The 57,183-nt window shown below is 57.5% G+C and carries 52 protein-coding genes, 1 tRNA gene, 1 other RNA gene and 1 riboswitch (1 of these 55 only partly in view); of the genes, 29 read left to right on the top strand and 25 right to left on the bottom strand.

The genetic code is table 11. From position 1 onward, the window contains the following. Positions 1–469, bottom strand: partial view of a CDP-diacylglycerol--glycerol-3-phosphate 3-phosphatidyltransferase gene (gene pgsA / locus ACRZ9X_RS09385; RefSeq protein WP_480518105.1) — the 5' portion only. The gene continues 200 nt to the left of window position 1, outside the view; the window shows 469 of its 669 coding nt (coding positions 1–469); the start codon lies at positions 467–469; the stop codon falls past the left edge of the window. 151 nt (positions 470–620) lie between these two features. Between pgsA and ACRZ9X_RS09380 the strand changes: the two genes are divergently transcribed. After that, entirely contained in the window at positions 621–1,505 is an 885-nt protein-coding gene (locus tag ACRZ9X_RS09380; protein ID WP_480518104.1) for a DMT family transporter, read from the top strand. Here the strand turns inward: ACRZ9X_RS09380 and uvrC are convergent. The 6 genes from uvrC to ACRZ9X_RS09350 form a co-directional block, all read right to left on the bottom strand. Beyond that, complete coding sequence (gene uvrC, locus ACRZ9X_RS09375; protein WP_480518102.1) at positions 1,502–3,376, bottom strand: excinuclease ABC subunit UvrC; 1,875 nt, start codon at positions 3,374–3,376, stop codon at positions 1,502–1,504. The two genes, ACRZ9X_RS09380 and uvrC, sit on opposite strands and share 4 nt — an antisense overlap. 290 nt (positions 3,377–3,666) lie before the next feature. Then, on the bottom strand, positions 3,667–4,446 hold the full coding sequence (locus ACRZ9X_RS09370; RefSeq protein ID WP_480518100.1) for an SDR family oxidoreductase: 780 nt from the start codon (positions 4,444–4,446) through the stop codon (positions 3,667–3,669). Between the two features lie 19 nt (positions 4,447–4,465). After that, positions 4,466–5,428 carry a calcium/sodium antiporter gene (locus ACRZ9X_RS09365; RefSeq protein ID WP_480518098.1) on the bottom strand — a complete coding sequence of 321 codons (963 nt, stop codon included), beginning with the start codon at positions 5,426–5,428 and terminating at the stop codon, positions 4,466–4,468. Positions 5,429–5,596: 168 nt separating this feature from the next. Continuing rightward, on the bottom strand, positions 5,597–6,394 hold the full coding sequence (locus ACRZ9X_RS09360) for a S49 family peptidase (protein ID WP_480518096.1): 798 nt from the start codon (positions 6,392–6,394) through the stop codon (positions 5,597–5,599). Between the two features lie 114 nt (positions 6,395–6,508). Continuing rightward, positions 6,509–7,270, bottom strand: coding sequence for an ABC transporter permease (locus ACRZ9X_RS09355; RefSeq protein ID WP_480518094.1), 762 nt, complete (start codon positions 7,268–7,270; stop codon positions 6,509–6,511). Further along, positions 7,267–8,196, bottom strand: a complete 930-nt coding sequence (locus ACRZ9X_RS09350; RefSeq protein WP_480518092.1) for an ABC transporter ATP-binding protein — start codon at positions 8,194–8,196, stop codon at positions 7,267–7,269. The genes ACRZ9X_RS09355 and ACRZ9X_RS09350 overlap by 4 nt, the downstream gene beginning before the upstream one ends. Positions 8,197–8,377: 181 nt before the next feature. Here ACRZ9X_RS09350 and ACRZ9X_RS09345 point away from each other — a divergent pair, with 181 nt between their 5' ends. Continuing rightward, on the top strand, positions 8,378–9,472 hold the full coding sequence (locus tag ACRZ9X_RS09345; RefSeq protein WP_480518629.1) for a CaiB/BaiF CoA transferase family protein: 1,095 nt from the start codon (positions 8,378–8,380) through the stop codon (positions 9,470–9,472). A 57-nt stretch (positions 9,473–9,529) separates the two neighbouring features. Here the strand turns inward: ACRZ9X_RS09345 and hemE are convergent, their stop codons facing one another. Next, positions 9,530–10,564 carry a uroporphyrinogen decarboxylase gene (gene hemE, locus ACRZ9X_RS09340; protein ID WP_480518090.1) on the bottom strand — a complete coding sequence of 345 codons (1,035 nt, stop codon included), beginning with the start codon at positions 10,562–10,564 and terminating at the stop codon, positions 9,530–9,532. Between the two features lie 107 nt (positions 10,565–10,671). On the opposite strand from hemE, the gene hemC reads away from it, so the two are divergent. Further along, a complete protein-coding gene (hemC, locus tag ACRZ9X_RS09335; protein ID WP_480518088.1) occupies positions 10,672–11,628 on the top strand; it encodes a hydroxymethylbilane synthase in 957 nt (318 codons plus the stop codon). Positions 11,629–11,859: 231 nt separating this feature from the next. Here hemC and ACRZ9X_RS09330 read toward each other — a convergent pair whose 3' ends face one another. Further along, positions 11,860–14,094 carry a CHASE2 domain-containing protein gene (locus tag ACRZ9X_RS09330; RefSeq protein WP_480518086.1) on the bottom strand — a complete coding sequence of 745 codons (2,235 nt, stop codon included), beginning with the start codon at positions 14,092–14,094 and terminating at the stop codon, positions 11,860–11,862. 43 nt (positions 14,095–14,137) lie between these two features. Then, positions 14,138–15,172, bottom strand: a complete 1,035-nt coding sequence (locus ACRZ9X_RS09325; protein ID WP_480518084.1) for a FecR family protein — start codon at positions 15,170–15,172, stop codon at positions 14,138–14,140. Positions 15,173–15,502: 330 nt separating this feature from the next. Here ACRZ9X_RS09325 and ACRZ9X_RS09320 point away from each other — a divergent pair. Beyond that, positions 15,503–15,592: transfer RNA gene (locus tag ACRZ9X_RS09320), tRNA-Ser, on the top strand. Positions 15,593–15,989: 397 nt separating this feature from the next. Further along, entirely contained in the window at positions 15,990–16,475 is a 486-nt protein-coding gene (locus tag ACRZ9X_RS09315; RefSeq protein ID WP_480518082.1) for a RidA family protein, read from the top strand. Between the two features lie 162 nt (positions 16,476–16,637). Here ACRZ9X_RS09315 and ACRZ9X_RS09310 read toward each other — a convergent pair whose 3' ends face one another. From ACRZ9X_RS09310 to ACRZ9X_RS09295, 4 genes are all read right to left on the bottom strand, one after another. Continuing rightward, positions 16,638–17,102 carry a hypothetical protein gene (locus tag ACRZ9X_RS09310; protein WP_480518080.1) on the bottom strand — a complete coding sequence of 155 codons (465 nt, stop codon included), beginning with the start codon at positions 17,100–17,102 and terminating at the stop codon, positions 16,638–16,640. 575 nt (positions 17,103–17,677) lie between these two features. Further along, entirely contained in the window at positions 17,678–18,217 is a 540-nt protein-coding gene (locus tag ACRZ9X_RS09305) for a hypothetical protein (protein ID WP_480518078.1), read from the bottom strand. Positions 18,218–18,323: 106 nt separating this feature from the next. Continuing rightward, the gene (locus ACRZ9X_RS09300; RefSeq protein WP_480518076.1) at positions 18,324–18,578 is read right to left on the bottom strand and encodes a hypothetical protein; all 255 of its coding nucleotides are present in this window, start codon (positions 18,576–18,578) and stop codon (positions 18,324–18,326) included. Between the two features lie 106 nt (positions 18,579–18,684). Then, positions 18,685–19,347, bottom strand: coding sequence for an alpha/beta hydrolase (locus tag ACRZ9X_RS09295; protein ID WP_480518074.1), 663 nt, complete (start codon positions 19,345–19,347; stop codon positions 18,685–18,687). A 137-nt stretch (positions 19,348–19,484) separates the two neighbouring features. Here ACRZ9X_RS09295 and ACRZ9X_RS09290 point away from each other — a divergent pair, with 137 nt between their 5' ends. Beyond that, the gene (locus ACRZ9X_RS09290; RefSeq protein WP_480518072.1) at positions 19,485–20,420 is read left to right on the top strand and encodes a LysR family transcriptional regulator; all 936 of its coding nucleotides are present in this window, start codon (positions 19,485–19,487) and stop codon (positions 20,418–20,420) included. A 420-nt stretch (positions 20,421–20,840) separates the two neighbouring features. Here ACRZ9X_RS09290 and ACRZ9X_RS09285 read toward each other — a convergent pair whose 3' ends face one another. The 3 genes from ACRZ9X_RS09285 to ACRZ9X_RS09275 form a co-directional block, all read right to left on the bottom strand. Continuing rightward, positions 20,841–23,024, bottom strand: a complete 2,184-nt coding sequence (locus tag ACRZ9X_RS09285; protein ID WP_480518070.1) for an esterase-like activity of phytase family protein — start codon at positions 23,022–23,024, stop codon at positions 20,841–20,843. 739 nt (positions 23,025–23,763) lie between these two features. After that, positions 23,764–24,051 (bottom strand): hypothetical protein, encoded by a 288-nt coding sequence (locus ACRZ9X_RS09280; protein WP_480518068.1) that lies wholly within the window; start codon positions 24,049–24,051, stop codon positions 23,764–23,766. A 451-nt stretch (positions 24,052–24,502) separates the two neighbouring features. Next, on the bottom strand, positions 24,503–25,510 hold the full coding sequence (locus ACRZ9X_RS09275) for a LacI family DNA-binding transcriptional regulator (protein ID WP_480518066.1): 1,008 nt from the start codon (positions 25,508–25,510) through the stop codon (positions 24,503–24,505). A 103-nt stretch (positions 25,511–25,613) separates the two neighbouring features. Here ACRZ9X_RS09275 and ACRZ9X_RS09270 point away from each other — a divergent pair, with 103 nt between their 5' ends. The 4 genes from ACRZ9X_RS09270 to ACRZ9X_RS09255 are packed head-to-tail and all read left to right on the top strand — an operon-like array spanning position 25,614 to position 28,746. After that, positions 25,614–26,507 carry a phytanoyl-CoA dioxygenase family protein gene (locus ACRZ9X_RS09270; RefSeq protein ID WP_480518064.1) on the top strand — a complete coding sequence of 298 codons (894 nt, stop codon included), beginning with the start codon at positions 25,614–25,616 and terminating at the stop codon, positions 26,505–26,507. 15 nt (positions 26,508–26,522) lie between these two features. Next, positions 26,523–26,765, top strand: coding sequence for a hypothetical protein (locus ACRZ9X_RS09265; protein ID WP_480518062.1), 243 nt, complete (start codon positions 26,523–26,525; stop codon positions 26,763–26,765). Next, positions 26,743–27,888, top strand: coding sequence for a fatty acid desaturase (locus tag ACRZ9X_RS09260; protein ID WP_480518060.1), 1,146 nt, complete (start codon positions 26,743–26,745; stop codon positions 27,886–27,888). Before ACRZ9X_RS09265 ends, ACRZ9X_RS09260 begins: the two co-directional genes overlap by 23 nt. Before the next feature lie 27 nt (positions 27,889–27,915). Next, positions 27,916–28,746 (top strand): 3-methyl-2-oxobutanoate hydroxymethyltransferase, encoded by an 831-nt coding sequence (locus ACRZ9X_RS09255; RefSeq protein WP_480518058.1) that lies wholly within the window; start codon positions 27,916–27,918, stop codon positions 28,744–28,746. Positions 28,747–29,232: 486 nt separating this feature from the next. On the opposite strand, the gene ACRZ9X_RS09250 is transcribed toward ACRZ9X_RS09255, so the two are convergent. Then, on the bottom strand, positions 29,233–29,886 hold the full coding sequence (locus ACRZ9X_RS09250) for a GntR family transcriptional regulator (RefSeq protein ID WP_480518056.1): 654 nt from the start codon (positions 29,884–29,886) through the stop codon (positions 29,233–29,235). Positions 29,887–30,093: 207 nt separating this feature from the next. On the opposite strand from ACRZ9X_RS09250, the gene ACRZ9X_RS09245 reads away from it, so the two are divergent. From ACRZ9X_RS09245 to ACRZ9X_RS09185, 13 genes are all read left to right on the top strand, one after another. Beyond that, positions 30,094–31,173: a Gfo/Idh/MocA family protein gene (locus ACRZ9X_RS09245; RefSeq protein ID WP_480518054.1), complete on the top strand. Its 1,080-nt coding sequence runs from the start codon at positions 30,094–30,096 to the stop codon at positions 31,171–31,173. Between the two features lie 104 nt (positions 31,174–31,277). After that, a complete protein-coding gene (dctP, locus tag ACRZ9X_RS09240) occupies positions 31,278–32,285 on the top strand; it encodes a TRAP transporter substrate-binding protein DctP (RefSeq protein ID WP_480518627.1) in 1,008 nt (335 codons plus the stop codon). 30 nt (positions 32,286–32,315) lie between these two features. Next, positions 32,316–32,891 carry a TRAP transporter small permease gene (locus tag ACRZ9X_RS09235; protein WP_480518052.1) on the top strand — a complete coding sequence of 192 codons (576 nt, stop codon included), beginning with the start codon at positions 32,316–32,318 and terminating at the stop codon, positions 32,889–32,891. After that, positions 32,888–34,183, top strand: a complete 1,296-nt coding sequence (locus ACRZ9X_RS09230; RefSeq protein WP_074736095.1) for a TRAP transporter large permease — start codon at positions 32,888–32,890, stop codon at positions 34,181–34,183. The genes ACRZ9X_RS09235 and ACRZ9X_RS09230 overlap by 4 nt, the downstream gene beginning before the upstream one ends. Continuing rightward, the gene (locus ACRZ9X_RS09225; RefSeq protein ID WP_480518050.1) at positions 34,183–36,075 is read left to right on the top strand and encodes a bifunctional sugar phosphate isomerase/epimerase/4-hydroxyphenylpyruvate dioxygenase family protein; all 1,893 of its coding nucleotides are present in this window, start codon (positions 34,183–34,185) and stop codon (positions 36,073–36,075) included. The genes ACRZ9X_RS09230 and ACRZ9X_RS09225 overlap by 1 nt, the downstream gene beginning before the upstream one ends. Beyond that, positions 36,072–36,899, top strand: coding sequence for a citryl-CoA lyase (locus ACRZ9X_RS09220; protein ID WP_480518048.1), 828 nt, complete (start codon positions 36,072–36,074; stop codon positions 36,897–36,899). The genes ACRZ9X_RS09225 and ACRZ9X_RS09220 overlap by 4 nt, the downstream gene beginning before the upstream one ends. Continuing rightward, positions 36,886–38,076 (top strand): Gfo/Idh/MocA family protein, encoded by a 1,191-nt coding sequence (locus ACRZ9X_RS09215; protein ID WP_480518046.1) that lies wholly within the window; start codon positions 36,886–36,888, stop codon positions 38,074–38,076. The genes ACRZ9X_RS09220 and ACRZ9X_RS09215 overlap by 14 nt, the downstream gene beginning before the upstream one ends. Continuing rightward, positions 38,066–38,740 carry a hypothetical protein gene (locus ACRZ9X_RS09210; protein ID WP_480518044.1) on the top strand — a complete coding sequence of 225 codons (675 nt, stop codon included), beginning with the start codon at positions 38,066–38,068 and terminating at the stop codon, positions 38,738–38,740. The genes ACRZ9X_RS09215 and ACRZ9X_RS09210 overlap by 11 nt, the downstream gene beginning before the upstream one ends. Then, on the top strand, positions 38,733–39,923 hold the full coding sequence (locus ACRZ9X_RS09205) for a Gfo/Idh/MocA family protein (protein WP_480518042.1): 1,191 nt from the start codon (positions 38,733–38,735) through the stop codon (positions 39,921–39,923). The genes ACRZ9X_RS09210 and ACRZ9X_RS09205 overlap by 8 nt, the downstream gene beginning before the upstream one ends. Positions 39,924–40,077: 154 nt before the next feature. Next, positions 40,078–40,992: a sugar phosphate isomerase/epimerase family protein gene (locus tag ACRZ9X_RS09200; protein ID WP_480518040.1), complete on the top strand. Its 915-nt coding sequence runs from the start codon at positions 40,078–40,080 to the stop codon at positions 40,990–40,992. Then, positions 40,973–42,382 carry an aldehyde dehydrogenase family protein gene (locus ACRZ9X_RS09195; protein WP_480518038.1) on the top strand — a complete coding sequence of 470 codons (1,410 nt, stop codon included), beginning with the start codon at positions 40,973–40,975 and terminating at the stop codon, positions 42,380–42,382. The genes ACRZ9X_RS09200 and ACRZ9X_RS09195 overlap by 20 nt, the downstream gene beginning before the upstream one ends. Continuing rightward, positions 42,382–44,163 carry a thiamine pyrophosphate-binding protein gene (locus tag ACRZ9X_RS09190; RefSeq protein WP_480518036.1) on the top strand — a complete coding sequence of 594 codons (1,782 nt, stop codon included), beginning with the start codon at positions 42,382–42,384 and terminating at the stop codon, positions 44,161–44,163. The genes ACRZ9X_RS09195 and ACRZ9X_RS09190 overlap by 1 nt, the downstream gene beginning before the upstream one ends. Before the next feature lie 263 nt (positions 44,164–44,426). Further along, positions 44,427–44,708, top strand: a complete 282-nt coding sequence (locus ACRZ9X_RS09185) for an HlyU family transcriptional regulator (protein ID WP_480518034.1) — start codon at positions 44,427–44,429, stop codon at positions 44,706–44,708. Positions 44,709–44,993: 285 nt separating this feature from the next. Here the strand turns inward: ACRZ9X_RS09185 and ACRZ9X_RS09180 are convergent, their stop codons facing one another. Together ACRZ9X_RS09180 and ACRZ9X_RS09175 are read right to left on the bottom strand one after the other, a co-directional pair. Then, a complete protein-coding gene (locus ACRZ9X_RS09180; protein ID WP_480518032.1) occupies positions 44,994–45,905 on the bottom strand; it encodes a hypothetical protein in 912 nt (303 codons plus the stop codon). Positions 45,906–45,987: 82 nt separating this feature from the next. After that, a complete protein-coding gene (locus tag ACRZ9X_RS09175; RefSeq protein ID WP_480518625.1) occupies positions 45,988–46,497 on the bottom strand; it encodes a c-type cytochrome in 510 nt (169 codons plus the stop codon). Between the two features lie 119 nt (positions 46,498–46,616). Here ACRZ9X_RS09175 and ACRZ9X_RS09170 point away from each other — a divergent pair, with 119 nt between their 5' ends. After that, positions 46,617–47,450: a prephenate dehydratase gene (locus tag ACRZ9X_RS09170; RefSeq protein WP_480518030.1), complete on the top strand. Its 834-nt coding sequence runs from the start codon at positions 46,617–46,619 to the stop codon at positions 47,448–47,450. Here the strand turns inward: ACRZ9X_RS09170 and ACRZ9X_RS09165 are convergent. Genes ACRZ9X_RS09165 through nudC form a run of 3 tightly spaced genes read right to left on the bottom strand, consistent with a single transcriptional unit; the run spans position 47,447 to position 49,514 of the window. Continuing rightward, positions 47,447–47,992, bottom strand: a complete 546-nt coding sequence (locus tag ACRZ9X_RS09165) for a chloramphenicol phosphotransferase CPT family protein (RefSeq protein ID WP_480518028.1) — start codon at positions 47,990–47,992, stop codon at positions 47,447–47,449. The two genes, ACRZ9X_RS09170 and ACRZ9X_RS09165, sit on opposite strands and share 4 nt — an antisense overlap. A gap of 31 nt (positions 47,993–48,023) precedes the next feature. Next, positions 48,024–48,491 (bottom strand): SRPBCC family protein, encoded by a 468-nt coding sequence (locus ACRZ9X_RS09160; protein WP_480518026.1) that lies wholly within the window; start codon positions 48,489–48,491, stop codon positions 48,024–48,026. A 39-nt stretch (positions 48,492–48,530) separates the two neighbouring features. Beyond that, positions 48,531–49,514: an NAD(+) diphosphatase gene (gene nudC / locus ACRZ9X_RS09155; protein ID WP_480518024.1), complete on the bottom strand. Its 984-nt coding sequence runs from the start codon at positions 49,512–49,514 to the stop codon at positions 48,531–48,533. Between the two features lie 177 nt (positions 49,515–49,691). Here nudC and ACRZ9X_RS09150 point away from each other — a divergent pair, with 177 nt between their 5' ends. The 3 genes from ACRZ9X_RS09150 (at position 49,692) to rsgA (ending at position 52,890) form a co-directional block, all read left to right on the top strand. Beyond that, positions 49,692–51,566: a bifunctional 2',3'-cyclic-nucleotide 2'-phosphodiesterase/3'-nucleotidase gene (locus tag ACRZ9X_RS09150; RefSeq protein ID WP_480518022.1), complete on the top strand. Its 1,875-nt coding sequence runs from the start codon at positions 49,692–49,694 to the stop codon at positions 51,564–51,566. Positions 51,567–51,605: 39 nt separating this feature from the next. Further along, positions 51,606–51,704: signal recognition particle sRNA small type (gene ffs / locus ACRZ9X_RS09145), an RNA gene on the top strand. Positions 51,705–51,861: 157 nt separating this feature from the next. Beyond that, positions 51,862–52,890: a ribosome small subunit-dependent GTPase A gene (gene rsgA / locus ACRZ9X_RS09140; protein WP_480518020.1), complete on the top strand. Its 1,029-nt coding sequence runs from the start codon at positions 51,862–51,864 to the stop codon at positions 52,888–52,890. A gap of 28 nt (positions 52,891–52,918) precedes the next feature. Here rsgA and ACRZ9X_RS09135 read toward each other — a convergent pair whose 3' ends face one another. Continuing rightward, positions 52,919–53,782 (bottom strand): alpha/beta hydrolase family protein, encoded by an 864-nt coding sequence (locus ACRZ9X_RS09135; RefSeq protein WP_480518018.1) that lies wholly within the window; start codon positions 53,780–53,782, stop codon positions 52,919–52,921. A gap of 163 nt (positions 53,783–53,945) precedes the next feature. Then, a riboswitch (cobalamin riboswitch) is annotated at positions 53,946–54,167 on the top strand. Here ACRZ9X_RS09135 and ACRZ9X_RS09130 point away from each other — a divergent pair. Then, complete coding sequence (locus ACRZ9X_RS09130) at positions 54,125–54,658, top strand: hypothetical protein (protein WP_480518016.1); 534 nt, start codon at positions 54,125–54,127, stop codon at positions 54,656–54,658. (Overlaps the previous riboswitch by 43 nt.) A 2-nt stretch (positions 54,659–54,660) precedes the next feature. Here the strand turns inward: ACRZ9X_RS09130 and ACRZ9X_RS09125 are convergent, their stop codons facing one another. Beyond that, entirely contained in the window at positions 54,661–55,164 is a 504-nt protein-coding gene (locus ACRZ9X_RS09125) for a protein-tyrosine phosphatase family protein (protein WP_480518014.1), read from the bottom strand. A 163-nt stretch (positions 55,165–55,327) separates the two neighbouring features. Between ACRZ9X_RS09125 and ACRZ9X_RS09120 the strand changes: the two genes are divergently transcribed. Next, positions 55,328–57,079: a DNA polymerase III subunit gamma/tau gene (locus ACRZ9X_RS09120; protein WP_480518012.1), complete on the top strand. Its 1,752-nt coding sequence runs from the start codon at positions 55,328–55,330 to the stop codon at positions 57,077–57,079. The last annotated feature ends 104 nt before the right edge of the window (positions 57,080–57,183 follow it).

The raw sequence follows: 57,183 nt of genomic DNA, 5'->3' as shown, positions 1-57,183 counted from the left end.
TCGACATCACCGCATAATGTTCAAAGATGCCCTGCGAAAACAGAACCGCAATGGCAACCATTTGCGCCGTCGTCTTCCACTTGGCCAGCTTGGTGACCTTGAGCGTACCGGCAACATCGCCCAGATATTCGCGCAGACCCGAGACGAAAACCTCGCGAAACAGGATCACGGTGGCCGGCAAGACCAGCCAGGCGGTCCAGCTGTCCTGAGCATACCCCACAAGTATCATCAGCGCGATCACCACCATCGCCTTGTCGGCAATCGGGTCAAGCATCGCGCCAATCTTGGTCTCCTGTTTCCACGCGCGCGCAAGATAACCGTCGAACCAGTCGGTAATCGCAGCCGACAGGAACAGGATCAGCGCAAACCAGTCTGCATAGGGTCGGGTGAAATACAAAAACATCACGGCCAGACCGGGTGCAGCCAGCAGACGCAGCAGAGTCAGAATATTGGGCAGGTTCCACTTCATAATGCCGACCCTACATCGCGGTTTCAGGACAGAAAAGACAGGCTGTCGAAAAACATCCCCAATCACAGATGGTTGGTCAAAGCGCCGCAGCCCTTGGACTCGGGCCGGTTTGACGTCAGATTGCGCAGAACATCAGACCGGGGCAAGGTACATGACAACTCATATTAAAACCGACCCCAGGTCAAACCTGATCGGCAGCGCCTGGATGATCGGCGCCATGGCCATGTTCGCCGTCGAGGACGCGCTGCTGAAGTCCGCCGCAGTCGCCCTGCCGATCTGGCAGGTTCTGATCCTGTTCGGACTGGGTGGATCTGTCATCTTCGCCATTGTTGCCATGCAGCGCGGCACCCGCCTGTTTCACCCCGACGTGCGGTCGCGCGCGATGCAGGTGCGCGCTTGTTTCGAGGTTCTGGGCCGGTTGTTCTATGTGCTGGCGATCGCCTATACGCCGCTGTCCTCGGCGACGGTGATCCTGCAGGCCACGCCCCTCGTCGTTGTTGCGGGGGCTGCTGTGTTCTTTGGCGAGACTGTCGGGTGGCGACGTTGGAGCGCTATTCTGATCGGTTTGATCGGAGTGGTGATCATCATTCAGCCCACCGGAGACAGTTTCTCGGCGCTGTCCATTCTGGCGGTCCTTGGCATGTTCGGTTTTGCAGGCCGCGATTTGTCCAGCCGCGCCGCGCCAGCGACGCTGGGCACCGAGGTGCTGGGGTTTTACGGGTTCATCTGCGTGGTTCTTGCCGGGGGTCTGTTCTGGTTCTTCGAAGGCGGTGCGTTTGTCGCGCTCAGCCCGCAACACAGCCTCTATTTGGCCGGGGCGGTCCTGTGCGGGGCCATTGCCTATGCGTCCCTGATGAAGGCCATGCGCACCGGCGAAGTTTCGGCCGTCACGCCGTTTCGCTATTCGCGATTGCTGTTCGGAATCGGGTTGGGCGTTATGATGTTCGGCGAGCGGCTGGACCGCACCATGTGGATCGGCAGCGCGCTGATCGTGGCCTCGGGGCTGTATATCCTGTGGCGGGGACGCCGCACCTAGCCCTTGTCGTGGAAGAAATCGTAAACTTTCTGCGCCAGCCCGGCTGATATCCCCTCGACCGCTTTCAAATCCGCCAAATTGGCCCGGCTGACCGCCTTGGCACTGCCGAAATGAGTCAGCAAGGCGCGCTTGCGCGCAGCCCCCACGCCAGGGATCTCGTCCAGAGGCGTAGCGCCGACCGCCTTGGCCCGCTTCGCCCGGTGGGTTCCGATTGCAAAGCGGTGTGCCTCGTCCCTGAGACGCTGGATGAAATACAGCACCGGGTCGTTGCGTTTCAGCGCAAAGGGACGCTGGCCGGTGCGATGGAATTCTTCCTTGCCGTGATCCCGGTCAACACCTTTGGCGACACCAACCATTGGAATGTCTTCAACGCCATGTTCGACCATGATCTCGCGCACCGCACTCACTTGCCCGGCGCCGCCATCGATCAGCAGCAGGTCGGGCCACATGCCTTTTTCGCGGTCGGGATCTTCCTTTTGCAGGCGGGTGAAACGGCGGGTCAGGACCTCTTTCATCATGCCGAAATCGTCGCCAGGGGTCAGGTCGTCGCCACGAATATTGAACTTGCGATAAGCATTTTTCATGAACCCTTCGGGGCCCGCTACGATCATGCCACCCACAGCATTCGCGCCCTGGATATGGCTGTTGTCATAGACTTCGATCCGGGCCGGAGGCGCGTCCAGCTCAAACGCCTCGGCCACACCGCGCAGCAGCTTGGCTTGCGTGGCACTTTCCGACATCCGCCGGGCCAGCGATTCACGTGCGTTGCGCAGGGCACCGGCGACCAGCTCCTGCTTTTCGCCGCGTTGCGGGACAAGGATTTCCACCTTGCGGCCCGCTTTCTCGGACAGAGCCTGCTGCATCAGATCGGCGTTTTCGATTGCGTCCGACAGGATCAGTTGCCGGGGTGGTTCCTTGTTGTCGTAGAACTGGCCCAAAAAGGCCTCCATCACCTCGGCAGGCGACACGTCGGCCCCGACCCGAGGGTAGAAATCCTTGTTCCCCCAGTTCTGGTTGGCGCGAATAAAGAACACCTGCACACAGGCCTGCCCGCTATCCATATAAAGGCCGATCACGTCTGCCTCGACCACGCCGCGCGGGTTGATCCCCTGAGAGGTCTGTACCTGTGTCAGCGCCCTTATCCGGTCACGCAGACCGGCGGCGCGTTCGAACTCCATCGCCTCAGAAGCCGCCATCATCTGTTCCGCCAGATCCTCTTGCACTTTGGTTGACCGGCCCGAGAGGAACCGCTCAGCATCCCTGACGCTTTCACGGTAATCCGCTGCCGAAATCAAACCCACACACGGTCCCGAACACCGCTTGATCTGATAGAGCAGACAGGGTCGCGTGCGGCTGTCGAACATCGAATCCGAGCAATTGCGCAACAAAAACGCCTTTTGCAGCTGATTCAGCGTCCGATTGACAGCACCCGCACTGGCGAAAGGGCCGAAATAAGCCCCCTTCTCTTTCTTTGCCCCCCGATGTTTCTTGATCTGCGGAAAGGCGTGATCCTTGGCGACCAGAATATTGGGAAAGCTTTTATCATCGCGCAACAGCACGTTGTATTTTGGCTTGAGCTGCTTGATCAGGTTCTGTTCCAGCAGCAGCGCCTCGGTCTCGGTCCGTGTGGTCAGAAACATCATCGAAGCGGTCGCGGCGATCATTTTCTCGATCCGGCCCGAATGCCCGGGGCGCGTGTAATTCGACACCCGCGCCTTCAGGTTCCGCGCTTTGCCCACGTATAAAACCCGACTGTCACCGTCCAGCATCCGGTATACGCCGGGCGATCCGTCCAATGTTTTTGCATACCGTTGAATGCAGGAATAGCCGGTGGATTGAATGTCAGAAGGTGAGTCGCTGTCGGTGGTCATACGCCAGAGATATGATTCTCTGATCCCGGCTGCAATCTTGAGCGTTCCAGTTCAAGAGAAAACAAATCCACGGTTTCTGTGGATAACTGTGCAGATAAGTTTTGGGTCGCCCGGAATTTCCCTTGTTTCATTAAGGATTCCTTGATTTGCCTAAAAAATAGGCGACCAAATAACACATTGTTTTTATTATATATTTTTTATTTCATAAGGCAAGTGTATGAAAGATAAGACATTTTTGTAACGTGCTGGTAACAGAAACGAGAGCGGTGCAAAACTTGCATCCGAGTTGTCTATTCCACGCCCAGAACGTCAGGAGTTTGCCAGCCCAGATGCTGACCGCCATCCACGCATAAAAGCTGTCCGGTAACAGCGTGCGCGTCCAGAAAATACCCCAGCGCCGCAGTGATATCGGATGGGTTTGCTCCACGCTCGAGCACGGTATTCATGCGCTGCGCCTTATAGTGATCCGCACTTTGCCGGTGCCCCTGCATCGTCGGCCCGGGTCCGATTGCGTTGACACGAATGGCAGGCGTCAACGCCTGAGCTGCGGTTCGCGTCAGCGCCCACAGACCCATCTTGGCGATGGTATAGGACATAAACTCGGGCGTCAGCTTGCGGACGCGCATATCGACCATGTTGACGATCAGTCCGGTTGCAACAGGTTCGCCCACGTCGTCCGTTTCCGGCTCCAGACCCTGCTCGGCCATCGCCTGTGTCAGAACGAATGGCGCACGCAGGTTGCTGTCTAGATGACGGTCCCAGCTGGCGCGTGTCGCGGTGTGGATGTTGTCATATTCGAAGATCGAGGCGTTGTTCACGAGGCACGTAATCGGCCCGCTCAACCCTTCGGCCGCGCGGGACAACAGTTTGGCTACCTGCGCTTCGTCCAGCAGGTCCGCCTGCAATGCGACGGCGTGCCGACCCAGAGCCTTGATCTCGGCCACAACCGCCTGAGCAGGCCGTTCTGAGGTCGCAAAGTGGACGGCGACATCATACCCGCGCTGCGCCAGATACAGGGCCATCGCCCGGCCAAGACGAATTCCGGCACCGGTCACCAACGCTCGGGTCATAAGGCTCGCTCCCTGCTTCTTACGCCAACAGAGAAATGACGTAGACTACATACAGAAGTGTCAACACCATACCCCAGCCGCGTGTGATGTCTTTCTTGAAAAAGACGAAGGGGATCAGCAACAGGGATGAGCCCAGCATGACCCAAAGGTCAAATCGCAGGAATTCAGGATCAACCGGGATGCGTCCGAACAAGGTCGCGATACCGATAATGGCCAGCAGGTTGAACATGTTCGACCCGATGACATTGCCCAGCGCCACATCCGCCTGACGGCGCAACGCGGCCATCACGGTGGTGGCCAGTTCCGGCAATGACGTGCCCACGGCAATGAGTGTCAGACCGATGACCGTTTCGCTGACCCCATAATCGCGGGCGATAATTGTCGCGTTGTCGACCAGCAGATGTGCCCCCATGGGAAGCCCGATCAGGCCCAGAATCAGATAAATCGAAACCTTCCAGTAAGGCATGTCCGGGTCGGCTTCTTCCAACCCTTCCAATTCCTCGTCATCGGCGCAGGCTTCACCACAGGCTTTGCGGTGGGCATGGGCCTCGCGGAAGGCATTGCCGAGCACCAGGCCCAAAGCGACCAGCAAAATGGCACCGCTGATCAGGTTGAAAACCCCGCAGAAGGCCAATCCGATGAACAGAACCGAAGCCAGCAGCATAAAGACATAGTTCTTGCGGCTGTCGCATTCGCTTGTGTGCAAGGTCGCCAGCAGCGCGGGCAAACCCAGAACCAGCAGAATATTTGCGGTGTTCGACCCCACAACGTTGCCCAAAGCAATACCCGGCGCGTTTTCCTGAATCGCGCTGATCGCAATCAACAACTCGGGCGCCGAGGTGCCAAATGCCACTATGGTCAGGCTGACGATCAGTGCGGGCACACCAAGACGCAGGCTGAGATTGACCGCACCACGCACCAGCGCATCCCCTGCCAACAACAGGATCAGAAGTCCGAGGCCGGAAAACAGCCATGCTGTCATGAACGCCCCCCCTTTTCGCAGGCACAGGGACCTTTGCCAATTCTGAACCGGCCACAGCGCGAACATCTGGCCGAATTCAGCCGTTTTTGCCCCGGAAAGCGCAGCTTTCCGAACATCGCCAGCACCGCCATGCCGACCAGAAACAAAGTGACGGCCTTGATGATCACATTACAAACCGAAACGCGCGTAGGCCGCCCGCTCCTCTAGCCCGGCAATGGCGTCCTGTGCCATCTCGGCCCCAAAGCGCGACCAGAACGGTTTCTTCAATCCGTACCGGCGGAATTTCACTTTGTCGCCGAAACGGTCCTGCATCTTGGGCTTAAGGTGGGCAATCCCATCGATCAGACCCAATTCCTGCGCCCGCCGCGCCAGCCAGACCTCGCCCGTGAACAGATCCTGGGTCTCGTCCAGTTTTCCGTCGCGACGCGCTTTGACATGCGCAATGAAATTCTCGTGGATATCACCCAGCAGGCGTTTCAGACGCGCGACGTCTTCTTTCTTTTCCGGCGCGAACGGGTCGAGCATCGATTTCGACTGGCCCGCCGTGTGAACCCGCCGCTCGAACCCCTGCCGGGCGAGAAAGACATGCGCGCCGAACCCCGACGAAATCACCCCGATCGAGCCAAGAACGGAACTGTCATCCGCGTAGATTTCATCGGCTGCCGCGGCAAGCCAATACCCGCCCGAGGCCGCCACATCCTCGACAAAGGCATAGACGGGGATATCCAGCTCATCCGCCAGCCGCCGGATGCGCGCCCCGATCAGAGAGCTTTGCACCGGGGAACCGCCGGGCGAGTTTACCTCAAGCGCGACGGCGGCGGGTTTGCCCTTGCGGAATGCCTTTTCAAGCACCGGCGCCAAACCGGCATCCGACATCGACCCACGCCCGGCCATTCCAATTGCACCGGACAGGCGGACAATGGCGACGCAAGGGTGCTTTTTGACAAATGGCAGGCTGAACTTCATGGGTGCCGATGTAGAGTGCGCCCAACCGGTAAACAAGGGACGGTCCGGGCGTTAAATGTGACGTGAACACATTTTCCTGAGTGTGATGGGCAAAAATGCAACGGCCAACCTGACTTAGCTACGAATGCGCCAGCCGGTTTTGAAGATCCAGCCAATGATCCCCAAACACAATACTGTGAACGCCAGAATTGCCAAAAGGCTGAACCCGATAGGAACATCGGCCAGACCGTAAAAGGACCAGCGAAAGCCCGAAATCAGATAGACCACCGGGTTGAACAAGGTGATCGTCTGCCAGACCGGCGGCAGCATCGAGATGGAATAAAACGTGCCCCCCAGAAAGATCAGCGGGGTCACGATCAGCTGCGGCACCAGCGACATCTGCTCGAAATTGCTGGCCCAGATGCCGATGATAAAACCCAGCAGGGAAAAGCTGAGGCAGGTCAGGATCAGAAACACAGCCATCGCGATGGGGTGTTCGATGCGTAAATCCACAAAGAATGTGGCCGTGGCCAGAATCACCAGCCCCACAAAAAGCGACTTGGTGGCTGCAGCCCCCACATACCCGATAACGATCTCGATAAAATTCACCGGGGCCGACAAAAGCTCGTAGATCGTGCCCAGGAATTTCGGAAAGTAAATCCCGAAGGACGCGTTGGAGATGGCCAGCATCACCACGGACAGCATGATCAGACCGGGCACGATGAACGCGCCATAAGACACGCCTTCAACCTCCTGAATGCGGCTGCCGATGGCGGTGCCAAAGACCACGAAATACAAGGAAGTCGACAGAACCGGTGACAGAAAGCTCTGCGCCAGAGTGCGAAAGAACCGGGCCATTTCAAACCGGTATATGGCGGCGATGGCGGACCAGTTCATGCGGGTTCTCCGGACACCAGATTGACAAAGATTTCCTCAAGGCTCGACTGCCGGGTCTGCACGTCGCGCAAGACCAACCCGGCCTGGGCCACATCGTTCAGCAATGTGGTAATGCCAGTTCGGTCCGCATTTGTGTCATAGGTATAAACCAGCGCATCGCCATCGCCACTCAGCGTCAGGCTATGTGCTGCCAGACTATCCGGAATGGCCGAGATCGGTTCCGTCAACATCACCTCGATCTGCTTTTTCCCCATCTGAGCCATCAAAGTGTCTTTGTCCTGCACCAGTAGCAACTCACCCTTGTCGATGACCCCGACACGATCGGCGATGGCCTCGGCCTCTTCGATGTAATGCGTGGTCAGGATGATGGTGACACCGGCCTGTTTCAGCTCGGCCACAATCTCCCACATGTCCTTGCGCAGTTCGACATCCACGCCTGCGGTAGGCTCGTCCAGAAACAACACACGCGGTTCATGCGCCAGTGCCTTGGCGATCAGCACCCGGCGCTTCATTCCGCCCGACAGTTCCTTGATCGCATTCTTGCGCTTGTCCCACAGCGAGAGCTTGCGAAGGATCTCCTCGATCCGGGCGTTGTCTGAGCCAAACCCAAACAAACCCCGAGAGAAGCGCACCGTGTTCCAGACCTTCTCAAACGGTTCCAGCGCAATTTCCTGCGGCACAAGTCCGATCATCCGGCGGGCTGCGCGAAAATCGGTCTGAATGTCGTGCCCCCCAACAGTCACGCTGCCAGAGGTTGGTGTGGTGATACCGCATATCGTAGAGATCAGCGTCGTCTTGCCCGCGCCATTCGGGCCGAGCAGGGCCAGAATCTCACCCTCTTCAATGTCCAGCGAGACACCTTTGAGTGCCTCGAACCCATCCGCATAGGATTTTCGCAGATCCCGGATCGATAGTATCGTCGTCATTCATGCCCTCATTCTGGCCCAGACCCTATCGCGGCAACCGATCAGAGAACAGGGCATTTCCGCAAAGATGTGGGCCAGCGAGGCCTCGGACGGCGCGATTGAATCAGATTGCCTGCCGCCAGACATTTCCGGCTTGCATTCCAGCATCGCCCCGGAAACCCTGAGCATTGTGGAGGACGATATGCTTGACGGTATCCGTATCATTGAATTCGAAGGGCTGGGCCCCGGGCCCTTTGCTGCCATGTTGCTTGCAGATATGGGAGCGGACGTGATCACCATCCACCGCAAAGGCGCGCCCGTGACGCCCGGCATGCCGGATCGGTCCCTGCTGGATCGCGGCAAACGCTCAATCGCTCTGGACCTGAAGGACAGCGCAGACCTTCATGTGGCCCGCAAATTGATCACCACGGCAGATGCGTTGATCGAAGGCTTCCGCCCCGGAGTGATGGAAAAACTCGGGCTTGGCCCATCCATCTGCCACGATCTGAACCCCAAACTGATCTATGGGCGCATGACGGGTTGGGGTCAGGACAGTCCATTGTCACATAGCGCCGGGCACGATCTGAACTATATCGCGCTCTCTGGAGCGCTCTGGTACGCCTCGGCCCCCGGTCAGCCCCCTGTGACACCCGCAACTCTGGTGGGCGACATTGGCGGCGGCGCGATGTATCTGGTTGCCGGTCTTTTGGCAGGCCTGCTCAATGCGCAGCGTACCGGGGTTGGCACAGTGGTCGACGCCGCCATCTATGACGGCTCAGCCCATATGATGAACCTGTTGATGAGCCTGCGGCAAACCGGAAACCTCTCAGACACCCGCGGCCAAAGCCTGCTGGATGGCCCCCATTGGAGCCGAAGCTATACTTGCGCCGACGGCGGCCATATCTCGGTTCAGTGCCTCGAGCCGAAATTCTATACCTGTTTCCTTGATCTCATGAAGCTAGGGGATGATCCGGAATTCGCCCAGCAATATGACGACACCGCGTGGCCCCGACTTTCAGACCGGCTCGCCGATATCTTCGCCACCAAGCCGCGCGATCACTGGGCCGCGCTGTTCCACGGCACCGATGCCTGCGTTACACCTGTCCTGTCCCCGACCGAGGCACGGGCACATCCCATGAATGCCGCCCGGCAAACATGGCTGGACCACGACGGTACAAGACAAGCCGCCGCCGCCCCCCGCTTCTCCACCCGCAACTGGCACCCTAAACCCAGCCCCAAACGCGGAGAGCACACGCAGGACATCCTGAACGAACTCCCGCCCGCTTCATCTGGCTAAAAATATCCCGGGGGAGAATTGGCCGCAGGCCAAGAGGGGGCTGGCCCCCTCACCCGATCACCGCCCGCGCACCGTATCGATCATCAACTGCACATTCTCAGGGTCTGCATCCGGCGTGATCCCATGCCCCAGATTGAAGATATGCGGGCCTTTCGAGAACGCCTCGACAATCGCGCGGGTCTCATCCACCAGCGCCTGCCCGCCCGTCACCATATGGGATGAGGCCAGATTGCCCTGCACACAGCCATCCACCTGCACATGTTCAGCCGCCCAGTCTGGCGACACCGAATTGTCCAGCGCCACGCAATCGACACCCGTGGCCTTGGCAAATCCGACATAACCTTCACCCGCTTCACGCGGGAAGCCGATCACTGGAATACCCGGATGCCGGGCCTTGATCGCCTGCGTAATCGCCCGGCAGGGCTCAACAGCGTATTTCCGGAACGCCTCGCCCTTCAATGATCCCGCCCAGCTGTCGAAAATCTTGACCACCTCAGCCCCTGCCTCGATCTGTGCGGACAGGTATTCAATCGTCGCTGCAGTAATCCGATCCAGCAGAGCCTCGAACAGAGCGGTGTTTTCCTCGCGCAACGCATGCGCCGGCCCCTGATCCGGCGTGCCACGCCCGGCGATCATATAGGTGGCCACCGTCCAAGGGGCACCTGCGAAACCGATCAGCGTTGTCTCGGAGGGCAATTCCCGCGACAGGATGCGCACGGTCTCATAGACTGGCGACAGCGTCTCGTGGATATCCTCAACCGGTTTCAGCGCATCGAAGTCCGATTGCTGCGTGATCTTTGACAGGCGCGGGCCTTCACCGGTGACAAACCACAGGTCAGCGCCCAGCGCTTGCGGTACCAGCAGGATATCTGCAAACAAGATCGCCGCGTCAAAGCCATAGCGGCGAATGGGCTGCAATGTAACTTCGGCCGCCAGTTCGGGGTTGTAACACAGCGACAGAAAATCCCCGGCCTGCGCACGGGTCGCGCGATACTCGGGCAGATAGCGCCCGGCCTGGCGCATCATCCAGATCGGCGGAACGTCCTGAACCTCGCCCGCCAGCGCCCGCAGCAATGTCTTTGTTTCGGCCATGCCTGTCCCCAATCTTCCGGTTTGGCGTCACCGGTCGTCCCTCAGTGGCAATTTGTCAAGCTCTGCCCCCATTGTCAGGGCAATGTGACGCGACTAAAGCTGTGCGCATGAGTCTCACATTGCCCACCCCCGCCTCGCCTCTCAAAATCGGTACCCGTGGATCGCCGCTGGCGCTGGCGCAGGCACATGAAACCCGCGCGCGTCTGAGCAAAGCGTTCGACCTGCCCGAAGACGCGTTCGAGATCGTGGTGATCAAGACCACCGGCGACAACCGCGCCATGATCGATGCGGACCGCCCGCTGAAAGAGATCGGCAACAAAGGTCTTTTCACCAAGGAAATCGAAGAGGCGATGTTGCGCGGCGATATTGACATTGCGGTGCATTCGACAAAGGACATGCCGGTCGAGCAACCGGCCGGGCTGGTGTTGGACACGTTCCTGCCGCGCGAAGATGTGCGCGACGCCTTTATCTCTCCCAGCCTGCGCTCCATTCACGATCTGCCGGAAGGCGCAGTGGTCGGAACGTCTTCACTGCGGCGGCGTGCACAGCTGCTGAATCGGCGACCCGATCTGAACGTGGTCGAGTTTCGCGGCAATGTGCAGACCCGGCTGAAGAAACTGGCTGACGGGGTGGCCGATTGCACCTTTCTCGCAATGGCCGGGCTGCGGCGTCTGCAGATGGACGAGGTTCCGGCCACAGCAATCTCGCCCGACGACATGCTGCCCGCGATTGCGCAGGGCACCATCGGGATTGAACGGCGCGCCGACGACAGCCGCGCCGCTGATATGCTGGCCGCAATACACCACACCGAGACCGGTAACCGGCTTGCAGCGGAACGCGCGCTGCTGTTGGGGCTGGACGGCTCGTGCGAGACGCCCATTGCCGGGCTGGCGCAAATCCACGATGGCACCCTTCACCTGCGCGGCGAAGTCCTGCGCCCGGACGGGTCGGAATCCATCGCGCTTGAAGCAACGGGCCCAGCCTCGGACGGGACGTCCATCGGTCAGAAAATGGCTGCAGATTTGCTGGCCAAGGCCGGTCCGGGATTTTTTGATTGGCGATAAGCAATTAATTTTCAACGAATGTGATCTTGTTCACTGAACCCGCAGCGCAGTTGGCGCAATGTGAGGTTGTGCTGATGAGAACACCCGGGCGGTCTCGAGTATATCGAAAGTTTTAGCCCGTTATGTTTTAGATAGTATTCGAGGGGGCGAGACCGACCTCTTTGTTCCATCAGACGGGCCGCTGTTGAATTACCAACAGCGGCCCATTTTATTTGCCCAGCAAATTCCAATCTAACCGGTGGCTCTGTTGGGGCCATTGTGATGGCTAAACACCACCTGCGTCGCGGATACATCGGCGCGAAAATCTGCCACGCGCCCGGGAATCGCCCGATAGAAATCAACCAGTCCCCGCTCGACCTCTGCCGACAAGTGGATGCAATCACTGCAGTATCTAAGTATTTCGTCCTGAGTCTCGCGGTTTCTGATCGCGGCTATCAATGTCTCATGCGCCCTTTCCAGAGATTTGAACGCGCCACTCAGGGCCACGTCGCGATTACCGACCAGAAGATATACCGGCTCTGGCTCGCTTTTACCCTTGAGATCTATAAACCCGGCCTCCAGCACCGCCAGGTCCGAACCGGTCGCCGCTTGCACTGAGTGTGAGACAAGAATGTCGTACTCAACGTGGCGGCAGGTCTGCTCGATCCGCGCGGCCACGTTCACGACATCCCCGATAACCGTATAGTTGAACCGGCTGCGCGAACCGATATTGCCGACACACGCGGTGCCTGTCGCACAACCGGTCGCCAGCGCTATTGGCGGGCGTCCCTGCATGGTCGGAGAGTCATTGAACACTGTAAGGGCCTGGCGCATGTTCAGCGCCGCAAGCGCGGCTTTGCAGGGATGATCGGGAACCGGAAGCGGCGCGTTCCAGAACGCCATGACGGCATCACCGATGAATTTGTCGATCGTTCCGCGCTCTAGCAGAATGCGATCCCCGATTTCCGAGAACAGTTCATTTAACATCGCGACCAGACCAGTGGCCGAGACCGTTTCGGAAAGTGGCGTGAAACCGCGAATATCCGAGAACATCACGGTGATCTCTTGCGTCTCGCCGCCCAGTTGCAATTGGTGACCGTTGGCCTCCATCTCATCCAGTATTTCCGGCGCGACATAATGCGAGAAGGTCTGGCGGATCACACGCTTCTCACGCTCGGTCGACGCGAACTGATATGCGGCCAGCAATCCGAAATTGGCCATCCCCCCAATCAGCGGAAATGTGGCGTCGAACAGGACCAACTGATTCTGGAACGCCATCCAACTGATGCCCATCACGACAGCGGCCGCGACACCACCCGCCACAAACGAGGCCACGGCACCAAAGCTGGACATCACCACCGTTACAACAACCCCAAGGATGACAAAGGCCACCAATTCCAGCGCCGATGTTACATCCGAGCGACTGAGCATTTCGCCCAGCAGAATCTGCTCAATGATCTGCGCGTGGATAGAAACACCCGGCACGGATTCGCCCAGCGCGGTTTCGCGCATATCAAACAGCCCCGCTGCGGAAGTTCCGACAAGGATGATCCGCCCCTCAATCTGTTCGCGCAATTGCGGGTTCTCGTGGTCTTGCATGACATCGTCCGCAGAAAGATACAGATCGGGATGATCCTTGCGGTACCGCACCCAGATTTCGCCATGTTCGGTGGTTGGCATCCAGTATTCCGCAAGCCCGACACCCAGCATGATACCGGCCTCGTCCTGTGCACCTTCGGCGAAGTAGACCGGCTCATCCAGTGCGACCCGCAGCGCCTCAACGCCCAGCCCAGGCATGACGCCGCCCGGACCGGCCCACAGAACCGGAACCCGACGAACCACGCCCAGACCGCCGATCGGAGACACGTTCACCCCGCCCACACCGGATGCGTAATCGCCCAAAGGCGGGGCCAGCGGAGTCCAATGGGGCACGGCAGTCAGTCCGGCTGCGGGGTTTTCGCCGATTTCGATCAGCCCGGATTTGGGGGCCACGACCGCTCCGCCATCGGAAATCCGAGCGGCAACACCCAGAATAACCGGATAACCCGCAAGGGCCGCCGCGAATTTCACATCATTGTCCAGCTCTGTCGCGTCGGAGTCCACGCTCAGAACACCCGACAGCGCCGGATCCTGCAGCAATCGGGACGGAGAATACCGATCCGGTTCGACAAACAGCATGTCGAAGGCGATCGCGGCGGCCCCGTAATCTGCCAATCTGTCAACCATCTGCGCCAACTGGGTGCGCGGCCAGGGCCATTGACCCCAGGCTGTCAGGGATTGCTCGTCTATGTCCACGACGCGCACGGGAAGATCGGGATCATAGACACGTGGAGAAATCCGTTGCAGAGCGTCAAAATAGATCAGCCGGGAAATCTGCACCGGGTAGGGATCCGCAACGCGAATGAAACAGCCGAACATGATCAGAATGATGCCCACCAGACGGAAGGCCAGCATCCGCGCCTTTCTGTCTATCGTTCTGCGCGCCACGTGATCCTCCTTGGCGCTTGCGCGAGGCGTTCTGTCCAACCGGTCACCGCGAAACGGCTGTCACATTACCTGCGGTTGCGGTTGCTCTGGCGCCCGTCTCTTTGTCATCCCCTTCCGATCCGGCTGAGGCGCTGACCTCGCCAGCGGTCGCTTGTGCACCGGCTTCGCGCTCTGGGCTTGCTTCGGACCGGGCCTCGGTACGATCTTCGCGCTCGGGTTCACGCCGCTCTTCACGCTCGGGCTCTCGCCGTTCCTCACGCTCTGGCTCTCGGCGTTCCTCACGCTCGGGTTCTTTTGGTTTAGCCGCCTTTGCAACCGCCTTTACCTGACCCGCCCTCCGAACAGGGGCCGGAGCGGGGCGGTTTCGCTCTGGTGGGTCGGTTTCAACGCGCTGTCGAACTCTTCGAACAGCCCCGTCGCGACACCCGTCAGAATCCGCCTGGAAAGCAGGCAACAACCCCTGCTGAGATTGAATGAAAGGAAACCCGCCTTTCAGAGCTTTGTCATATTGTACCCGATCCGCAGGTCGACCAACCGCGCCACCCGCGCTTGTGGCAAACATGCTGCATTGGCGGCTGGCTGATCGGCAGGATCCGCCGGACCCACACATACGCACTGCTCCCTCGATCACAAGCATTGCGCTTTGGTCGCCCGACGTGATCCACATATCAAAAGTTGTGCCCCGGACGGCCATTGTGGCCGACGGGGTCTTGATCGCGTAGGCGCGCTTGCGACTTTTGCCCGAGATAAACCGGAAACTGCCACCCAACGCCCGAACAGTGAAGTTCTTGGCCTTGCGCCCGCCGCGCAACATGGACACATCCAGAACCATTTGCGCGTTCGGCCCAACAGCAATCTTTGTTTCATCAACAAATAGAAGCTGAACCAGACCGGTCCGGTTGGTTGCAATCGCATCCCCGGATGCGACCTCCATTCCTTCCCGCAAAGGCACGGTCTTTCCCGCGCGCGTAACTTCTGCACCCTGTGAGACGCGAAGCACTTTACCTATGACTGCAAACGCCGCATTGGGCACCGCCATCAATGTTACAATAACCAGACACACTTTTAACCAGGCCAAAACCAAGTCCCCTTCCCCCAAAGGTTCCTGTCGGAGCCAAAACGACCCCGCGCCCGATATCTTGCCTCAGATAATAAACTTTTTTAGTCTATTTGTCTTTTAAAACTGCACAAATATGCGCGTAAACCGCCCGATTGGCAAGTCCGAGCGCTGGAGTTGTTGTATGCGGGCTGTTGCTTCCGGATAAAATGAACGCATTGGACACAGCATTCACAGAGTTGGTTTTGTTCGGACGCGCCGCGCGTCGCCCTTTTCCTAAATGCAGAAATTTTCAATGATGACAGAAAATCGCCTTGTAACTGGATCACAGCCAAGGATATACCGGCCAGCGGAGACGTGGCCGAGTGGTCGAAGGCGCTCCCCTGCTAAGGGAGTAGGCGAGGAATCGTCTCGAGGGTTCGAATCCCTTCGTCTCCGCCATTTTTCTCATAAAAACAATGAATTAGTGAACCCCGATACTCTCAGCCCCCGTATCTGCCCCCTTATAGGATTTCGCATTGCTCGGCATCCACTGAGAGACCCCGCCAAGCATCTGCCGTGTCGGAATGTCGCACCCCACGCCCCGGCCTCACCTGCGCGCCGCGCTGTTTTGTTTATACCCCACGCATACCAAGCGCGGGGTATTTGGACTTTTTGACTAGTGTGCCAGACGAAACGATGGGGACGTGTTGCGAGACGTTGGGGCTTCGTCCAACTGTGCCGTCGTTGGAGCGATATAGACCAACTAAATCCACAAGATGACTGCTTTGAGCCCGATGATGACATTGGTATTCTTTCCGCCTAGCTTGCAGGTCATGCACGAGTTGGAGGGATTACTATGTCGACGCCAGAAAGTAGGCTAGAAGAATTGGGCTTGAAATTGCCTGCGCCTACCAAGTTACCGGATGGCCTGCACATACCCTTCGAATTTGTTAATGTCAGAGGTGACCGAGCACTTTTCTCAGGTCACCCAAAAAACGCAATGGATGGTAGTCTGGCCGGGCCCTTTGGAGTTGTCGGCGCCGAAATTACTACGGATCAAGCGTATGCTGAGGCCCGCGAAGTGGCGCTAACGGTACTGGCTAACCTGAAAGCAGAAATCGGCGAGCTGTCAAAAATTGTTGGATGGGTCCGCGTCTTTGGTATGGTGACATCTGCGCCCGGATACTCGGATCAACATATTGTGGTAAATGGCTTTAGCGATTTGATCATTGAGGTATTCGGCCCAGACATCGGTCGCCATGCGCGTTCTGCTATCGGTGTGTCTGGACTCCCGCTCGGGTTCGCAATGGAAATTGAGGGCGAAGTCATGATCTCTGCCTGACATTCCTGCGACGGCATAGTCCGCTATGCAGTCGTTCGAATGACAAAAGCCAACCAAAATCGTTGAATGACCGCTTTGAGCCCATTTTGACCAAGGCTGCGCATTGGGCGAACGGCAGCTTCCTTGGTCAATCGTCTCCAATCAACCGCCACGGCGGTGCAATTATGGTACATACAATATCCAAAAAGCGTGGTCAGGAAGTACCTCGTTTCTGCCCGTATCGGTAGATACAGTATGAAACTTATAGCTGCGGTCCATGCCGAGGAGCGGAACCACTTCCCGCTTCTCTGACGTCGTCACCCGGCACTCTATAGGACACAAATTCAGAAACCTTTGGCGAACTCCTGAACTCATAAACACTATCGGGTGCGAACCGTCACCACGAGAAAAGCGGTCAGCCAGAGCGAAGTATGTCAGTGTTTGAGACTTGAAACCAAATTCCCCCATACGCCTCGTGATGTCGTCGAAACTCGTGGTCTCTATCTCTTGTTCAAGGTCGTCTAAAAAAAAACGGTCCGGTTGAACGAACCAGAAAAAGAACGCTACTGCACAACAGACCAACGCAAAAAACGGCTTAAGAATTGAATCCATGTTCCAAGCTGTGCCAATTTCCTTGGTGTCTTTCAAGGTCTCAATCTTGCAGCAAATATCTGTTGAGCCGACATTCGCGCAACCGCAGCGAATTGACGCCTTGTCCCGCAAACTGTGAATTCAATTGGCCTCAAGTTTCGCGTTCGCAACGAGTGTCCGGTTCGAAGGGCCGCGCCGCAGCATCTTGACCAAGCTGTTTAGGTCGGCTTTGGGCCGCCAGTTAGCTCCCAGTGTATATGCTAAAGGTGGAAGTCTGGTGCCATGGAAACCGTCTATTAGTCGAGTTTTTGTACCGCCTGAGACGGCAATTCTGCATAGGATGCGTCATAGAAATAAGTCAGCCATATTGACGACCCATCGAAGTGAATATCGGAAATCCCACGCGAATGAGCCCCGGCGCTCAGCGGATGAATGGTCCCATCAGTTGCAACGCGCAAAAGCTTCGAATTCGGATACTCTTCGTGACCCCGATATCCTCCGACAACAACTGTGTCGTTAACGATTCCAACGGATTCCAAGTTACCGAAACCGTTTGAAACAATCACAGCGGTATCCCCGTTGTCTGTATGCGGAACCCAATATAATGCACTGTCCCAGGCGTCGTCGCTGCCCTAGGATACCGCGTAAATCCCTGTCTCTGTAATCGCAAAGCGGGCGAGCCCACTGATGCGCAAATCGCCGAGGTAAGGTTGATTTTGTCCGGTTTGGGTTGCGACTGATAGGAATGCGCCGCGCCCAAAATCACTCACGAGAAGGGTGTCGTCGTCGAGGGCTTCGATATCGTAGAGAAAGACTTCATCGTCATCGAGAGCCTGCCGCCAGTTTATCGTGCCATCCAACGCGGTAGAGATGATCTCATTGCCATCCACAATGACAATCTGGTTGCCAGAGCGCACCATTCCTGTCGGGTTACGCAGGCCTTGCCCATCCGAGAGTTCAATTTCCTCGGTCGCGCCGTCAGGAGTGAGCTTATAAAGCCCGCCATTAGTGGCGTCCGAGCCGAACTCTTCATCTGGCCCTCCCGGTCCAATCGATACGGCATAGACATCGTTTCCCATCGGCAAAACCGCTTCGGTAAAGGGCGGCAGCTCCTGTTCGGCGACAGCAGGGAAGGCCGCGGTGCAAGCGACCAATAACGAAAGAACTTTCATCTCAATAATTCTCCTGTGTGATTACGCATTGATGTTGCCGCCCGTTTTTCCGGCAATGATTGCTCCGGGGCAGCCGCAACGAACCAAGCGGTCTGCATCAAAGGCTTCACCCGAAGGCCAGAAAATGCGGAACAAGCGCGTTGACGGCGGCGTCAATGATCAGCGGGTCTTCGTAAAATTGAAGCTGATTGGCGCCGTCGATCCAATGCAATGTCTTCTGCTCTGACCCGATATCTTCAAAAATGCGGCGGGGAATGTCGGGGCCGCTTGCAGCTCTGTCGCCGTGGATCATCAATACTGGCAGACTCAGTTGAGGGGCTGTTTCGTCGATCCGCCAGCCCCAAATGCCCGCTTCGCTCATCGCAGTGATGCGGTTTTCCCAAACCCCTTTGAAAGCCAGCCAAGGGGCCCTGTTGTCCCAGGGCAGGTACCAGTCTGCAATGGCTGTCGCTGTCAGAAGGGCATCCTCAGAACCGACGATTGGAATGTAGCTCGCTTCCCCTGTTTTTGCGAAATCGGCGGCGGCTTGGGTCGCGTTTCATGCGCGCTTGAACTACGGCATCACTGCCAAGGTACATTCTTGCGGTCTCTGCGGTCAGATAGTGGCCCGCGACAACCCCGAGAGAGGCCACGCGATCATCTGTCACTGCTGTTTCAATCGCCCAGTTGACGCCCTGACAGATCCCGAGAAGATGAAGCCGGTTTGCATCGATGCCTTCCTGGTTTACGAGAAAACCGAGGGCGGCTTGGCAGTCCTCAACCTTGGCTTCACCAGACTCGTAGCGTCGGGGTGTGCCTGAGCTTTCCCCGTGAAAGCGTGGATCGAATATCAGAACGGCCAGCCCGCGCGATGCCAGGCGGGTCGCATATTGCACCGGTGACTGTTCCTTGACGAATGCAACAGGCCCGATGATCACGACTGCCGGGTGAGGTCCTTCCGATGCGGGTATCAGCAGCTTTCCAACAAGGGTTTCCCCAGAACTGTCAAAGGACACTGTTTGAATATCATAAGAGCCAAGTGACGATTGATCTGTGTCACCGGACGACGCCGCGGCACTGGACATGGCTGCGAGAGCTCCGGTCACAGGTGTTGCGATGGCAATTGGGTTGAACACGCGTCGTGTAATCATTGTCGCTGTCCTTTCGTAGTCAATTTGATGGCCCCCGCACCCAAACGATCATGGGCAGAACGCCTGATCGGAGGGGCCCGGTTGGGCTTGCTTGTCAGTTAGCTCGCAATCGGCATAATTGGGATGACACAGATAATATGGCGGTCATGCATAAAGTGAATGATGGTCTAACTTCTCTGGATTTGCGGACTCTTCGGTTTCTGCAACTCCTGCTTCGCACGAGCAGCGTGACACGCACGGCTATGCATCTGGGGATCAGCCAGCCTGCCGCCAGTCGAATCCTCGCGCGGGTACGCGACCTGATTGGTGACCCGGTGCTGATCCGAACGCAGTCTGGATATCAGTTAACGGATCATGCTCTGGGCCTGAATGAACCGGTCGATGCCGCACTGTTGGCGATAGCTGACGTCTTCAAACCATCTGTCTTTGATCCGGCACAGTCCAGCCATTGCTACCGCATCGCCTCGACTGATTACGGCGTCGCGGCGGTCCTGGGACCGATGATGGACGCCTTTGCCATTACCGCACCAGCCTTACGGTTCGATGTCTCGACGCTGGTGCCGCAAAGCTTTAGTGATTTGGAAAAAGGAGCAATTGATCTGCTGCTATACGCGGATTTGGATGCCAGGGACGATTTGCTTGTTCAAAAGCTATTTGATGAAACCTACGAAGTCCTCTTCCGACAAGGCCACGCGCTTGAGGAACATGCAGGATCAAAACGGACTCTTACGCCGCAAGACGTGTCGCCTTATCGGTTAATCGAGTTCAGTTTTCCGGGTACTACAGGTTTGAAACCGGATACGATCATGCGGCAAGACGGAGACGGGTCGAAGACCGTATTCCAGCAGCCCTACTTCACCACACTGCCATTTCTGGTAGGGCAGACGGATGCGGTTGCAGCTGTCCCCAAGCGGCTGGCAAAGCAAGTCCAGAAATTGACCTCTCTTTGTTCAGCGCCGTTTCAACCAAGTTGCGGTTTTCCTTATTACCTGGTCCGCCACGAGCGCAGCCGCTTCAATCCAGCGGTCAATTGGCTGAGGGAACAAGCATTGGAGATCACCAAGTCCGACTGATCAGATGTTCGGGCCGGGGTGATGGTTTGCACGTGAGAACCTCGAAGTACATAAATCCCATCCAAATCATCACCCCCTTTTGGGTTCCAACAAATCGCACAATCCCACAATTGCTGTTTTGTTGGATTGAGTCGCAACATCGACCATTACCGTCACATCTCTGCTCAGAGCCTTGCTCCAAATCATCGTCTACTTTCCAGCTTTACGATTTCAGCGAACGGTAGTTTTGGCAGGCCGCACCGCAGCGAAGGCGACCAGGGTCGAACGGCAACAATGGGCCGCCCGCGAAGGCGGCCCTATTGGTCAGATTTCAATGACTTCCGAAATGGCCAACGTATCTTCAAGCGCAACGCCGACGTAACGGACGGTACTGTCAATCTTGGTGTGACCCAAGAGCAGCGACACTGCGCTTAGGTTGACCTAGTTCCCAGCCGTCACCGACCCGATCGACCAGAACATCGTTTCGCCCGAGGCATCGTCGACGCCGTCATTGTCGGTCATCACAAACGCCTCGCCCGAGGGCAGGATGGCAAGACCTTCGATCTTGTCCAGAACGTAGCCGCCGGTCGAGGTCAGGTCGGGCAGCAGGTCGCGGACCTCTTGCTTGCTGACAACAGGCAGTTCACCGCCCAGCGGGGCTGGGGTCATTTCCGACAGCGGGATTCGATAGACCTTTTTGGTTACGGCGCGATGGTCATGCTGGTTGTCGCGTTCGATGACATAGACATGATCGCCATAGGCCACGATTTCCGACAGACCAACCCAGCCCTTTTCCGGGTCTGCCTTGGGATAGTGCACGGCACCCCATTCGCCGCTTTCCAGATTGTAAGCCACCAGTTTCACGCGGTTTTCCGGGTCGTCTTTCCACTCGCGCTGAACCGCCATCCACAGCGTGTCGCCGACCTTCGTGATGCCCTCGAAGCCAAAGCGTTTCTCGACCGCCATCAACTCGGCAGGCAGGCCGATTTCGCCCTTGCGGTCCTTGATCAGACCTTCCGCGCCGACATGATAGATCGCGTGCGGGATCACACGGTCGGTGCGGCCTTCGGAGGCGACGTAAAAGCCACCCTTGCCGTCCAGCGTGATGCCTTCAAGGTCCAGTTTCTGCGCCGGGTTGCCGTCCTGACGGTGGATACGGATCACGTCTACGATGCGGGCCGGGGTCTTGCTGGGGTCGATTTTGAAGATCGAAGGCTGGAAGCCGTAGAAGCTGTCATTGACCGCATAAATCATGCCGTCCTCATCCGCGACCAGACCGGACAGAGCACCCCATCCGATCAACTCATCCGCGCCAGCGGAGGTCAGATGCGGATAGGCGGCGGGGGCATCCTGATACTCGAAGATCGACACATGCGCGCGCGGACCACCGTCTTCGATCAGGTCCTTTTCGTTGGCCGAGATCAGCAGGTTGCGGTCCGGGATCGCCACATATCCTTCCGGGCCAACGCCCGAGGGCAGCAGTTGCTTCAGCACCGGGTTCGCAGGATCGGTGGCGTCATAGACCCCCACGACCGAGGCACGCTCGGCACCCACAAAGATCATCGGAGTACCGCCGAAGGTGGCTGCGGTTACGCTTTCCGGCTCAACGCCTTTGCTGTCGGACCGTTTGTCAGGGTAATGACCGATCTGGATGATGGCTTTCTCGAACTCGGTGCCGTTTTCATAAACAACGGTGCCGTCTTTGTGGAAGATGGTCCAACCTCGCGATCCGCCTTCATAGTCGCCTTCGTTGGCGGTGGCGAAGTGGTTGTCATCAATCCATTTCACCGCGTCGGGCTCGCGCAGGCGGCCCGGCTGGCTTTCGGTGAAGATCAGCGCGCCGCGTTCGTCGGTGGCGTCGATGCCCTCCAGATCAACCGCCCCGGCCGAGAAATGGCTGATCACGGTGCCGTTCTTGCCAACAACCGCGATGTGGTTGTTTTCCTGCAGGGTAACGACAGTCTCACCAAGGCTGTTGATGTCTACGAACTCCGGCTCGGGGTCGGTCGGGGCAACCTCGGCCAGACCGGTCAGAGCGGCCATGGTCATACCCGCACAATCCAGCGCGCCATCTTTCAGCGGCACCAGAGCCAGCGACCCGGCGGGCAGCTGCGGGATGATGCCGTCGTTCAGGTCTTCGTCACGCTCGTTCTCGATCGCCACGGCGACAAAGCTGCCATCGGGGGCGATGGCGACACTATCGGGCTGACCACCCAAGTCGCATGCACCGGTTTCAACCTTGCCAGCGATATCGACCGAGATCAGCTTGCCCGAAGGAGCCGTGTAGCTTTCGGATGTATTCACGCCAACAAAGGCCGTCGCGCCAACGACCTCAACCGAGGTCGGCTCACCACCCACCTCCATCGCGCCCAAGGGGGCAGGGTTTGCGGGGTCGGTGATATCAACCATACCGATCACGCCCAGCGGGCTGTCGGTGTAAACCAGCGTCATACCGTCCGCAGTCGCCGCGATGATTTCTGGCGAGGTTTCACGCGCGGTATCCGCGCCCTCGGCCATGTTTTTGACAACGGGGAAGGATGCAATTCGGTTGAAATTCATCTCTGCCATGGCCTGACCGGCGGTCAAGGCTAGGGCAGATGTCAGGCAGACACAGCGCAATGACATCGGTGGGTTCCTCTCTCACTTGGATGAGAGTGGCATGGCCGTGGTTCATTGCGGTTTTGTGACGGTTAGGATTCAGTTTGGTGACAACCGCAAAAAAGTAGGTCACCGCCGATTGCGCGGGCCAATTCAAACCGCGTCAGTTGAAAAGTCGTGTAGCAAGTTTTCGGCATCCTTACCCGAGACGAGATAATCTTGTCGATTGCGTCCCATGTTTGGACAAGAGCCAACTGTGACAATCTCGTTCAAGCGCGCACATTTCTCCGATCCGCCACACCCCGCCGCGACGTTGACGAGAGATCGTACCATCTGGTTGTGCGAACGCGCAGTAAGCCCGGTTTGAGTCCGTATTGACCTCATTCTGCAACGCAGCCTTTAACTGTCTGTGAGACAGGGTGTTTCCAGATCCGTTTCAAAACGTCGGCTATGTCGTTTGATTATGCAAGTCGTCTCGGTCGAAGCATTCTTTCACCAATTCAACTCCACGCAATGTGTGCATTTTATTCACTCAACCTGCGGCAGTGCATCTGCGTCGGATTTAGCCTCCCTATCTTCGCTGTTTTTCACTGCGGTCGCGATGCACCTAAAGCAGTCGTTCAGCGCCAGGTTGCCAAATTGCGGTAAAGTCCGCTAGGCTGGCCTTGATGCCATCCGGACCGACCTGTTGACCTACAGAAACCTTCAGAAGACTGGTCTGAACCCGGCCTGCCCATTCGACGTAGCGTAGCGAAGGTCGGTCTTTTCATGGGCTGGCCATAAATGCGGCTCGGATCGCGGCTTTCATAGCGTCCTGAGGCACTTGGTCTTTCGGCTTGCTGGATGCCATAACCAGCTTTGAGGCAAGCGTGTTTCCGAGGCCCAATGCATCGTTAACCACCGATAGACCACCGTGCAGCGAGGAGCGACCGAGCAAACCCACTGCGATCCCGGCTTCTACTGCTGCAATCACACCAGAGACGCTTTGGCTGGCGTAGACAACGCGATAGGCTTTCCACGGGCTTGCAATGAAATGACCGCTGCGTCGCGCCACCAGCACGCATGATCGAACAAGGCCACTGGAAGGCTTTCATCGGCCCAAAAGTGCCGGTACAACCCTGATCGTCGGGTACGGCTTGAGACGAATTGTGGGTATTCCAAATGACCCGTTTCTTGACCCTAAACAATGATACGAAGCAAATCCAACGACTGCTTTAGGAACGCTGTGATGCGGCGGTTCAAACAATTCTTAACGTCTGCAAAGGGCCGTACAGGCCTGATTGAACTATCCAGCATCGACAAGATGCTGCTCTGCTTCCTAGTTCGAATTTCTCGCTGCGTGCGCACGCAGCACAGAACTTACCGCGAGCGCATTATTTTGAGCTCCGAAATGTGCCAAAAAACGCGGTCATTCGCGCAAGGCACAGCAGATATCGCCAGGCAACGCGAGAGACAGGGGACGTAGCGCTCCTTTTTTACACAAAGCAAAACGTCCGACCACGTTCCTAAGTTGTCCCGCGCTCGATCAATTTGAAGCCAAGGTCCTTGATCTTGTTGACTCTTGCCGCTTCGGGATCGAGAAGCGCTTTGGCAGTTTCTACTCCGATTTCCAGTCCGGGAACGTCAATGGTGGTTAGGTCAAAGCCAGTTGGCATTGCCAGTTCAAACCCACCAAAGCCGGTAACGGCAAGATCTCCGGGGACATCAACCCCACGTCTCCTAGCCTCGCAAATAACACCGACCGCCACCTGATCGCTTACACACATGACCGCGTCGATATCAGGATTTGCCTTCAGGCAACCTTCAAAAAATGCAGCGCCAAGTTCAATTCCGGAGGACAGGTCTTGATCTTCGTCTGGCCACATGATCGGTGCCAAGCCAGCATCCCTAAGCGCAGCGATGTACCCGTTTCGGCGACGGTGCCCGCGCTCATTTTGTGGCTCATGGCCTCCAAGAAAACTGATCTTTTTTTTGCCAGCGTCGGTCAAATGACGCGCCATATCGTATCCGGCTTCAAAATTCGAAAAGCCAACGGCGATGTCCAGGGGCTGAGACGGCAACTGCCAAATTTCGACAACGGGGATATTCACAGACTTGAGGAGTTTTGTGACCCCCGCAGAATGGGACGTGCTTGTTAGAACAATGCCATCCGGGCGGCGGGCGAGCAGCGCGCGCAATGCGTCTTCTTCCACGTCCGGATCATAGTTGGTGCTGGTCAGAAACAGTTCATATCCGGCTGCTCGCAGGGTGTTCGATAGGCCGTCCAAAGTCTGTGCAAACACAGATTCATTTACTGTGGATACGATGGCTCCAAACACTCGGCTCTTGCTAGATGAAAGCGCCCCGGCCGTGTTGTCGGGGAGGTACCCGAGCTCCTCGATCGCTTTTTGAACCCGCTTGCGTTTTGCTACTGAGACTTTTTCGGGGGTTCGCAGAACACGGGACACGGTGATCGTTCCCACGCCCGCACGATCGGCGACATCCTTCATTGTAACCCATTTGCCTTTGCCCAAGGCTCGTCTCCTACGTTGGCTCATTAACTGACCTAGTTGACTTGGTATCGATACCAAATCAAGAATGGTATCGATACCAGAAACGTCGCAGAGAGGAACCAGAATGCTCAAAAAGGAACAGATCGAGTTCTACTTCGAAAATGGCTATCTTCATGTCGAAGATGTTGTGACGCCTGAACAGCTTCAACGCATGCAGGATATCACGCATGAGTTCATAGACCGCTCACGGTATGTCACTGAAAGCAACGACGTCTATGACTTGGACGAAGGTCATTGTTCCGAGAATCCCAAGCTGACCCGGATCAAACTGCCACATAAACAGCACCCATTCTTTTGGGACGTTTTGACGGCCTCCGGGATTACGGAGGTCTTACGACAGTTGGTCGGACCAAACGCGGTTCTGCAAACATCTAAACTGAACGCAAAGGCGCCTGGGGGCGGTGCGGCGGTTGAATGGCATCAGGACTGGGCCTTCTATCCCCACACGAATGACGACATGTTGGCCTTAGGCGTGTTTCTGGAAGACGTCACCGAAGAAAATGGCCCGCTTCAAGTTATACCGGGTTCCCACAAGGGTCCGGTTTTGGACCACAACAGCACGCAAGGTGTGTTTTGCGGCGCAGTGGACCCATCTGACCCGGAATTCCAGATCGAGAAGGCTGTTACGATCACTGGCAAGGCCGGCAGTATGTCAGTCCATCATGCGCGGACCTTGCACGGCTCGGCCCCGAATGTATCTGATCGTGCGAGGCTGATGCTGTTCTATGAATGCTGCGCGGCAGATGCCTGGCCGCTTATGGGCGGGTCGGCCTACATTCAGCGCCTGTCGCAGCAAGATCAATGGAACGACTTGTTGGAACGGTTGATCATCGGCGAATCCGTTCTGCAACCGCGCATGAAGGAGGTCCCGGTTCGGCTACCCTACCCACCGGCGGCCGACATCAGCTCGATCTTTCAAGTCCAAAAGTCCGGTGGCGCCAAAAGCGCCTTTGCTTGAGCAATGCATTGTACCATGAACCGCATTTTTGGCTTCTCCCGCAAACTGGCGATGCGCAACTACACGATTTTGGACCTGCCAGCGTCGAAGGAAACGGACAAGAAACGCACCATGTCAAAGCCTGAAGGGTTCTTTCAGCGAGAACCGGCTCGTTTCGCCATGACATACCGGAAAATAGCGTCCCTGGGGATCGCCTGGTCTCGCGGCATACCGGCCAAGCTTGAAGGTGAAAAGCATGCCCTTTCAACCGCTCTCTGAAGTAAGAAATACACTGAACCCGCAATGGTACCGCTCCAAGATGCGCCCCGAGCGCTTCCGCGAATTGTCCAAGCGCGACGACAAGAAAGGCTGGATACAAGCCGGCGGCCATTTCGCCTTGTTCTGCCTGACGGGTGCCGCGGTATACCTGACATGGGCAGAAGGTCTGTGGCTTCTGTTTCCGATCGCTCTTTTTGCGCATGGCACGATTGCCTCATTCTTTCGCGGAACAGCCGTGCATGAACTGGGCCACGGTACGGTGTTTCAGAGCAAGCGGTTGAACGACTTCTTCCTTTACCTTTTTAGCATGATCAGTTGGTGGAACCCGTTCGATTATGCTGCCAGTCATACCCATCACCACCGCTATACACTGCATCCCGAGGGCGACCGCGAAGTTCTGTTGCCTGTTCATCCGAATGTGGGCCGAACCTTCCTCTTGCAAATGTTCACGCTGAACCTTCTGACACAGCCTGGGCGTACCTTTGGAAAGGGTGGCATTTTGTCGACCATCTGGATTACGATGCTGGATGCGGTCGGGAAGCTGCCCTCAAGTGAGGTTCCCGCGAACGAATGGCTTCATGCATTGCACGAAGATCAACCCGACCAAGCCCGTAAATCCATGGAGTGGTCGCGCATCCAACTGGCGTTTCATGGCCTCGTTCTGGTGGTGGCGATTGCCACGGGCCAATGGGTATTGCCACTGATCCTGACGCTTCCAAGTTACATTGCAAACTGGCTGAGCTACTTCGTCGGGCTGACCCAGCATTGCGGGCTGACCGAAGCGACAACGGATTTCCGCAAGAATACGCGCTCCATTAGACTGCCGAAATTTGTCGAATTCCTCTATTGGCACATGAACTGGCACACCGAACACCATATGTACGCCGGTGTGCCTTGCTATAACCTGCCGCTCCTGGCCGAAGAGATCAAAGCCGACATGCCAGAGCCGCGCTCATTACGCGAGGCATGGCGCGAAATGCTCGACACTTGGGAGCGTCAGAAGTCCGAACCTGACTATACGTTCGACACGCCATTGCCCGCATCGGCCAGAACCACTCGCCGGCAGACGGCTGGTGCCGAAGAAAAATCCATTGGTGATCTGGCCCCGAAAGGGCTGGCATAGAGCTGGGAATTGAACAGGAGAATTCGGATGAAGCGCATCTATGATTGGGACGCGAAGTTTTCGTTGCGCAATTACACAGCCGCCGATCTTCAGGCGCTGAAGGGTGTCCGAAAACTCACCCAAACCACGGCCAATTCCGAAGAGGAGGCAGCGGCGGCGGCAGATGCCGGGATCGATCTGGTGATGGGCAACGCGGTCAATGCCGAGGCGGTCCGCCGCGGTGCACCAAATCACTTTTACACCGCCACGATCCCAATGCCGGATCACCCGGCGGAAAATGATGTGCTAAAGGCCGCCTTTCGGGCCATGAAACAGGGCGCAGACTCGGTTTATACCGCACGAGGTCCCCACGTCATCGAATTGCTGGCGCGAGAGCAAATCCCGGTCATGTGCCACCTCGGTCTCGTTCCGCGTCGGTCGACTTGGAACGGTGGCCTGCGCGCCATTGGCAAGACGGCCGGCGAAGCTATGGCACTTTGGCAATCTTTCCGCGACATGGAGAATGCTGGCGCCTTTTCTGTTGAGGCTGAGGTGATCTGCGACCGCGTGATGGCTGAGATCAGCAAACGTACAACGCTGATTACGTCGTCGCTCGGATCGGGCGTCGGTGCCGATATAATCTATCTGTTCCAGAACGACATCTGCGGTGAACAGCCCGAAAGCCCGCGCCACGCCCGCGCATTCGGCAATCTTCACACGTTACAGGAGCAGATCCGGACTCAACGCCGGACCGCACTGACCGCTTTCCACCAAGCTGCCATTTCCGGAGATTACCCTGGCTTTGCCGAAACTGCAGCGATCACGGACGACGAGTTTGAAAAGTTTTCGACAATGATAGGTAAATCCGACGGCGTCTAAGTAATCGTACAAGGAGGTGACAACCGATTTTGAGAGATGTAGCATAACACGCTTCCCAATTTCCGCAGACCCCGCAGCGGGCGTGGTGGTTTGCAGCGCCCCTGAGTCGATCAGGCTCGGTTGCCGAACAAGACTGCGGCACATGTACAGTTTCGATCCTGGCCAATTCCACTGCTGTCAATGAACGGTCTCGCGACACATGCCGCAAGACAGCAATGGGGGCACAGCACATGCGAACAAATGCTGCGCAAGCAATATCTGCAAATGCATCGGTCCGATCCGTCCGCAAATTTCCAGTTCGGGTCGCATTTGAATTCGCCCCTGCGGCGAATGTTTGCGATGGGGACCGCTAATACAGCATTTTGAATGGTGGGTGAAAGGCAGGTTTGGATCGTTTCACAGGCTTCTCGATTTTGACGCAGAATTTTGAGCGGACCCCCGCCAAATTGACCTGAAGACGTCGAAGCACGTAATCAGCATTCCGCCTTACATAGCCTCCAACGTGTGGGTGAGGCCGTTTCGGATGTGATTTTCCAACAGTTTCGTGGCCTTATCGGCGTCTCTGGCCAATGCGGCATCGAACATGCCCTTGTGCTCCTTGACGGCCTCTTCACCGCGATAGGTCAGCACGAGCATCTGATACCGCAGATATTTATCGTAGATGATCGAGTGCAGAGACAGAAGGTTCTTGGAATTGCAGGCCGCGATCATCGCTTGGTGAAACTCCCAATCATATCGTTTCCAGGTTTCCTTCTCGGACTCGTCGCCCTTGAGAAGCTGCTGTTCCATCAGGTGAAGTTTGTGGTGTGCTGCAACCAGGTTTCCCTCCCAGTCCGTGTCGCTGTTTGCAATGGACAACTCCAATGCGTGGCATTCCAACAAGACACGCAGTTCTGATATCTCGGTCAGGTCTTCTCGTGAAACCGGTGAAACCAGGAATCCCCGTTGTTCTGGAGCTTCGACAAAACCATCGCTGGCAAGCCTGTTCAAGGTTTCACGAAGTGTCGAAAGGCTTGCAGAGTAGCGTTCCTTCAAGGCGTCCAGCTTCAGTTTTGAGCCGGGCTGTAATTCTCCGAAGATGATATCCCGCTTGATGCGCTGATAGGTGCTTGCACCAATTGTAGACGGCTGTTTCGCCATGCGTTTCACCTGATATTTTCTTTTTCATCGTTCAATTAGCATTTTTTGACGGCACCAACAATCTAAGTTAAAATATGATAAAATTTAAAATACCATATATTATTGCAGAATCGAAGAAACCCAAATACGGTCGCGGCAAAGCGAGCGGTGCCGCTCAATCGAAAATTCAGGTTTCGGAGTTGTCCGAACCTTCCGGAAGGAAACACAGTGTCTCAGAACTTTCGCATTGCCATTGTTGGCCTTGGCCTTGTTGGTCGCCGCCACGCAGACGCGATCCGAGCTTTGCGTCATGTTGATCTTGTTGCTGCGGTCGACCCCAGCGATGAAGGCCGAGCTTACGCCATTGAGCATGGGGTCGCATGCTATGAAACGCTTGAGGACATGTTCTCAAGTCAGACACCGGACGGAGCTGTGCTTGCGACCCCAACCACGCTTCATGTCGAGCAAGGCCTCACGTGTGTTCGACACGGTTGTCCCGTTCTCGTCGAAAAACCGATCGCCGTGGAAGCCGCGGCTGCGCTGGAGCTTATTCAAGCAGCGGAGAAGACCAATGTGCCGTTGATGGTCGGTCATCATCGTCGTCACAATCCCCTGATCAGGTCAGCGAAAGAAGCCATCGTCGATGGGAAGATCGGAGATGTGCGGGCTGTCCATGCGAACTGCTGGTTCTATAAGCCAGACGAGTATTTTGATGCCGCGCCCTGGAGAAAGAAACCCGGTGCAGGGCCCATCTCGGTCAATCTTGTCCACGATGTGGATCTTCTGCGGTACCTGGCCGGAGAAGTTTTGACCGTACAGGCTCAGTCGACTGCATCGCTGCGCGGTTATGACAACGAAGATGTTGCAGGAGCACTGTTAACGTTTGAAAGCGGAGCGATAGGAACCATAAGTGTGTCCGACAGCATCGTTGCTCCCTGGAGCTGGGAGATGACGTCTCAGGAATATCCAATCTATCCGTCGACCACTGAGAGTAGCTACATGATCGGCGGCTCTCATGGTTCGTTGTCCGTCCCCGATCTTCGACTGTGGAGTTACCAGAGCGAGCAAAGGGATTGGTGGATGCCAATCTCATCAACCGCGCTGAAGAAGGGGGCCTCTGACCCTCTGGTTCGTCAAATCAGTCACTTTGTTGAAGTTGCAAGGCACGAAGTAGATCCGATTGTATCGGGGTGGGAAGGCTTTAGAACGCTTCAAGTCATTGAAGCTATTCAGAATTCCTGTCGGACCGGAGAGATCGTCCGAATAGAGCGCGTTTATCAGACAGAAAAGGTAAAAGCGGCCTCATAATAAAATATCATATATTTTTAAAAAAATCTTGTAAAAATGTATAAAAATGGCAAAAATGAGAATCACAGAAAAACGCTCATGATGTTTCAGGGAGGAACAAAGTGATTACCTATCTAACCCGTCGGGCTGCTGTATCAGCCCTGATCGCAACCGGTGTCCTGATTACCGCAACAAGCGGAGCGCTGGCGGCAGACAAAGTGCAACTTCGCCTCGCAACATCCGGGTCAGAGACTGACCAGCGCTCGGTCGCTATGGCCGAGGTTTTCGCGCCGATGGTCGCCGATTTCGCAAGTTATGAGCCCAGTTATAACGGAACCATCTTTGCCCAAGGCACTGAGTTGGACGCGATCAGCCGGGGCAACCTGGAAATGTCGATCACCTCAGCTCAGGAACTGGCGCAGTTCTTCCCCGAGTTTTCGATCTTTACTGCAGGCTATGTCCATCAGGATGCCGCGCATCAGGTGGCAGTCTTCAATGATCCCTTGATGGATGCCTTCAAGCAAAAGGCCGAAGAAGAACTGGGCGTGAAACTGCTGTCGGTCATGTATCTGGGCCGTCGTCAGGTGAACCTGCGCCAGCCCAAGGATGAACTGACCGTCAGCACTCCGGCTGATCTGGAAGGTGTGAACCTGCGGATGCCGGGCACCGATGCATGGCAGTTCCTTGGTAAAGCGCTGGGTGCCGCGCCGACCCCGATGGCGTTCTCGGAAGTTTACACCGCTTTGTCGACCGGTGCGGTTGACGGTCAGGACAACCCGCTACCGACCGTTGTGGACGCAAAGTTCTACGAAGTGACCAACCAGATCGTTCTGACGTCACATCTGGTGGACCTAAACTATATCGCCATCGGCAAAGAGGTTTGGGACGGGCTGACACCGGAACAGCAGGCCAAGGTTCAGGAAGCTGCGGATGCGGCAGCCGAATCCGGCCGGCAAAAGCAGCTTCAGAAAGAAGAGGACCTTGTCAGCTTCCTCAAGGAGCAGGGCATGGAGGTCTACGAGCCCGACCTGGCGGCGTTCCGCGATCAGGTACAGTCGATGTATCTGGAAAGCGAGTTCGCCGGATCATGGCCGGACGGTGTTCTGGAGCAGATCAACGCTCTGGGCAACTAAGCTCATCTGAAGACGGGAGGGAGAACCACGATGAAAAGCTTCATAAAGGGGTTCTCCCGACTGACCGAAGCGATTGCCGGCGGGATGCTGGCGGCGATCTTCCTGATCTTCCTTCTCCAAATTCTTCTGCGGTACTTCTTTACCCCCGCTGGCTGGACGCTTGAACTCATCGGCATCCTCTGGGTCTGGGTGATCTTTTTTAGCTGCGCCTTCATCGTGCGCGAGAGAGATCACGTGAAGTTCGATATCATCTACCTTTCGGTGCCGATGCGCGTGCGTCAGGTCTTTGCGATGCTGGCCGCCGCGGCGATTGTGGTCGGGATGCTCTACAGTTTCCTGCCGACGTGGGACTACATCGACTGGATGAAAATCCGCAAGACCGCGACGGTTCGCAACCCGTTCTCGGGCGAGAAGATACCGCTGCGCACCGTGTTCTCGATCTATGCCGTGTTCATGCTGGTCGTCGCTGCGCGGTATGGCTGGCTGTTCTTCGACATCATGCGCAACGGCCCACCTAAAACCGAACTTGAAATGGTCGTGGGATTTAACGTGGTCGACGATCACCCCCGCGTTGACGGCGAAGACGACGAGGACGCAAGCAAATGAGCTTTGAACTTCTTTCCTGCCTGCTGACGCTCTTTGTTTTGGCAGGCATCGGGACACCTATCGGCTATTCCATCCTTTTGGCGTCACTGATGTATCTGGGTGTCGCAGGTCTGGACGTTGCGCTGGCGGGCGAAAAAATCCTGCAAGGTTTCTACAAAAGCACGATCCTGCTTGCCGTGCCTTTGTTCATCGTCGCTGCCAATATCATGAACGCAGGGTCAATCACCGACCGCTTGCTGAACTTCTGCGTCGCGGCGGTCGGGCGTTTCAAGGGCGGCCTTGGGCACGTCAATGTTGTGGCGTCTCTGATCTTTTCCGGTATGTCCGGTTCGGCTGTCGCGGATGCCGCGGGGATTGGAAAGATCATCATTGAGATGATGACCAAAGATGGTCGCTATAGCCGAGGCTATGCGGCGGCGATCACGGCGGCATCCGCGACGATCGGCCCGATCATCCCGCCCTCGATCCCGATGGTCCTCTATGCGCTTGTGTCGAAAGCCTCTATCGGGTCGCTGTTCCTGGCCGGTATTTTGCCGGGCCTGATCATGGGCGTCGTCCTCATGGCGATGAACTACTATCTGGCCGGCAAGCGGAACTTTGCATTGGAAGAACCTGTTCCGCTGCGCGAATTGCCCGCAAAAACCGCCAACGCGTTTCCGGCACTGCTGATGCCCGCAATCCTGCTGTACGGCATATATGGCGGCGTCACCACTCCGACAGAGGCTGCCGCCGTGGCTGCATTCTACGCTCTGCTATTGGCAGCGTTGTTCTACCGCGCGCTGACCTTCCGTGGCCTCTATCAAGTGTTCGTCGACAGTGCGCGCTCTTCCGCAGCGGTCGGGGTGGTCATTGGTGGCGCGTTCATACTGAACTTCATCGTCATTCAGGAACAGATCCCGCAGTCGATCTCAGCCTTGCTGGAAGGTTCGGATGTCAGCCCGATTGTGTTCCTGATCCTGGTTAACCTGCTGATCCTCGCACTGGGATGCGTATTGGACGCAACAACGATCATTCTGGTGATCGTGCCCCTGTTCATCCCGACCTGCGAAGCGCTCGGGATTGATCTGGTGCATTTCGGAGTGTTGGTCGTCGTGAACTCGATGATCGGTCTGATCACGCCGCCCTATGGCATTCTACTCTTTGTGATCAACGCCGTGACGGACATTCCGCTGCGCGAAATCATCTCCGAAATCTGGGCCTTCCTCGCGGTTCTCATCTTCGCCTTGGTGATCATGATGCTGATGCCGGATCTGGTCCTGTGGTTGCCGCGTATGTTTGGATATCAGGGATAATGTGCCTCTCGGTTTCGACAACGTCGATCCCCGGTGATCTGGCCGACAAACTGAGTGCTATCGCTGACGCGGGGTTCGGAGGTGTCGAACTACACGAGCCGGATTTGACCGCTTTTGACGGGCCGCCCTCGCAAATTCGGAAAATTGCATCAGATCTCGGCCTGAAGATTTGCTTGCTACAACCCTTCCATAACCTTGAAGGCCAGTCCGGCAGCGGACGGGAGCGCGCCTTTGATCGGCTGAAGCGTAAACTCGACCTGATGAGCGAGTTGGGAACGGAATTGCTGCTTATCGGGTCCGCTTTCGAGGTTGATGCCGCTGCCAGCGAAGAACAGGTCATCGCAGATCTTGGCGAGGCGGCCAAGATCGCGAAAGAGATGGGGTCGCGTCTGGCCTATATGGGCTTGCCGTGGTCGAATCTTATTCACTCGGATGAGCAGGCGTTAGGAGTCGTTGAAACAATCGACAGCCCTCATTTGGGGTTGGCCTTGAATTCCTTCTTCTCGCTTGCCGACGGGTCCAAACCAGCCCGTCTTAGGGACACTCCCGGAGAGCGGCTGTTTCATGTGCAACTGTCCGATGCACCGCGACTTGAGATGGATATTCGCAGGCTCAAACGACACTTTGGGCTTCTGCCGGGGCTTGGGTCGCTTAACCTTTCGGGCTTTGTACGGGTGTTGTCCCGCGCTGGGTACAAGGGGCCTTGGTCAATTGCGCGTGTCAATGAAGCAGCTCCTCAACCCGGTGGCCGAACACTGGCCCGAGACAGCTACAGGTCGCTGGTGAACCTCCTGGATGAGGTATCCCGGACCGAGCCGGGAACCGATTTCGGCATCCCGGACCTGCCGGAACGCGTCTATGCGTCAGGCTTTGAGTTCGTCGAATTTACAGCCGACGAAACAAGCGGCGCGCAGCTGGCAGACATGCTGTCAGCAATGTGCTTTCGAATGGAGCGAAAACACGTATCCAAGTCAGTCGAGCTGTGGCGGCAGGGCGCGATAAACATCGTTGTGAATACCGAAAAGGAAGGTTTTGCCCATTCGGCGTTGCTGGGTCACGGTCCCTCCGTTTGTGACATGGGGTTGCGTGTCAAAGATGCGGATCAGACGGTTCAGCGGGCGACCGCGTTGGGCGCGCCGGATTTCTCACAACCGGTGGGAACAGGGGAACTGGATATCCCGGCCATTCGGGGCGTTGGCGGCAACGTCGTTCATTTCATCGATGAGAAATCCGATCTCCATCGGGTTTGGGACATCGAGTTTGAGCCAGTCGCCAAGACCAAAGCGACCCAACCTGCCGGTCTGCGTCGCATCGATCATCTGGCACAGACGATGCGTCACGATGAGATGCAAAGCTGGTTGCTCTACTACATTTCGACTTTCGAGATGGCGAAGTCGCCAATCGTGAACGTTGCCGACCCGTCCGGTGTCGTGCAAAGCCAGGCTATCGAAAGCCCCGAAGGCGAAGTGCGCCTGAACCTGAACGGGGCGGTTGGGCGCCGAACTCTGGCAGCGTCATTCCTTGAAGATGGCTTTGGGGCTGGTGTTCAGCACATTGCCTTCCAGTCGGATGATATTTTTGAAACCTCAGCCCAGTTGCTCAAGTCCGACTTTCCCAGCCTGTCCATCCCGGAGAACTACTACGCTGATCTGCAAGCGACTTTCGGATTGGAAGACGACCTGATCGCCCAACTGCGCCGGGGCAACATTCTCTACGATCGGGCAGCAGGTGCCGAGTATTTTCAGATATACAGCCGCCCCATCTTTAACGGCTTCTTCTTCGAAATCGTTGAACGCCGTATGGGCTATGCCGGTTATGGCGCGCGCAATGCACCCATTCGCCTTGCTGCGCAAAGCAAAACCCAGCCGGTGAAAGAGGTGCAGACGCAATGACCGCGCAGATGACAGACGATGAGCGCGCCGTTCGCCAGTGGTGGCGTACCTCCATCATCGACATGAAACCCGGACAGATCGCTTTTCGCGGCAACGCCATAGAGGATCTGATCGGGAGCGTATCTTTCCCGCAGATGATCTGGATGATGGTGCGGGGCGATCTGCCCAGCGACGCCCAAGCGCGCCTGTTCGAAGCTGCTTTGGTCGCAGGCGTGGATCACGGCCCACAGGCTCCCTCAATCGCGGCAGCGCGTATGGCCGCCACCTGCGGGGTAGGTCTCAATAATGCGATGGCGACTGCGGTGAACATGCTGGGCGACGTGCATGGCGGGGCAGGAGAGCAGTGCGCAGAGCTGTACTATGATATTTCGGCCCGGCTGGATGCTGGCGCATCGTTGAACGATGCGGTTCGGGACGGTCTGAACAACTGGCGCGAAACTTACGGCAAGATCGTCTCGGGCTTTGGTCACAGGTTCCACAAACCCGTCGACCCACGTGCGCCTCGATTGATGCAACTTGTTCGTGATGCGGCGGCAGAAGACACTGTATCGGATCGCTTTGCTGATATCGGGGAAGAGGTTCAAGCCGAACTCGGTCGTCAACGCGGCGGTCTGCCAATTGCTATGAATATTGACGGCGCGACAGCAGTGGTCTTCTGCGAGCTTGGCTTTCCTGCGCCCTTGTCGCGAGGGTTGTTCTGCCTGTCCCGCTCGGTCGGAATACTCGCCCACGCATGGGAACAGATGAACCAGGGTGGGCGGAACAAAGGGCCGATGCCCCCGAATTACTTACCCCTCTACGAAGACAGGAATGATGATACGTGAGACATCGAAATCCTTCCGGGTCGGCCTTATCGGCTGTGGTCGTATCAGCGATATCTATCTAATAACACTATCCAAATTTTCGAGCGTCGAGGTCGTGGCTTGCGCAAGCCTTGATCCTTCGGAAAGTCGCGCCAAAGCGGATCAATACGGTGTCGCCAAGGCCTGCACGCCAGATGAAGTGTTTGACGATCCGACGATTGACTGCGTTCTGAACCTGACAATTCCGGCGGCGCATGCCGAAATCAGCCTGCGCGCGCTGGAGGCGGGGAAACACGTCTATTCCGAAAAGCCACTGGTTATGGATCGAACGGATGGTAAGGCGATTCTGCACACAGCCTCTGAAAAAGGGTTACTGGTCGGTTGCGCGCCCGACACATTTCTGGGCGGTCGCTGGCAGACCGTTCGGCGCTTGATCGACGAGGGTGCCATTGGCAAACCCACAGGGGTTTTTGCCCATGTCGGGACCCACGGGACGGAGCGCCACCATCCCAACCCGGATTTCTACTATAAGGCGGGCGGAGGGCCCTTGCTGGACCTTGGGCCGTACTACCTGACCGCCATGATCTGCTGCCTTGGTCCCGTTGACCGGGTTGCCGGAATGGCTCGGCGCACGTTCGACAAAAGGATGATCGAAAATGGCCCTCGCAACGGTGAATGGATGGATGTCGAGGTGGACACGCACTCCCTAAGCCTGCTTCAGTTCTCATCCGGAGCTATAGGGTCGATGACCATGAGCTTCGACGTCTGGGACAGCGAAACTCCGCGGTTCGAGATCTATGGTGAAAACGGAACCATCAGCATCCCTGACCCTGACCCGGTTCATGGTGCCAATATCTTTCAAGGGGATGTCTGGCTGAAAACGCGGGAGACCTCGCGTTGGTCTCATCAGCCTCGTCCAACCGGTCGCGAAGACTGGCAGGTGGTCGAGAACAAACATGGGTTTAATGAAGACAGCCGCGGGCTCGGCCTTTTGGATCTGGCCCTGGCGGCGCAAGAAGGACGCCAACCCCGTGCAAGTGGAGCGTTGGCCTATCACGTTTTCGAAGTCATGGACGCGATTGAACGGGCACCGAAATTCGGCGCCTATCAGACGATAGAAAGCCGTTGCGCGGCACCCGAGCCTTTACCGGTCGATTTCCTGAATGATGAGAGGAAGGAATTGGTTCATGCCGATTGAGACACTCGACTTTGCTCAGCCATTCTTTCGCGTCCAGCACATAACTGACGAGCGCAGAATTTCTATCGAGGGTCGCGCCATCGTCCTTAACCTTGGGGGGCGAAATCTCTGTGTCGAGGATCAGATCATTGCGCCGCTTTCCTCCGTGATCGTGCAAGACAGCACGCTTAGCGGCGTGGAACGTGCAGTCATTGTCCGCGATTTCGACGCCCATGCCGATGACAACGAGTTGTTTGCATGGGTGAAAGATACATGGCCATCTGCTTTTGATGTTCGCCAAGAGGAGCGTCTGCGCGGTGTCAGCCACTACATGTCGCCGAAGGTCTTCGTGGGTAACGTTGGACTGACCATGTACCACTCGGGCTCGGTGCCGCTGAATGTCGGATTGCACAAGGATCATCCGTTCTGCCCGGTACCGGGGTTTCGCGAAGTGCATACGCAAATCGTAGGCTTTGGCAAAATGCAGCAATGCCGCGAACGGGACGTTGAAACCCTTTACCTCGAAGAATTCATGGCCCCCGGCACGACGCACAAGCCGATGTATGACGCTGAAGGCAACTATCCCTGGCATCAATACGAGACGATTACCCCCAGCATCTTCATGGCGGTGGAAATGCTGCCCGAGGGCGCACGGGTCCCGGAAATGGAGATTCAGAATGGCTGAGAGACTTTTTTCCGAAGACCTGAACTTTGACGGACCTTTCCCCCGTTTGTCTCGTCGTTTGAGGCTGGGCGTCGTTGGCGGCGGACGTATCTCTGTCACGCAGGCAACGGCCGCGCGGATGGCCGACCGGTGGGAGGTCGCCGCAGGCGCGCTCAGTTCAGATGCGGAGCGCAGCAAAGCGCGCGGGGCCGAGTGGTTCCTGCCGGCCGACCGGTGCTACGCGTCGTTCGAGGAGATGGCGCCGGCCGAGGCGGCACTCCCGGATGGCGTTGATGCCGTCATGATCACTACTCCGAACCACGTTCATTTTGAAGCTGCCAAAACGTTTCTGGAGGCAGGCATTGATGTACTGTGCGACAAACCCCTGACTAACGAAGTTGCCGAGGCCGAGGGGCTTGAAGAGATCACCGCGCGCACGGGAAACATCTTTGCTGTCGGCTATGCGATGTCGTGTTTTCCAGTAATCCGTCAGGCCAAACAAATCGTGGCGGAAGGCGGCATCGGTAAAATCAACCAAATCCACGTCGAGTTCATGCAAGACTGGATGACGCCCGATGATGTGGCTGATGCGCCCCATGTCAAATGGCGGCTGGACCCAAAGATTTCTGGCCCGACTAGTTGCGTCGGCGATATCGGCACCCATGCCGCGCATCTCGCCAGTTTTGTCTCGGGTCTGCCGATGACCGATCTGCGGGCTGAATTCCATGTTTGCGGCGCGCCAAAGCCTTTGGAAGACACAGTTTTCATGTTCACCCGTTACCAAAATGAAGTTCCGGGCACCCTGATGGCGACGCGCCTTGCTCCCGGAAATCGGGGTGGGTTGCGGTTGCGGATATTCGGGAACGAAGGAGGCCTCGAGTGGGACCTGGAGAATTCGGAACAGCTGAAGTTCAATCGGTTCGGTGAGCCGGATCGTACCATCAGCCGAGGTCACGGGCATGGTATCGGACCCGGCGCAGAACGTCTGATCCGTACCGCGCGTGGCTTCCCTGAAGGGATTATCGAAGCGTGGGCCAACCTCTATACGGAATTTGCTATGGCTGTAGCTGCGCGTCGGGATGGCGTTACTGTTCCGGCCGATTGGCTTACTTATCCCAGTGTCGAACAAGGGGCAGATGGCGTCCGGTTTATTGACGCCTCAGTGCGCTCTCACCAGTCCGGAGGGAACTGGGTCACTCTCTAAGGCCCTGCCAACACGAATGTAAAACACGCCCGGGCTATTGCCCGGGCATTTTCATTTCCTGCCCAGTATTAAAAGTTGATATTTTAAAAAATATCAGATATTTTTTACTACGTGTGATGAATTTTAGATTCGCAGACACGTGGAGCTGTCGTTCATGGTGAAACCCGAAGAGGCTGGCACAAGCCCCTCTCTCTATTCCTTGGCGCATCTGACGCTGATCGGCTGTACGCCGCCCGAGCTGGTCTATATCGCCGCGCGGGCCGGTTACGGTGCCGTCAGCCCTCGGTTCATTCCGATGCATGTGCCCGGCGAATTCACCCAATCCCCGATCGACAAGGCGCAGGTGCAGGCCACCAAGACGGCTCTTTCCACCACCGGCTTGAAAGTCCTGGATGTCGAGCTTGCGCGTATCACCGAAGATGTCGATCCGCGCAGTTTTGAGCCGTCACTGGAGATCGGCGGAGAACTGGGCGCCAAACGTATGATCATGAGCGCGTGGACCAATACCCGCGATGATCGTGACTTTCTGATCGACGTCTATTCTGAGACCTGCGAACTGGCAGCACCCTATGGACTGACGGTGGACCTTGAGTTCCCAAGCTTCTCCCGCTTGCGCACTCTGGATGAGGCGCTGGATATTGTCCGCGCCTCTGATCAGCCGAATGGCGGTATTCTGGTCGATACGCTCTACCTGCATCTCAGCCGTGTCGATCTGGGAGAGCTTTTGCACGTCCCTTCGGACCTGTTCCATTTCCTGCATATCTCCGATTGCCTACCCGGCATCGCTGATACGCGCGAGGGCATGATCCAGCTAGCGCGCGATGCGCGGCTCTATCCTGGCGAAGGTTGGATCGATTTCACCGGCATCATCGAACGGATGCCGCCCGTCGACTATTCTATTGAACTGCCCAACCAAAGCCGCGTTGCCGAGTTGGGATATGAAGAACACGCGCGTCGCTGTCTCAGCCACGCCAAGCAAACATTCGGCGAGGCGCGGTCACAGCGCCGTATGCCCGATGCAGCCATTCTAAAACACCAAGAGGATCATCATGGGCAAAGAGCTCACTGAAAACGACCGTAATATGGCGGCCGATATGCTGGCGCGCGCCCGCGCTGCCATGGCCGAAATCGAGGATTGGGATCAGGACAGGCTGGACCGCCTGTCTCAGGCCATAGCGTGGTATGCGGGCAATGAGAAAACCTTCACGCGTCTGGCCCAGCAAGGCGTGGACGAAAGCGGTATCGGAGATCGCGAAGGGCGCCCTGCGAAGCGATTTAAGATTCACATGGTGCTGCGTGATGTACTGCGCACGCCCTCGACGGGGATCGTCGAAGTCGACGAAGAAAAGGGGCTCGTGAAATACGCCAAACCTGCTGGTGTGATCGCCTCCTTGATTCCCATGACCAACCCTGCGATGACGCCACCGGTGACCGGCGTGTCCGCCGCAAACGCCCGGAATGCGGTCATCTTCAGTCCGCACCCGCGAACCGCCTATACTACCTTTGAAATGGTCGAGGTCATGCGTGCAGCTTGTCGTGCTGCCGGTGCCCCCGAGGACTTGTTTCAATCCATTCGCAAACCGTCGATCCCGTTGACGCAACATCTGATGGAGATCTGCGACCTGACTTTGGCAACGGGTGGCAAGCCGATGGTCAAAGCGGCCTACAGTTCTGGGCGCCCGGCCTATGGTGTCGGCGCGGGCAATTCGTCCATCGTCATCGATGAAACCGCCGATCTGGACATCGCCGCGCAGAACACTCGCATTTCAAAGACCTCCGACTTTGGGTCGGGCTGCTCGGCCGACGGCAACATCATCATCCAGCGCTCAGTTTACGACGATATGGTCAAGGCGCTTCAAGCCGAGGGCGGCTACCTGTGTTCGGATGAAGAGAAGGCCATGCTCGAAGCGGCCATGTGGGATGAAAAGGGAAACCGTACGTTTCCGACCATCGCCTGTCCGCCGCAGCAAACGGCCAAGGTCGCCGGTTTTAGCATCCCCGAAGATCGCAAGTTTCTGATGGTTGAAAATCAGGGGCAAATCGGCCCGCAGCACAAGTTCTCCAAGGAAAAACTGACCACGTTGATGGCGCTTTATCACTTCGACACGTTCGATGATGCGCTGGAAACAGTCAGCCAGATATACAACACGGGGGGCAAGGGCCATTCCTGCGGCATCTACAGCCACAATGACGATCACATCGATCGGTTGGCGCGTCTGGCTCCGGTCAGCCGTATGATGGTGCGTCAGCCTCAATCCAAGGCCAATGCGGGTGCCTGGACCAATGGCATGCCCATGACCAGCAGCCTGGGCTGCGGCATCTGGGGCGGCAACATCACCAATGAAAACGTCACCATGAAACATATGATGAACTACACTTGGGTCAGCCGTCCAATCCCCGAGGATCGCCCCTCGGAGGCGGACTTGTTCGGTGAGTTCTACGGACAGGAGGTCGCGTGATGGACGGAGCGAAACTGGACGGCAAAACCGTTGCCGAACATATCGTTGACTTTCTCGAACGCCGTGAGGTCAAGCACGTTTTCGGCCTGTGCGGGCACACGAACATTGCGGTTCTGGCTGCGCTGGCGGAAAGTCCCATCGATTTCGTCACCGTACGGCACGAACAAATAGCCAGCCATGCGGCGGACGCTTATGCCCGCGTGACGGTCAAGGCCTCGGTGGTCTTGTCTCACCTCTCCCCAGGTTTGACAAACTGCGCCACTGGGGTCGCCAACGCCGCACTGGACTGTATCCCGATGGTCGTGATCGCGGGCGATATTCCTACGCACTACTACGGCAAACATCCTCATCAGGAAGTGAACCTGCATGCAGACGCCGCCCAGTGGGAGATCTATCGTCCCTTCGTAAAACGCGCCTGGCGGGTCGACCGGGCAGACCTGATGGCCGAAATTCTGGAAAAGGCGTTTCATCTCGCTGAAAGTGGCCAGCCCGGGCCGGTACTGGTCAACGTCCCCATGGACATCTTCTCCGAGGTGATCCCCTCGGACAGTTTCGACCGTATTCGCGACAACACGCGCGCGCTCAAGAAACCGTCGATTGACGACGAGACAGCGGGAGAGATTGTCGAAGCGTTGGCTAAAGCCGAAAACCCTGTCGCTTATGTCGGCGGCGGCATCCTGCTGGCGCAAGCCAGTGAGGAATTGCATGCATTCGTTGAACATATGGGACTGCCCGTCGCGCATTCCCTGATGGGCAAGGGCGCGCTGCGGGACGACCATCCGCTTGTTCTGGGAATGACTGGCTTTTGGGGCACAGAACTGGTCAACCAATCCTGCCTTGACGCCGACTACATCTTCGCCGTGGGAACACGGTTCAAAGAGGCAGATTGTTCCAGTTGGTATCCCGGCTATACGTTCAACATTCCCGGTTCGAAGGTCATCCATATCGACATCGAACCGCAGGAAATCGGCCGTAATTATCCCACTGAGGTCGGCGTCGTTGCGGACGCCAAGGCCGCTTTGCGCGTCCTCAACCGGGTCGCCCGCGAGATGTATCCTGAGGGCTTCAAACGCCCCGCGCTGGAACAGAAGATCGCTGACTTCCGGACGGACTTCAAAGCGCGCAACGTGGAAATGGCGACCTCATCGGCCTTTCCAATGATGCCCGAGCGTATTCTGGCAGATACCCGCAAGGCACTGCCCGAGGATGCCATTATCACTACGGATGTGGGATGGAACAAGAACGGCGTCGGACAGCAATTCGATATCCTAACACCCGGTTCAATACTGACCCCGGGCGGGTTCGCGACGATGGGTTTTGGCCCTCCGGGCGCGATCGGCGCGAAACTGGCAGCCCCGGATCGCGTGGTGCTTAGCCTCGTTGGCGATGGTGGGTTTGGTCAAAACCCGTCAATGTTGGCGACAGCGGTCGAGCTTGATCTGGGCATCATCTGGCTGGTTATGAACAACAACGCCTTCGGAACGATCGCCGGCCTTCAAAAAGCGCATTACGGTCTGACCTATGGAACCACGTTCCCCGGATCAGCCGCCGCACCCGCAAACGGACCGGGCTATGCCGACATAGCGCGAGCCTACGGCGCGGAAGGGCACAGACTCAGCGCTGCCGACGAACTGTTGCCTGCACTGGAAGCGGCAATCGCCAGTGGCAAGGCAACCGTGCTTGATGTGCCAATGATCAATAACCCAACCCCAACGACCGGACATTGGAACATCTTGGACATATACTCGCCGGACAAAGAGGTATCTCACGTCGCGACTTGACGAAACTGGGCGCGTTCAGACGCGCCCAGTTGCTTGTGCCAATGCACATCCGTATTCGAGAAAATATCAACAGCTTCAGGGCCGATCCGCAAATGTGAGATTGGGGCGGAGAAATCGGTTTTCGCTGTCGATCGGGACGTTGGAGACCACGAACAGAGCGTACCATAAGATTGACGATCAGTGATTTGATAACAGGAGTAGCTTCACGCCTGACTTAAGCGGCGCTAGTCTCCGGTCCTGGCAATGCTGAAAGGAGCCGCCCAATGTCCCTCTTTTCTAAACTATTCGGTGCCAGCGGAAAGTCTGAGCCGGAGCCGGTTTCGTACAAAGGGTTCGAGATTTTCCCAGACCTGATGCCCGAGGGCGGTAAATACCGCCTATTGGCCCGTATCGAGAAGATCATAGACGGAGATCGCAAGACCCATACGGTGATCAGGGCGGATGTCTTTGAAAGCCGGGATCAGGCTGAAAGTTTCAGCATCGCAAAGGCGAAGCAGGTGATTGACGAGCAGGGCGCACGCCTTTTCGGCTCAGAAAACCGGTAGCTTGAAGCCCGCTGTGTAATCGGCAGGTACCGTGTGAATGGCTTAGTTCGCATGAACTACGGACGCAAAACGGGGTAAATTCCACCGATGTCACAGAAATAACCTGTGGATGCGTTCTGGCACCAACGAGATTTTGAGGTTCAATGCTCCCACCCCCCTCGCGTGTTCTCCGAGCGTTTTACTCAGGCCTTCTGAATTCTAAGGTTACGCCGGGTCTGACGATGGATCGGATCGCTGATCGTGAATTGGCCTGCACATTCTGGGTGCCCATTGATGATGACCCCGCTAGAGACGTTGCTCGCCATAGCGCTTGTTTAGCATATCTACGTCTGCGGCCGCCGTCAGATCGTGTTCAGAATAGCCGAGTTGCCGAGCCAGGTCTGTAACGGCCTCAACCAGTTGCCCGTTCGGAGGCGTTATTGGCGAGGGCAGCGTGAACCGGATATTGTCAACCGGCGGAGCGTTCAGGTCATAAACTGTCGGACCCAAAAGTGCATCCAAAAGGGTTGTGACGTCCTTCTCGCCACTTTTGTACAAGTCTTCAAAGCGAAAAAGCCCTATGAAACCCTGTCTGTTGTGCTGTTCCAGCACGAACCGGTTCAGCTCCAGCCAATGGAACAGGTTTCGTTCGAAAGGGCTGAACCCTTGCCCGCGTTCTGCAATTTCGCTGTAGTGCAGATTGGAATCGCCGATGTGGATCATAGCCCGGCGTTCAAAGGGCTTCCCCCGCCTGATCTCGGGCGAAAACAGGCCGTGCGTCGTCAGGGAGGCCGCCACATGGAACGGATTTCGAACCAGGTGCGCAAATCTGAAAGACCCCTTGAAACGATCCGCCAGGTAAGGCAGCCATGCATAAGACGGCCAGCCCGCGTCCAGATAAGAAACACCGCCGGCAATCGCATCCTCAATTTCTATCAGTTTCCGCTGCAGGGGTATGTTTCTTCCCAGTGCGCCTGGCAGTTTTTGCGGTCGTCGAAACACGCGTCTGGAAAAAAAGTCCGGTCCCAAACTTTCATGTTCGACAATTGCATCTGGATGAGATCGGGCTGCAATCGATGCAATGTTCTGGGTGGAAGTTCGCCCGGTAGACAGCAGAAAGCTCGCATTAGCCATATTCGGATCAGCCTCAGATCTTTTGGTATTTGTTGAATCACAGATTCTCAAAGCGGTACAGGCGTGATTGCGCAATTGATGCAAGGTTGCGTGCCCTGGGCGACATCCGCAAAAAAAGCCGCTGTTCGAAACAGCGGCTTTTCAAGAAATCCCGGATCAGGAAAGGTCAGTTGCCGATGGTCTGCAGATAGGCAATCAGATCTGCACGCTCCTGCGGCTTGTTGAGGCCTGCAAAGCTCATGGTGGTGCCCGAGATGTAATCACGCGGCTTGGTCAGGAACGCGTCCAGCGCCTCGGGCGTCCAATTGCCGCCATGGGCTTGCATTGCTGGGGAATACCCGCCGAAGCCGCTGGCCGATGCGACCGGGCGATCAACCACACCATACAGGTAAGGACCGGTGCCGTTTGCGCCATCTTCCAGCTTGTGGCAGGCCGAGCATTTGCGGAACACGCGCGCACCCTTTTCGGGGTCAGCAGCGGCGAGCAGGTCTTCAAAGACCACTTCTTCGCCGTCGGCGCTTTCGCCAGCGCTGTCGGTTTCGATGATGTACGAGGCCGTCTCGCCATGCCCATCAACATGGTAAAGAGCCTCTGCGCCCCACTTGGCCAGAAGCAGCACCAGGAAGGTGCCAAACAGGCCTGCTGCGGCCTTGGTAACTGTCATCGTGTCGAACATTGATCGCGAGTCCATTTCAGCTGTCTGCGGGGTGTCTAAGGCTTCCCCTGACAAGAGGCAAGGTATAGACACCGCGACTAAACGCCCAATCCACGAACTTGTTGCACGGAATCGACCAAATGACCAATCGTATCGCATTTCAGGGAGAACCCGGCGCCTACAGCCACGAGGCCTGCCGCAACGCCCGCCCCGATATGGAGGCCCTGCCCTGCCGCACCTTCGAAGACGTCATCGAATCGGTTCGGTCCGGCGATGCGGATCTGGCGATGTTGCCGGTTGAAAACACGACCTATGGCCGGGTGGCTGACATTCACCGGCTGCTGCCGCATAGCGGGTTACACATCATCGACGAAGCCTTCGTGCGTGTGCATATCAACCTACTGGGTGTTCACGGGGCCAGTCTGGCTGATGTCACAGAGGCGCATTCCCATCTGGTCCTGTTGCCTCAATGCGCAGGGTTCTTGAAGGAGCACGGCATTCGTGGCCGCGTCAGCCCAGATAACGCCCGCGCGGCCCGCGAAGTCTCAGAACAGGGTGAGGTGCATTCAGCGGCCCTGGCCAGCGAACTGGCGGGCGAGATTTACGGCCTGAATGTGCTGGCCCGCCATATCGAAGACCGGGACAACAACACCACCCGCTTTCTGGTGATGTCCCGTGCGGCCAACATGTCACGCCGCGGCACCCATGGCATGATCACCAGCTTTGTCTTTCAGGTGCGCAACATCCCGGCGGCGCTTTATAAGGCGATGGGCGGCTTTGCGACCAACGGCGTCAACATGACCAAGCTGGAAAGCTATATGGTGGACGGGTCCTTTACCGCGACGCAATTCTATGCGGACATTGTGGGCCACCCGGACGACGAAAACGTCCGACTGGCCATGGACGAGTTGGAGCATTTCACCACAAATGTCGAAATCCTCGGCGTCTACCCAGCGGCCCAACCGCGCGGCTAGAGCAGTTCGGGTATACTGAACTCGGACCTTCGCTTGCCGCCGCGCCACGCCGCAATTACGGATGCGGCGTTTGCTTCGATATCTTTGGTTGTGTCGATTTCGAGGTCGTAAGTCCTGCCAACGTGAATCGTGTGGAAATCACGCGCGGCGCTTCCCTGTTGTCGGTTTGATCTGGTTTTCTCTCTTTCAACCAGAACGTCCAGCGGACATTGTACGCCGACAAACAGAACGTCGTGGCCGGCAAGTTGCCGCTTCAGGGTTTCCACCCACCCGTTCGTATCCAGAATATGTTCAAGAATCAGATTATTCCCGGCGTTGGCATAGGCAGCCAACGAATGATGAAAGCCATCGAACACGGCCTCCCGTTGGGACTGCCACACAAATTCTCCACTATTGAACCGTTCCACAGGCAGAACACCGGAATCACGCAGATGATCAATTGAAATATGCCAGAACGGCTGATCAATTGTATTTTGCAGGTGAACCGCCAGAGTTGTCTTTCCGCTACTGGATGCGCCGTGGAGAAAAATGATGTGACTCATGCAGCCCCCCTATGCCCAGACGAGCGCGAGACTAGAACCCGTGCAAATGCCGCTCTTCCAACTCGCGGGCAAAGTCGCTCAAGCGGGACTGGAACTGTCGCCGGAATCGGGCCTGTCCCAGTTTCAGCGACTGGAGCAGCAACCGCGCGGGCAGGGTTTTTGCCGCCAGCGACATCTGGACGCTCAGCCGTGTACGGCGTTGCGACAAAGCAAGAAACTCGATGGCCGTGTTGCCGCTCATACCTTTGCTGCTGGACTCGAACTGCAACAGCGATGGTTGATCGAATTCCGTCATGACAATCGTGATCTGACGCGGTTTGTTGCGGATATTGAGTTGAGTTTCCCAGGTCATACCAGGTTGAGGTGTGGCCTGCGCGTTCAAACGGCGAACCTCAACTCCGCGCTGCATGGCCATCCGTTCAAACCGATCAAAATCGGCGACCATGTCAAATACCGTGCCGATCGGTGCTTCGATATCTTCGTGCGCTACAAACTGCATTTTTGCGTCTTCTCGGCCCTCTCACGTGGCGGTTTGCCTTTAATCCAACGTATCGGCAAGCCAGCTTTGCAACAGAAAATGCGCAATCGCGCCTTTACGGGCGGGCATCAGGGTCGGATGTTCTCCGGCAAAGGCCTGCATCATCTCGGATCGGCTGACCCACATTGCGTCTTCAATTTCGACCGGGTCAATTCGGATATCGCGCGACAGCGCTTCGCCTGCACAGCCGAACATCAGCGAAGCGGGAAAGGGCCAGGGCTGACTGGAGAGATACTGTACCTCTCCGACAGGCACGCCGGCCTCTTCCATTACCTCGCGACGCACTGCGGCCTCAAGCGTTTCACCCGGCTCCACAAATCCCGCCAGCAATGAGTACATGCCTTCGGGCCATCCGGGCGAGCGGCCCATCAGGACCGAATTGCCATGGGTGATCAGCATGATCACCACCGGGTCTGTGCGCGGGAAATGCTGGCCACCGCAAGACGGGCAGCCGCGCTGCCACCCGGCCTGCGACATCTGGCTGGCCGCCCCACAGCGGGCGCAGAATTTATGCGTCTCGTGCCAGCCGACAATCGCCTTGGCGGTTGCCGCCAATTCGGCATCGCGGGGCGTCAGATGCGTCATGATCCGGCGCAGTTCGGCAAAGACCTGACCGTCCGGCAGATCCGGGTGCTGCTGTGTGCTGCGGTCGACAAAATCTCCGACACCGGTCAGGTCCAACCCCTCCGCCGCCCAATTCGAGATATCCATCGCAAAGACCGGCGCACGATCATTGGACAAGCCAAGCAGGACCGGGCTTTCGATCATGCCGCCGGGGCCGCTTTGCAGCAGCGGGTGCGACATCGAGACCATGGCCAGCCGATCCAGCGCCTCACCCTCGACCAGCAACTTGCCGCGCCACAGCAAAAGACACCGAGCAGCCTGGTCGGTCATGGCTTGGGTCAACGCGTCTGCATCGGCGCGTATCTGCGCGGCCCGATCCAGACCCGAGCCGCCAAAGGTCACCTGTTCTGCGCGTTTCATTCCATGATCCCTGCCTGCCGCCTGAAAGGGCTGCCATGTCGGCGGCTGTGGTGCAACGGCATTTCGCCAGAAAAAATTTTCGTGCGCCGCCGAATGACCGCAGCATTGCCTCGGAATTTGCACTAAATCTACCGCTTAGTGAACATTCAGTTACTTACACAGCCAAAAGTAGAAGACTTGAAGCCCTCCCCACCGCCCTCTCAGAAACAGGTTCCGCGCGCGCGCGTCCGGATTCTGGCCACCTCCGACCTTCACATGAATCTGACCGGGTTTGACTATTACGCCGATCGGCCCGACCCGGGTGTCGGTCTGTCCCGAACAGCAACGTTAATACATTCCGCGCGGTCTGAGGCGACTGCAAATGGTGCGCAGGTCCTGCTGTTCGACAACGGGGATGCATTTCAGGGCACTCCGCTTGGCGATTGGGCCGCAGAGCAACCGCCGGGCGAGCATCCGCTGCCCAAGGCGTTTGCCGCGTTGGGTTATGATGCAATCGGATTGGGGAACCACGATTTTGCATTTGGTATCGATACTTTGAAGGCGATTCTGGCGCACAGCCCTTGTCCTGCGCTGGGTAGCAATGTCCGAGCTTTGACAGGCAAGTCGTTCCTTCTGCGCAAGGTTGTCTTGCAGCGCGCCCTATCGTTTTCAGGTCGCGATGTTCCGATCCGGATCGGTGTGTTTTCTGTGATTCCCCCTCAGACCACACGATGGGAGGCACGCCGCATTGAAGGTCGTCTGGACGTGGGCGACATGCTCGAAATAGCGCAGGAGGTTGCAACCGAACTGCGACATGAAGGATGCGATCTGGTCATCGCCCTTGCCCATTCCGGTCTGGCCCAGGCGGACCCTCGTCCGGGAATGGAAAACGCGGTGATTCCGATGGCCAAAATCGCCCAGATTGATGTAATCATTGCGGGGCATACACACCTGACGCTGCCCGGTGCTGCACATGCTGGCCTGCCCCATGTCGACGCGAAACAGGGCCGGGTCCACGGCACACCCGTGGTGATGCAGGGCTGGGCCGGCTCTCATCTGGGTATCATCGATCTGGAGTTGGTCCGGAATTCATCCAACACCTGGCAAATCACCCACAGCCGGACCGAGGCGCGACCAATTGTCAAGGCCGGGGATTCCGTCGCCGAAGATCCCGAAATGCTACGCTTGTTCACTCCGGGGCACGAAAAAACCCGCAAACGCGTGGCGAAGCCCGTTGGGCAACTGTCGCAGCCATTGCATAGTTTTTTCTCTTTTTTCGCGCCGGATCGCTGTTTGGCTTTGATCGCCGCCGCGCAAGCCGCGGCCCTGCGCCCCATTCTCGCCGGCACCGCTTTTGAAGGCATCCCCATCCTCTCTGCCGCCGCCCCCGCGAAATTCGGAGGGCGCGCGGGGCCAGGCTACTATACGCATGTTCCAGCAGGCGAAATTTCCGTCCGCCACATCGCTGACCTGCATGTTTTTCCCAACGAAATAAGGGCGGCAGTGGTCTCGGGCGCGCAGATCAAAGACTGGCTGGACATGTCAGCCGGGATTTACAACCGTCTGTCTGACGGACCAGCCCGAATGCTGGCCGACCCCCAACGCACCGGTCACAACTTGGACGTCTTGCACGGGGTGACCTACCAGATCGACCTGTCCGCGTCAGCGCGGTTTGACGAGACGGGAAGGGTCATTGATCCGAAAAGCTCCAGAATTCGGGATTTGCGTTTTGGCAAAGTTCCCGTCGACCCCCGGCAAGAGTTCATCATCGCATCAAATGACTATCGCCTGAACGGCGGAGGGAATTTCCCGTGGGTCGATCAGATCACGCCTATCCCTCTGCCCACCTTGCGGATTCACGACATATTGTGCGCTTATGTTGCCGGGCGGTTGCCCACAGACCCGCTGGCGGACGCGCCGCACCCTTTCACTTTTGCCCCGGCACACGGCCAGCAAGCGATGGCGCTCACCTGCCCCGAAGCTCATGCCTATCTGGACGAAATACAGACCTATGATCCGCAGCCTCTTGGCCTGAACGCTGATGGCTTTCTGCAGGTGGAGCTGACACTCTGACGGGTTGCCATTTTTATTTTGCGGACTTATATCAGCGTTTGAGAGGTTGGCGCGGGCGAGCGCCTCGCCAACCTGGTCAGGTCCGGAAGGAAGCAGCCACAACGAGCCCCGCTTGGGTCGATGTCCAACCTCTCACTTGTAACCACCAGCCGCAGGAGGGCTTTTATGATTGTTTCAAAAGCCCCTCGGGCGGATCGGTTCTGAACCTCTGACATCACCGACTGCCTGAGCACACCTCTGACGGATGCGCGTGCGCCATCTGTTGGAATCGTTGTACCTGATGACAGGCAGAACAATGTCCAATTCTCTTTCGGACCTCGGATGGTCCTCTTTCTTTGCCGGGCAACTTGCGGCAAATCCTTCTCTGGTGCCGCACCGAATTTCCGCTGTGCACCGCGACCACCTTATCGGACTGACACCCGAGGGTGAGATACCTTTGATCACCCCCGCTCGACCAACCGGCGATTTTGCGGTTGGGGACTGGGTGCTGGCGGATACGCAGGGTCGTGTTCACCAGGTTCTGGACCGTCGCAGCATTCTGCAACGTCGCGCGGCCGGAACGGGTGCTGCCCAGCAATTGATCGCAGCCAATGTCGATGTGCTGTTCATTGTCAGCTCATGCAATGCCGACTTCAGCCTGCCTCGGCTAGAGCGCTATCTGGCGTTGGCGCATCAGGCCGGGAGCTATCCGGTGATCGTCCTGACCAAGGCTGATGAATGCCCGGACCCCCGGACGTTTTCCGATCAGGCTCAAAAGCTAGGTCCGTTTGTGACTGTGCTGACGCTCAACGCGTTGGACCCTACGGATGTAGATCAGGTGCTGTCGTGGTGCCTGGAAGGTCAGACCTCGGCTTTGGTTGGCTCTTCTGGTGTCGGCAAGACAACCCTGGCCAACGGGATGACCGGGCACAACGCGGCCACAGCGGGCATCCGCGAAGACGACGCACGCGGGCGGCACACAACAACCGCGCGGTCTCTGAACCGGATGATCAATGGTGGCTGGCTGATCGACACGCCGGGAATGCGCGCCTTGCGGCTATTGGATGCGCAGGACGGGGTGGACGAAGTCTTTTCGGACATCACCGATCTGGCCCTTGGCTGCCGGTTCGCCGATTGCCGGCATCTTACCGAACCGGGATGTGCGGTTTTGGCCGCCATCGAATCCGAAGAGTTGGATCCGGAGCGGGTTGCCCGCTGGCGCAAATTGCGGCGTGAGGATCAGCGCAATTCGGAAACCGTTGCGCAATCGAGGGCGCGGGACAAGGCGTTCGGCAAGATGGTGCGATCCGTCATGCAGGACAAGAAATCGCAGCGGCGGACCTGATCAACTGGGGCACCGGTTCGCCGGTGCCTTAACTCTGCCGGATCAGGCTGGGCCAAACCGCTGCGTTGCGACGCGCAAACACGCCGATATGCCCGATTCCGGGCAGGCCGAAAGCCGCCGGTTTCAGAAGGTGCCGCCGCGCCTTGAGGCCATAAAGCTCCGCCAGCCTCCAAACCGCGTCTGGGGGCACCATCTGATCGTCTTCAAAGGCAAACAGATCGACAGATCCTCCGGCCTCATCCCATGTGGCCGCGGGAAGGGCCCCATCGATATCGGGAAGATAACTGACGGGCGAGGTGCACCACTTACGCCATTGCCAATAGACCCGCGCAGGCAGGTCAGACCCAAAGCCCAGCGCCTTACCCGGCAGGTATCCCAATGTTCTTACCGCCAAAGGGACGTGTCCGTACCAGAACAAACCCGCCAATGCGCGATAGGGCCAAGGGTGATCTGCCAATGTGACCATGCCAGCACAGACGCAAATCATCCGGTCGATCGCTTCGATATCCGGCTGAACCGGTCCCAGCATACCGCCCACGGAATGACCTATGGTCCACAAAGCCGCCCCGGGGAACCGTCGATGCATCTCTGCGCGTGCTGCAGGCATATCCACCAGCGCCCAATCCGCCATTGTCACCCGAGACTCCCTAAGGTGCCCGGTCAACGATTGTCCAAAGTCCCTGTAGTCATAGGTCAGACAGGCCATCCCTTGTTCCGCCGCCAGCCAATGCGCGAAATGCTGATAATAATCCCGTGGCACGCCGGTTGCACTGTTCATAACAACAACGGTTTCGGGCTCGGAAGCAGGCAGATACAACCGACCGGACAAACGCGCCGGACCGGATGGAAACTGTATGTCTTCGATCAAAACGGCGTGCTGGTCGTCCAACATTCGACCCTCCGGACGCAACTGAACTATTCGGTTCACCCCTCAATACGCCCTTTCATACAGCTTCATGTCAAGACAGACCCGACGTCACCGGATTGTCCAGGCATCGTGGTCGCCGTACACATGCGATTTTGTCGTATTCCGCTTGACTCGGATGTTGCGCCGCCGCTAGCCATGAACCGATGGTTTTCGCACCTTGTCCGAGGTCGAAATGAAAAGGGAACACGGTGCGGTTCTACCCGACGACGCTCGGGTCGAACCAAGGCCGCGACTGCCCCCGCAACTGTAAGCGGAGAGCGATGCCGGAATGCCACTGACCGAAAGGTTGGGAAGGCCGGCAAAGCAATGACCCGCAAGTCAGGAGACCTGCCATCTGAACAAAAACCGAAACTCGGGCGGGGTGTCCGGGCGGGTCGTCAGCTTGCTGTCACACCTGTCTTCCACCCTTCGTCCAGCGCGGAGGGCGCATATATGATCTGGAAGACCAAAACACACACATTCTCGGCAACCGTATGCCAAGTCACCGGCCAACCGTGCCCGGCACTTGCCCGCATGGCACGCGGCCTGACACGGGCCATGGCAACCGCGCACCCCGTAACGCATGAGACATTTCAGGTCGAAGGCAGCAGCGAATTGACCCATTGCGCGGACGGATGTACCGCGCGGTTCCGGGCAAACCCCGACGAGGTCCGTATCTTTTGCGGGGCCACAGCGGATGCCGAGATCGAAACGCTGGATGTCTATGCTGACATGATGTTTGGCGACGACTGCACTGGCCTGCCTTCGATACGCGCAGCCACACCGCCCTGCGCGATGATCGAGGCACTGACGCTAACCTCCGAGATTGCCGATCAGCAGTTTGAAGGCGCCCACGCCTGAGGTCAGCTTTGAGCCCGGATATTCGCGGACGCTCGCGCCCACGCCATCTGCGCATCCGTCTCGACCGCGCAAGGGCGTACCTTGCGCAATCGCGCCAATGCGGCGTCCGGGTGTTCGCCGCATTCCACCATAACCCGCAACACAATCATCCCGGACCGCCCGCATCCGCCTCGGCAATGCACCAGCACCCGACCGCCACCGGCAAGAGAATGCCGAACTGCTAAGCCGACTTCGGGCCAGGCCGCGGTGACATTGGGTCCGGGTGCCCCAAAATCCTCAACCGGCAAATGCGCCCACCGGCTGGCACGCCCCTGAATGTCGCTGCCAAAATACCTTGCACCATCCTGCAGCATCTCGACTTCGGTGGTCATTGAGATAACAAGCCCCGGCTTCCAGGCCGCAATCAGCTCAAGATCTCCGGCGTAATCCCCGCCACGCCCCGGCATCGAGGTCAGCGCAAGCGTCCCTCCGCCCACTTGCAGAGCGTAAACCACCAGCTGAGTCATTTGCCGACCCTTTCAAAACACACAAAAAAACCACCCTTGAAAACCTGCAATCGACTTTATCGCCCCGCCACCACAATCCAAAGAAATTTCCTGCGCTGCGGATGTGGACGCGGACAGCAGCGGCCTCTACGCTGCGGCAGAACTCGAATCCGCGAAAGCAGACATGACCCACACGCCCAGCCCCGCCTATCAGGTTCTCGCCCGAAAATACCGCCCGGAAACCTTTGCCGATCTGGTCGGCCAGGACGCCATGGTGCGCACCCTGAAAAACGCGTTCGAGGCCGACCGGATCGCGCAGGCCTTCATCATGACCGGCATCCGCGGCACCGGCAAAACTACCACCGCCCGGATCATCGCCAAGGGCATGAACTGCATCGGTCCCGACGGCGAAAGCAAACCGACCACCGAGCCTTGTGGCCAGTGCGAACACTGCGTGGCCATCATGGAAGGCCGCCATGTCGATGTAATGGAGATGGACGCCGCCAGCCGCACCGGCGTGAACGATATCCGCGAGATCATCGACAGCGTCCGCTATCGCGCCGCCTCGGCCCGCTACAAGATCTACATCATCGACGAGGTCCACATGCTCTCGACCAGCGCTTTCAACGCGCTGCTCAAGACGCTTGAGGAACCGCCCGAGCATGTAAAGTTCATCTTTGCCACCACCGAGATTCGCAAGGTCCCGGTCACGGTCCTGTCCCGCTGCCAGCGCTTCGACCTGCGCCGGATCGAGCCCGAAGACATGATCGGCCTGCTGCGCAAGATCGCCGATGCCGAAAGCGCTCAGATCGCCGAAGATGCGCTGGCGCTGATCACACGGGCCGCTGAAGGCTCGGCCCGCGATGCAACCTCGCTGCTGGATCAGGCGATCAGCCACGGCGCGGGCGAGACCAGCGCCGATCAGGTGCGTGCCATGCTGGGTCTGGCCGACCGGGGCCGCGTGCTGGACCTGATCGACATGATCCTGCGCGGCGACGCGGCGGGGGCCCTGACCGAACTCAGCGCCCAATACGCTGAAGGGGCCGATCCGCTCGCCGTGCTGCGCGACCTTGCCGAGATCACCCATTGGGTGTCGGTGGTGAAAATCACACCCGACGCTGCCGAAGACCCGACCGTTTCACCCGACGAACGCGCCCGTGGCCAGCAAATGGCCGAGGCGCTGCCGATGCGCGTTCTGACCCGCATGTGGCAGATGCTGCTGAAAGCGCTCGAAGAGGTCTCGGCGGCCCCCAACGCCATGATGGCCGCCGAAATGGCCGTGATCCGCCTGACCCATGTGGCCGACCTGCCCAGCCCGGAAGAGCTGATAAAACGGCTGCAGGATACCCCCCCGCCGCCGCCCAATGGCGGACCCGGACGCGGCCTGCCCGCACCGTCGCATACCGCGCAGGCCCCGGTGGCCACGGCCTATGCTCCGCCCGCGCGCGGCGGGGCAGGCGCCCCGACCACCGCATTGGCCCAGGATGTGCAGACGGCTCTGGCCCGCTACCCCAACTTTGAGCATGTGGTCGAACTCATCCGGACCAACCGGGATGTGAAACTGCTGGTCGAGGTCGAAAACAGTGTTCGGCTGGTCTCATACCAGCCAGGACGAATTGAGTTCACCCCAACCGATTCCGCGCCAACGGACCTTGCCGCACGTTTGGGCACAGCATTGCAACGCTGGACCGGAAACCGCTGGGCCGTCACGATCGTGACCAACGGAGAGGCTGCAACCATCGCCGAACTGCGCGATGCTGCCGATCTGGCGATCAAGGCTGAGGCCGAGAAACACCCATTGGTTCAGGCTGTCCTGATGCATTTCCCCAAGGCCCGGATCAAAAGCATAGAAACCCCCGAACAACGCGCGGCACAGGTCGAAACTGAAGCCCTGCCCGAGGTCGAAGACGAATGGGACCCGTTCGAGGAAGACTGACGCCGCTCCGATCCCCGGAACGCTCCCGCGCCCGCCACGGGCCATCGGCTGCGCCGATACCCCTAAGCGGCCTTGGGCCCGGCAGCGCGGGCAAAGCCCGCGCT

This window comes from Ruegeria sp. AL1 (assembly GCF_056540905.1).
The sequence above is the reverse complement of the archived record's forward strand: the minus strand, read 5'-3'. Positions and strand labels throughout refer to the sequence as shown.

Coding starts and splice junctions, on each gene's coding strand:
- ACRZ9X_RS09380 (WP_480518104.1), top strand. CDS start 621: ATGACAACTCATATTAAAACCGACCCCAGGTCAAACCTGATCGGCAGC.
- uvrC (WP_480518102.1), bottom strand. CDS start 3,376: ATGACCACCGACAGCGACTCACCTTCTGACATTCAATCCACCGGCTAT.
- ACRZ9X_RS09370 (WP_480518100.1), bottom strand. CDS start 4,446: ATGACCCGAGCGTTGGTGACCGGTGCCGGAATTCGTCTTGGCCGGGCG.
- ACRZ9X_RS09365 (WP_480518098.1), bottom strand. CDS start 5,428: ATGACAGCATGGCTGTTTTCCGGCCTCGGACTTCTGATCCTGTTGTTG.
- ACRZ9X_RS09360 (WP_480518096.1), bottom strand. CDS start 6,394: ATGAAGTTCAGCCTGCCATTTGTCAAAAAGCACCCTTGCGTCGCCATT.
- ACRZ9X_RS09355 (WP_480518094.1), bottom strand. CDS start 7,270: ATGAACTGGTCCGCCATCGCCGCCATATACCGGTTTGAAATGGCCCGG.
- ACRZ9X_RS09350 (WP_480518092.1), bottom strand. CDS start 8,196: ATGACGACGATACTATCGATCCGGGATCTGCGAAAATCCTATGCGGAT.
- ACRZ9X_RS09345 (WP_480518629.1), top strand. CDS start 8,378: ATGCTTGACGGTATCCGTATCATTGAATTCGAAGGGCTGGGCCCCGGG.
- hemE (WP_480518090.1), bottom strand. CDS start 10,564: ATGGCCGAAACAAAGACATTGCTGCGGGCGCTGGCGGGCGAGGTTCAG.
- hemC (WP_480518088.1), top strand. CDS start 10,672: ATGAGTCTCACATTGCCCACCCCCGCCTCGCCTCTCAAAATCGGTACC.
- ACRZ9X_RS09315 (WP_480518082.1), top strand. CDS start 15,990: ATGTCGACGCCAGAAAGTAGGCTAGAAGAATTGGGCTTGAAATTGCCT.
- ACRZ9X_RS09305 (WP_480518078.1), bottom strand. CDS start 18,217: ATGAAAGTTCTTTCGTTATTGGTCGCTTGCACCGCGGCCTTCCCTGCT.
- ACRZ9X_RS09300 (WP_480518076.1), bottom strand. CDS start 18,578: ATGAGCGAAGCGGGCATTTGGGGCTGGCGGATCGACGAAACAGCCCCT.
- ACRZ9X_RS09295 (WP_480518074.1), bottom strand. CDS start 19,347: ATGATTACACGACGCGTGTTCAACCCAATTGCCATCGCAACACCTGTG.
- ACRZ9X_RS09290 (WP_480518072.1), top strand. CDS start 19,485: ATGGCGGTCATGCATAAAGTGAATGATGGTCTAACTTCTCTGGATTTG.
- ACRZ9X_RS09285 (WP_480518070.1), bottom strand. CDS start 23,024: ATGTCATTGCGCTGTGTCTGCCTGACATCTGCCCTAGCCTTGACCGCC.
- ACRZ9X_RS09270 (WP_480518064.1), top strand. CDS start 25,614: ATGCTCAAAAAGGAACAGATCGAGTTCTACTTCGAAAATGGCTATCTT.
- ACRZ9X_RS09265 (WP_480518062.1), top strand. CDS start 26,523: ATGAACCGCATTTTTGGCTTCTCCCGCAAACTGGCGATGCGCAACTAC.
- ACRZ9X_RS09260 (WP_480518060.1), top strand. CDS start 26,743: ATGCCCTTTCAACCGCTCTCTGAAGTAAGAAATACACTGAACCCGCAA.
- ACRZ9X_RS09255 (WP_480518058.1), top strand. CDS start 27,916: ATGAAGCGCATCTATGATTGGGACGCGAAGTTTTCGTTGCGCAATTAC.
- ACRZ9X_RS09250 (WP_480518056.1), bottom strand. CDS start 29,886: ATGGCGAAACAGCCGTCTACAATTGGTGCAAGCACCTATCAGCGCATC.
- ACRZ9X_RS09235 (WP_480518052.1), top strand. CDS start 32,316: ATGAAAAGCTTCATAAAGGGGTTCTCCCGACTGACCGAAGCGATTGCC.
- ACRZ9X_RS09230 (WP_074736095.1), top strand. CDS start 32,888: ATGAGCTTTGAACTTCTTTCCTGCCTGCTGACGCTCTTTGTTTTGGCA.
- ACRZ9X_RS09225 (WP_480518050.1), top strand. CDS start 34,183: ATGTGCCTCTCGGTTTCGACAACGTCGATCCCCGGTGATCTGGCCGAC.
- ACRZ9X_RS09220 (WP_480518048.1), top strand. CDS start 36,072: ATGACCGCGCAGATGACAGACGATGAGCGCGCCGTTCGCCAGTGGTGG.
- ACRZ9X_RS09215 (WP_480518046.1), top strand. CDS start 36,886: ATGATGATACGTGAGACATCGAAATCCTTCCGGGTCGGCCTTATCGGC.
- ACRZ9X_RS09210 (WP_480518044.1), top strand. CDS start 38,066: ATGCCGATTGAGACACTCGACTTTGCTCAGCCATTCTTTCGCGTCCAG.
- ACRZ9X_RS09205 (WP_480518042.1), top strand. CDS start 38,733: ATGGCTGAGAGACTTTTTTCCGAAGACCTGAACTTTGACGGACCTTTC.
- ACRZ9X_RS09200 (WP_480518040.1), top strand. CDS start 40,078: ATGGTGAAACCCGAAGAGGCTGGCACAAGCCCCTCTCTCTATTCCTTG.
- ACRZ9X_RS09195 (WP_480518038.1), top strand. CDS start 40,973: ATGGGCAAAGAGCTCACTGAAAACGACCGTAATATGGCGGCCGATATG.
- ACRZ9X_RS09190 (WP_480518036.1), top strand. CDS start 42,382: ATGGACGGAGCGAAACTGGACGGCAAAACCGTTGCCGAACATATCGTT.
- ACRZ9X_RS09185 (WP_480518034.1), top strand. CDS start 44,427: ATGTCCCTCTTTTCTAAACTATTCGGTGCCAGCGGAAAGTCTGAGCCG.
- ACRZ9X_RS09175 (WP_480518625.1), bottom strand. CDS start 46,497: ATGTTCGACACGATGACAGTTACCAAGGCCGCAGCAGGCCTGTTTGGC.
- ACRZ9X_RS09170 (WP_480518030.1), top strand. CDS start 46,617: ATGACCAATCGTATCGCATTTCAGGGAGAACCCGGCGCCTACAGCCAC.
- ACRZ9X_RS09165 (WP_480518028.1), bottom strand. CDS start 47,992: ATGAGTCACATCATTTTTCTCCACGGCGCATCCAGTAGCGGAAAGACA.
- ACRZ9X_RS09160 (WP_480518026.1), bottom strand. CDS start 48,491: ATGCAGTTTGTAGCGCACGAAGATATCGAAGCACCGATCGGCACGGTA.
- nudC (WP_480518024.1), bottom strand. CDS start 49,514: ATGAAACGCGCAGAACAGGTGACCTTTGGCGGCTCGGGTCTGGATCGG.
- rsgA (WP_480518020.1), top strand. CDS start 51,862: ATGTCCAATTCTCTTTCGGACCTCGGATGGTCCTCTTTCTTTGCCGGG.
- ACRZ9X_RS09135 (WP_480518018.1), bottom strand. CDS start 53,782: ATGTTGGACGACCAGCACGCCGTTTTGATCGAAGACATACAGTTTCCA.
- ACRZ9X_RS09130 (WP_480518016.1), top strand. CDS start 54,125: ATGACCCGCAAGTCAGGAGACCTGCCATCTGAACAAAAACCGAAACTC.
- ACRZ9X_RS09125 (WP_480518014.1), bottom strand. CDS start 55,164: ATGACTCAGCTGGTGGTTTACGCTCTGCAAGTGGGCGGAGGGACGCTT.
- ACRZ9X_RS09120 (WP_480518012.1), top strand. CDS start 55,328: ATGACCCACACGCCCAGCCCCGCCTATCAGGTTCTCGCCCGAAAATAC.